The 56,067-nt window shown below is 67.1% G+C and carries 50 protein-coding genes, 2 tRNA genes and 1 pseudogene; 23 read left to right on the top strand and 30 right to left on the bottom strand.

Features of this window, described 5'->3' with window-relative positions:
- Window positions 1-625: 625 nt before the first annotated feature.
- Complete coding sequence (locus BMZ69_RS15250) at window positions 626-1,810, top strand: DNA sulfur modification protein DndB (RefSeq protein WP_092157991.1); 1,185 nt, start codon at window positions 626-628, stop codon at window positions 1,808-1,810.
- 164 nt (window positions 1,811-1,974) lie between these two features.
- On the opposite strand, the gene BMZ69_RS15245 is transcribed toward BMZ69_RS15250, so the two are convergent.
- Together BMZ69_RS15245 and BMZ69_RS15240 are read right to left on the bottom strand one after the other, a co-directional pair.
- Window positions 1,975-2,050 (bottom strand) — tRNA-Ala (locus BMZ69_RS15245).
- 189 nt (window positions 2,051-2,239) lie between these two features.
- Window positions 2,240-2,641, bottom strand: a complete 402-nt coding sequence (locus tag BMZ69_RS15240; RefSeq protein WP_092157989.1) for a TIGR02300 family protein — start codon at window positions 2,639-2,641, stop codon at window positions 2,240-2,242.
- 241 nt (window positions 2,642-2,882) lie between these two features.
- Here BMZ69_RS15240 and cmk point away from each other — a divergent pair, with 241 nt between their 5' ends.
- Together cmk and BMZ69_RS15230 are read left to right on the top strand one after the other, a co-directional pair.
- Window positions 2,883-3,509 (top strand): (d)CMP kinase, encoded by a 627-nt coding sequence (cmk, locus tag BMZ69_RS15235; protein WP_092158222.1) that lies wholly within the window; start codon window positions 2,883-2,885, stop codon window positions 3,507-3,509.
- Between the two features lie 182 nt (window positions 3,510-3,691).
- Window positions 3,692-4,507, top strand: coding sequence for a DUF1194 domain-containing protein (locus BMZ69_RS15230; RefSeq protein WP_092158220.1), 816 nt, complete (start codon window positions 3,692-3,694; stop codon window positions 4,505-4,507).
- 3 nt (window positions 4,508-4,510) lie between these two features.
- On the opposite strand, the gene BMZ69_RS15225 is transcribed toward BMZ69_RS15230, so the two are convergent.
- A complete protein-coding gene (locus tag BMZ69_RS15225; protein ID WP_092157987.1) occupies window positions 4,511-5,707 on the bottom strand; it encodes a multidrug effflux MFS transporter in 1,197 nt (398 codons plus the stop codon).
- 70 nt (window positions 5,708-5,777) lie between these two features.
- A complete protein-coding gene (locus BMZ69_RS15220; protein ID WP_092158218.1) occupies window positions 5,778-7,184 on the bottom strand; it encodes a sodium:proton antiporter in 1,407 nt (468 codons plus the stop codon).
- A gap of 185 nt (window positions 7,185-7,369) precedes the next feature.
- Here BMZ69_RS15220 and BMZ69_RS15215 point away from each other — a divergent pair, with 185 nt between their 5' ends.
- Complete coding sequence (locus BMZ69_RS15215) at window positions 7,370-8,158, top strand: class II glutamine amidotransferase (RefSeq protein WP_092157985.1); 789 nt, start codon at window positions 7,370-7,372, stop codon at window positions 8,156-8,158.
- A gap of 43 nt (window positions 8,159-8,201) precedes the next feature.
- Complete coding sequence (gene hrpB, locus BMZ69_RS15210) at window positions 8,202-10,712, top strand: ATP-dependent helicase HrpB (protein WP_092157983.1); 2,511 nt, start codon at window positions 8,202-8,204, stop codon at window positions 10,710-10,712.
- 4 nt (window positions 10,713-10,716) lie between these two features.
- On the opposite strand, the gene BMZ69_RS15205 is transcribed toward hrpB, so the two are convergent.
- Entirely contained in the window at window positions 10,717-12,870 is a 2,154-nt protein-coding gene (locus BMZ69_RS15205) for a transglycosylase domain-containing protein (RefSeq protein WP_092157981.1), read from the bottom strand.
- Window positions 12,871-13,182: 312 nt separating this feature from the next.
- Between BMZ69_RS15205 and BMZ69_RS15200 the strand changes: the two genes are divergently transcribed.
- The gene (locus tag BMZ69_RS15200) at window positions 13,183-13,578 is read left to right on the top strand and encodes a DoxX family protein (protein ID WP_092157979.1); all 396 of its coding nucleotides are present in this window, start codon (window positions 13,183-13,185) and stop codon (window positions 13,576-13,578) included.
- Between the two features lie 73 nt (window positions 13,579-13,651).
- Here the strand turns inward: BMZ69_RS15200 and trxA are convergent, their stop codons facing one another.
- From trxA to BMZ69_RS15175, 5 genes are all read right to left on the bottom strand, one after another.
- On the bottom strand, window positions 13,652-13,972 hold the full coding sequence (gene trxA / locus BMZ69_RS15195; RefSeq protein WP_091835207.1) for a thioredoxin: 321 nt from the start codon (window positions 13,970-13,972) through the stop codon (window positions 13,652-13,654).
- Between the two features lie 217 nt (window positions 13,973-14,189).
- A complete protein-coding gene (addA, locus tag BMZ69_RS15190) occupies window positions 14,190-17,669 on the bottom strand; it encodes a double-strand break repair helicase AddA (protein WP_092157977.1) in 3,480 nt (1,159 codons plus the stop codon).
- A 193-nt stretch (window positions 17,670-17,862) separates the two neighbouring features.
- Complete coding sequence (gene addB / locus BMZ69_RS15185; RefSeq protein ID WP_092157975.1) at window positions 17,863-20,967, bottom strand: double-strand break repair protein AddB; 3,105 nt, start codon at window positions 20,965-20,967, stop codon at window positions 17,863-17,865.
- A gap of 6 nt (window positions 20,968-20,973) precedes the next feature.
- Complete coding sequence (locus tag BMZ69_RS15180; protein WP_092157973.1) at window positions 20,974-21,708, bottom strand: nucleotidyltransferase family protein; 735 nt, start codon at window positions 21,706-21,708, stop codon at window positions 20,974-20,976.
- Between the two features lie 77 nt (window positions 21,709-21,785).
- Window positions 21,786-22,451: a nitroreductase family protein gene (locus BMZ69_RS15175; protein WP_092157971.1), complete on the bottom strand. Its 666-nt coding sequence runs from the start codon at window positions 22,449-22,451 to the stop codon at window positions 21,786-21,788.
- A gap of 81 nt (window positions 22,452-22,532) precedes the next feature.
- On the opposite strand from BMZ69_RS15175, the gene polA reads away from it, so the two are divergent.
- From polA to BMZ69_RS15155, 4 genes are all read left to right on the top strand, one after another.
- A complete protein-coding gene (gene polA / locus BMZ69_RS15170; protein ID WP_092158216.1) occupies window positions 22,533-25,562 on the top strand; it encodes a DNA polymerase I in 3,030 nt (1,009 codons plus the stop codon).
- 96 nt (window positions 25,563-25,658) lie between these two features.
- Entirely contained in the window at window positions 25,659-26,021 is a 363-nt protein-coding gene (locus BMZ69_RS15165; protein WP_092157969.1) for a DUF883 C-terminal domain-containing protein, read from the top strand.
- A 3-nt stretch (window positions 26,022-26,024) separates the two neighbouring features.
- Window positions 26,025-26,444, top strand: coding sequence for a hypothetical protein (locus tag BMZ69_RS15160; RefSeq protein WP_092157967.1), 420 nt, complete (start codon window positions 26,025-26,027; stop codon window positions 26,442-26,444).
- Between the two features lie 101 nt (window positions 26,445-26,545).
- Entirely contained in the window at window positions 26,546-27,934 is a 1,389-nt protein-coding gene (locus BMZ69_RS15155) for a sensor histidine kinase (protein ID WP_092157965.1), read from the top strand.
- Between the two features lie 8 nt (window positions 27,935-27,942).
- On the opposite strand, the gene BMZ69_RS15150 is transcribed toward BMZ69_RS15155, so the two are convergent.
- Window positions 27,943-28,302 (bottom strand): response regulator, encoded by a 360-nt coding sequence (locus BMZ69_RS15150; RefSeq protein ID WP_092157963.1) that lies wholly within the window; start codon window positions 28,300-28,302, stop codon window positions 27,943-27,945.
- 178 nt (window positions 28,303-28,480) lie between these two features.
- Window positions 28,481-28,942: a DUF992 domain-containing protein gene (locus tag BMZ69_RS15145; protein ID WP_092157961.1), complete on the bottom strand. Its 462-nt coding sequence runs from the start codon at window positions 28,940-28,942 to the stop codon at window positions 28,481-28,483.
- A 181-nt stretch (window positions 28,943-29,123) separates the two neighbouring features.
- Here BMZ69_RS15145 and BMZ69_RS15140 point away from each other — a divergent pair, with 181 nt between their 5' ends.
- Window positions 29,124-29,354, top strand: coding sequence for a hypothetical protein (locus tag BMZ69_RS15140; RefSeq protein ID WP_092157959.1), 231 nt, complete (start codon window positions 29,124-29,126; stop codon window positions 29,352-29,354).
- Window positions 29,355-29,367: 13 nt separating this feature from the next.
- Here BMZ69_RS15140 and BMZ69_RS15135 read toward each other — a convergent pair whose 3' ends face one another.
- Together BMZ69_RS15135 and BMZ69_RS15130 are read right to left on the bottom strand one after the other, a co-directional pair.
- Window positions 29,368-29,955 carry an extensin-like domain-containing protein gene (locus tag BMZ69_RS15135; RefSeq protein ID WP_175506818.1) on the bottom strand — a complete coding sequence of 196 codons (588 nt, stop codon included), beginning with the start codon at window positions 29,953-29,955 and terminating at the stop codon, window positions 29,368-29,370.
- 352 nt (window positions 29,956-30,307) lie between these two features.
- A complete protein-coding gene (locus BMZ69_RS15130; RefSeq protein ID WP_092157955.1) occupies window positions 30,308-31,102 on the bottom strand; it encodes a response regulator in 795 nt (264 codons plus the stop codon).
- Window positions 31,103-31,411: 309 nt separating this feature from the next.
- On the opposite strand from BMZ69_RS15130, the gene BMZ69_RS15125 reads away from it, so the two are divergent.
- From BMZ69_RS15125 to BMZ69_RS15115, 3 genes are read left to right on the top strand one after another with little or no spacing between them, the layout of a single operon-like run.
- Window positions 31,412-31,636, top strand: a complete 225-nt coding sequence (locus BMZ69_RS15125) for a NepR family anti-sigma factor (protein ID WP_092157953.1) — start codon at window positions 31,412-31,414, stop codon at window positions 31,634-31,636.
- Entirely contained in the window at window positions 31,617-32,183 is a 567-nt protein-coding gene (locus BMZ69_RS15120) for a sigma-70 family RNA polymerase sigma factor (RefSeq protein WP_175506816.1), read from the top strand. The genes BMZ69_RS15125 and BMZ69_RS15120 overlap by 20 nt, the downstream gene beginning before the upstream one ends.
- A 47-nt stretch (window positions 32,184-32,230) precedes the next feature.
- Window positions 32,231-33,913, top strand: a complete 1,683-nt coding sequence (locus tag BMZ69_RS15115; RefSeq protein ID WP_175506815.1) for a sensor histidine kinase — start codon at window positions 32,231-32,233, stop codon at window positions 33,911-33,913.
- On the opposite strand, the gene BMZ69_RS15110 is transcribed toward BMZ69_RS15115, so the two are convergent.
- The 3 genes from BMZ69_RS15110 to BMZ69_RS15100 form a co-directional block, all read right to left on the bottom strand.
- Entirely contained in the window at window positions 33,838-34,710 is an 873-nt protein-coding gene (locus BMZ69_RS15110) for a transglutaminase family protein (RefSeq protein WP_092157947.1), read from the bottom strand. The two genes, BMZ69_RS15115 and BMZ69_RS15110, sit on opposite strands and share 76 nt — an antisense overlap.
- A gap of 114 nt (window positions 34,711-34,824) precedes the next feature.
- Window positions 34,825-35,100, bottom strand: coding sequence for a hypothetical protein (locus BMZ69_RS15105; RefSeq protein WP_092157945.1), 276 nt, complete (start codon window positions 35,098-35,100; stop codon window positions 34,825-34,827).
- Window positions 35,101-35,212: 112 nt separating this feature from the next.
- Complete coding sequence (locus BMZ69_RS15100; RefSeq protein ID WP_092157943.1) at window positions 35,213-37,024, bottom strand: ABC transporter ATP-binding protein/permease; 1,812 nt, start codon at window positions 37,022-37,024, stop codon at window positions 35,213-35,215.
- Between the two features lie 122 nt (window positions 37,025-37,146).
- Here BMZ69_RS15100 and BMZ69_RS15095 point away from each other — a divergent pair, with 122 nt between their 5' ends.
- The 3 genes from BMZ69_RS15095 (at window position 37,147) to BMZ69_RS15085 (ending at window position 39,491) form a co-directional block, all read left to right on the top strand.
- Window positions 37,147-37,908, top strand: coding sequence for a Crp/Fnr family transcriptional regulator (locus BMZ69_RS15095; protein WP_244543382.1), 762 nt, complete (start codon window positions 37,147-37,149; stop codon window positions 37,906-37,908).
- A 135-nt stretch (window positions 37,909-38,043) separates the two neighbouring features.
- The gene (locus BMZ69_RS15090) at window positions 38,044-38,844 is read left to right on the top strand and encodes a class I SAM-dependent methyltransferase (protein ID WP_092157941.1); all 801 of its coding nucleotides are present in this window, start codon (window positions 38,044-38,046) and stop codon (window positions 38,842-38,844) included.
- Between the two features lie 86 nt (window positions 38,845-38,930).
- Complete coding sequence (locus BMZ69_RS15085) at window positions 38,931-39,491, top strand: NADPH-dependent FMN reductase (protein ID WP_139219058.1); 561 nt, start codon at window positions 38,931-38,933, stop codon at window positions 39,489-39,491.
- 3 nt (window positions 39,492-39,494) lie between these two features.
- Here BMZ69_RS15085 and BMZ69_RS15080 read toward each other — a convergent pair whose 3' ends face one another.
- On the bottom strand, window positions 39,495-40,010 hold the full coding sequence (locus tag BMZ69_RS15080) for a hypothetical protein (protein WP_139219057.1): 516 nt from the start codon (window positions 40,008-40,010) through the stop codon (window positions 39,495-39,497).
- A gap of 129 nt (window positions 40,011-40,139) precedes the next feature.
- Between BMZ69_RS15080 and recQ the strand changes: the two genes are divergently transcribed.
- Window positions 40,140-41,978: a DNA helicase RecQ gene (recQ, locus tag BMZ69_RS15075; protein WP_092157935.1), complete on the top strand. Its 1,839-nt coding sequence runs from the start codon at window positions 40,140-40,142 to the stop codon at window positions 41,976-41,978.
- Window positions 41,979-42,099: 121 nt separating this feature from the next.
- On the top strand, window positions 42,100-44,532 hold the full coding sequence (gene gyrB, locus BMZ69_RS15070) for a DNA topoisomerase (ATP-hydrolyzing) subunit B (RefSeq protein ID WP_092157933.1): 2,433 nt from the start codon (window positions 42,100-42,102) through the stop codon (window positions 44,530-44,532).
- 159 nt (window positions 44,533-44,691) lie between these two features.
- Here the strand turns inward: gyrB and BMZ69_RS15065 are convergent, their stop codons facing one another.
- The 5 genes from BMZ69_RS15065 to BMZ69_RS15045 form a co-directional block, all read right to left on the bottom strand.
- Window positions 44,692-44,961, bottom strand: coding sequence for a hypothetical protein (locus BMZ69_RS15065; protein ID WP_092157931.1), 270 nt, complete (start codon window positions 44,959-44,961; stop codon window positions 44,692-44,694).
- A gap of 95 nt (window positions 44,962-45,056) precedes the next feature.
- On the bottom strand, window positions 45,057-45,788 hold the full coding sequence (locus BMZ69_RS15060) for an ABC transporter permease (protein ID WP_092157929.1): 732 nt from the start codon (window positions 45,786-45,788) through the stop codon (window positions 45,057-45,059).
- A gap of 16 nt (window positions 45,789-45,804) precedes the next feature.
- Window positions 45,805-46,551: an ABC transporter permease gene (locus tag BMZ69_RS15055; RefSeq protein ID WP_092157927.1), complete on the bottom strand. Its 747-nt coding sequence runs from the start codon at window positions 46,549-46,551 to the stop codon at window positions 45,805-45,807.
- Between the two features lie 3 nt (window positions 46,552-46,554).
- On the bottom strand, window positions 46,555-47,397 hold the full coding sequence (locus BMZ69_RS15050) for an ABC transporter ATP-binding protein (protein WP_092157925.1): 843 nt from the start codon (window positions 47,395-47,397) through the stop codon (window positions 46,555-46,557).
- Complete coding sequence (locus BMZ69_RS15045) at window positions 47,394-48,383, bottom strand: ABC transporter substrate-binding protein (protein WP_092157923.1); 990 nt, start codon at window positions 48,381-48,383, stop codon at window positions 47,394-47,396. Before BMZ69_RS15045 ends, BMZ69_RS15050 begins: the two co-directional genes overlap by 4 nt.
- 204 nt (window positions 48,384-48,587) lie before the next feature.
- Between BMZ69_RS15045 and BMZ69_RS15040 the strand changes: the two genes are divergently transcribed.
- Window positions 48,588-50,189: a glycosyltransferase gene (locus tag BMZ69_RS15040; protein WP_175506814.1), complete on the top strand. Its 1,602-nt coding sequence runs from the start codon at window positions 48,588-48,590 to the stop codon at window positions 50,187-50,189.
- 55 nt (window positions 50,190-50,244) lie between these two features.
- Window positions 50,245-50,739, top strand: coding sequence for a hypothetical protein (locus BMZ69_RS15035; RefSeq protein WP_092157919.1), 495 nt, complete (start codon window positions 50,245-50,247; stop codon window positions 50,737-50,739).
- On the opposite strand, the gene BMZ69_RS15030 is transcribed toward BMZ69_RS15035, so the two are convergent.
- Window positions 50,718-51,740 (bottom strand): IS1595 family transposase, encoded by a 1,023-nt coding sequence (locus tag BMZ69_RS15030; RefSeq protein ID WP_092157917.1) that lies wholly within the window; start codon window positions 51,738-51,740, stop codon window positions 50,718-50,720. The two genes, BMZ69_RS15035 and BMZ69_RS15030, sit on opposite strands and share 22 nt — an antisense overlap.
- 92 nt (window positions 51,741-51,832) lie before the next feature.
- Between BMZ69_RS15030 and BMZ69_RS15025 the strand changes: the two genes are divergently transcribed.
- Window positions 51,833-52,078, top strand: a complete 246-nt coding sequence (locus BMZ69_RS15025; protein WP_348272473.1) for a helix-turn-helix domain-containing protein — start codon at window positions 51,833-51,835, stop codon at window positions 52,076-52,078.
- Window positions 52,079-52,127: 49 nt separating this feature from the next.
- Here the strand turns inward: BMZ69_RS15025 and BMZ69_RS15020 are convergent.
- Together BMZ69_RS15020 and BMZ69_RS15015 are read right to left on the bottom strand one after the other, a co-directional pair.
- Window positions 52,128-52,200: transfer RNA gene (locus BMZ69_RS15020), tRNA-OTHER, on the bottom strand.
- Window positions 52,201-52,242: 42 nt separating this feature from the next.
- Entirely contained in the window at window positions 52,243-52,725 is a 483-nt protein-coding gene (locus BMZ69_RS15015; protein ID WP_092157915.1) for a hypothetical protein, read from the bottom strand.
- A 149-nt stretch (window positions 52,726-52,874) separates the two neighbouring features.
- On the opposite strand from BMZ69_RS15015, the gene BMZ69_RS15010 reads away from it, so the two are divergent.
- Window positions 52,875-53,531 carry a glycosyltransferase family 2 protein gene (locus BMZ69_RS15010; protein WP_092157913.1) on the top strand — a complete coding sequence of 219 codons (657 nt, stop codon included), beginning with the start codon at window positions 52,875-52,877 and terminating at the stop codon, window positions 53,529-53,531.
- 13 nt (window positions 53,532-53,544) lie between these two features.
- Here the strand turns inward: BMZ69_RS15010 and BMZ69_RS15005 are convergent, their stop codons facing one another.
- From BMZ69_RS15005 to BMZ69_RS32120, 4 genes and pseudogenes are all read right to left on the bottom strand, one after another.
- Complete coding sequence (locus BMZ69_RS15005) at window positions 53,545-54,138, bottom strand: SCO family protein (protein ID WP_244543381.1); 594 nt, start codon at window positions 54,136-54,138, stop codon at window positions 53,545-53,547.
- A 32-nt stretch (window positions 54,139-54,170) separates the two neighbouring features.
- Window positions 54,171-54,350, bottom strand: coding sequence for a hypothetical protein (locus BMZ69_RS32125; RefSeq protein ID WP_244543380.1), 180 nt, complete (start codon window positions 54,348-54,350; stop codon window positions 54,171-54,173).
- A 193-nt stretch (window positions 54,351-54,543) separates the two neighbouring features.
- Window positions 54,544-55,455: a cell wall hydrolase gene (locus tag BMZ69_RS15000; protein ID WP_092157909.1), complete on the bottom strand. Its 912-nt coding sequence runs from the start codon at window positions 55,453-55,455 to the stop codon at window positions 54,544-54,546.
- A 268-nt stretch (window positions 55,456-55,723) separates the two neighbouring features.
- Window positions 55,724-55,869 (bottom strand): annotated as a pseudogene (locus BMZ69_RS32120) (IS5/IS1182 family transposase); the annotation flags it as partial.
- Window positions 55,870-56,067: the final 198 nt, after the last annotated feature.

The raw sequence follows: 56,067 nt of genomic DNA, 5'->3' as shown, positions 1-56,067 counted from the left end.
ACCGCCTCAGTGAAAGATGTTGCTGGCCGACTGGCAACGAAGCCCGGCGCGGAACAGCGCAAGACAAAACAGAAAACCGGCTTCAAGCAGAGCCGGCTCTGGTCGTCAGTGAATGTCTGGGAAAGGACGTTTGGTGGTTATGCAAGGCCCTTCTAATCGGGCCGGCGGCGGGCGTACGCCATGCTCCGTTACAGCATTGCTCGTAGGTCGGGGCACGGGGGGAAAAGTGCGCGTTCATGCTGCGTCGAGGCGCCACGAATTTTTTCGCGAAATCGCCGCGACCCCGCTTGCGCCTTCCTTCCTGCAACTCAGGTAAATCCTCGAGTTAGTCGAGTTACCACTCTAGACGATAAAGTGCCACTCGAGGGCTTGTACCCAGGTCGAGGGGTGCTACGAACGAAAACACCCGCCCTCGAGGTCGAGAGCGGGTGCGACGCAAGGACTAGCCTCACGAGTTCTGTGATCTGGGGATGGCAAGTGCGGGGCCAGGTTGTCCAGCCGACGCCCCGAGGGTGCAAGTCCCTCCATCTCCACCACCCTTCCCCAGCTCAGCAAAGCCGGGGTCGGTAGGTCTAAGCTAGTTCTTCCGGCGTCGCGGTTCAAGCCGTGCCAAAGGAGCACCCGTATGCAAGTCACTCTGCCTGACCCCCCTCTCCACGAGGGCTTCCCCATTTTCGGCAACGTCGTCAGCCCAACGGAATTTCAGGGCGTCCTTACCCACGGCCTCTTCAAGGCGCTGGTGCCTGATCCACGTCGGCTCGAAGGGCAACTCGCGAAGTACAATCCCGAGCTGGCAGGGACAGCCCACCTCCGCGCCCAGGTCCAGCGACTCGTCACAGGCGCGAAGCGGAAGAACGTCGAGCAGTACGCGCGCTACATGATCGAGATGGTCAAGACCCGCGAGGGGTTCACGCCCCAGATTGTCTTATACACCGCGAAGGAGCTGCGGGTCGAAGTCGATGCGAACAGCGGCTTCGCGTGGGCACTAGTGCCGCATGAACTCAAGTTCGTCGCTATCGATGGCGACACGCAGACAACCGCTCGCAACCTCGCGGATGGCTTGGAGCCGGGTCTCTTCGACAAGGAGAAGATCAAGGTGGTGATCAAGCATGCGACGCCGCTGGCCGCCGCAGAGCAGATTTTCGCCGACTGCAACCGCCTCGGTGTCAAGGTGACCACCAGCCTCGCCATCGGCATGGACAACCGCGATGACGCGACCCAACTGGCCAAGTATGTCGAACGTCAGGTGTCCCAGTTGACGGGCAAGGTGAACCGGCAGAAGCGGCAGCTCAGCGCCCATGATCAGGAGGTGGTGACCATCTCCGCGCTCCGCGCCAGCGTCGTGTGCTTCATGGAGGGGATCAACGGCATCCAGAACCAGACGAAGCCGGTCGCAATCGACGATGGTCTCGTTGAACCCATGCGGACCGCGTCGGTGATTTGGTTCAAGGCGGCGGTAGACGCTTTGAACGGAGCTATTCTGCCAGAGGAGCGGGCGCAGACCTTCGCCTCCTCCCCCTCGGTGTGGTGCGCTATCGGCGCGCTCGGTCACGACGCGTACACTGGCTTGGCAGGCGATAAGTTCGAGAACGACGTACAGCCCGCCGACCTCGAGACCGCGTTTGCGCGTGTTGCGGCGGCGAAGCTCGCAACTGTCGATTGGACGCGCGGCGAGCACTGGCTGACAGTGGGCGCCAAACGGAGCCAGTCCGGTACCATCACCCTGGGCGGTCCAAAAGAGACCGGCTCGCTGGTGTATCGAGCCCTACGGGAGGGCACCCTGAAGGCGAAAGCGGACATCTTCGCCTAGATCTTCTCGAGAGCCGACAAGGGGGGCGCTTCAGGCGCCCCTTTTTTGCAGTTGTTGAGGAGACGCCGCCGGGTACGCGAATGGGTTCGCAAGCGGGTACGCACTTCAGCGCCCACTCCGGCTACCCTATTCAGATTAATGAGGCTTCCCACTCGGGGAGGATTTGGTGGAGCCAGGCGGAATCGAACCGCCGACCTCTTGAATGCCATTCAAGCGCTCTCCCAACTGAGCTATGGCCCCACTTGACCGGCCTTCTTGGGGAAAGGCCGGGAAATCGTCGCTGACCGAAGGCTCTTTCGAGGCGGTCTGCGCTCGTCGCCGCAGCGACGAAGCGCTCTATAGGCAAGCTTGCGCCAAGACACAAGCACTGATGTCACGTTATCGTCGCGCTTTTTTCAGGAGCGCGATCCGACCCGACTTTGGCGCCGCTCAGACGTCCTCGTCGCCCTCGATGTCGCCATCGATCAGGTCGGAGACGTCGTCGTCGCCTTCCTCGTCCTCTTCCAGGAAGGTGTCGTCGTCATCGCCGGCGACGCCGTCATCCTCGATCTCGATGTCGTCGTCGCTGGTGACCACCGGCTCCTTCTCGGCAGCCTCGGCATCGGCGTCGTCGAGCGAGACGAGCTCGACCGCGCCGTCGGCGGCCTCAGTCTCGTCCTCGTCATCCGCCGGCTTCGGCGCCGGAGCGGCAGCCTTGGCCTGCGGCTCGAACAGCGAGCGCGGATAGGACTGACCGGTATAGGGCGAGACGATCGGATCCTTGTCGAGATCGTAGAATTTGCGGCCCGTGACCGGGCAAACGCGCTTGGTACCAAGTTCCGGTTTCGCCACGGCGTCGGACCTTCAAGTTCGGACAGAGTTCATAAAAAGCAGGGGCGTCCGTTAGTCGGGCAAAGCGTCCCTGTCAAATATTGATTTGGTCGCGGCGCGAGCCTGCGGCATCGGCTGTAAAACCGCTTCGCATCGGCGCACCCCGTGCTTTAGAACTCTGCCTTCTCGATAGCACTGAAGAAAGACGGGAATCGTGCCAGCAAGCCAGCCGACAGCCGCTCCGATCCAGCAGGCCGCCCGGCTGGTCATCGCCGTCGACGGGCCGGCCGCCTCCGGCAAGGGCACGCTGGCGCGCCGGCTCGCCGCGCATTACGGCCTGCCCTATCTCGACACCGGCCTGCTCTACCGCATGGTCGCCCGCACCATGCTCGATGCCGGCGAGCCGCTCGACGATGTCGGGGCCGCCGCCGCGAGCGCGGCCGGCTTCGACGATACGGCAATCGACGAATCGCGCTTGCGTGGCCGCGAGATCGGCGAGGCCGCCTCGGTGGTGGCGGCGATCCCCGCGGTCCGGCGCGCTTTGATCGATCGACAGCGCCGCTTTGCCGCGGCCGATGGCGGCGCCGTACTCGACGGGCGCGACATCGGCACGGTGATCTGCCCGGACGCGACCGTGAAGCTCTTCGTCACCGCGACGCCGGAAGTCCGCGCCGCGCGCCGGCACAAGGAGCTGGCGGGGCGGGGCGAGACCGCCACCTTCGACGGCATCCTGGCCGATATCCGCCGCCGCGACGCCAGGGATTCGGGCCGCGGCGACGCGCCGCTTAAGGCGGCGGAGGATGCGGTGCAGCTCGACACCTCAGCGCTCGGCGTCGAGGAAGCCTTCCAGGCCGCGCTCGCCATCGTCGAGGATCGCCGGCGCGACTAATCCCTGCGAGCTAACGGCTCGCGCAGACCGATGCCCATTTTTGCGACTGATACTCGCGTTTTCGTGCTTTGCGCGAATCGAAACCGGGCGCAGACTTCAATGACATTCGTTTGAAGCCTGCCTTCGCCCGAAACCCGTCTTCTTTCGGCGTCACGCTTCGACGACAGATGACGGAGGTTTCGATGCGGCGCTGGCTGTTCGGTCTCTTTTGTCTTGCTGCCGCTGGCGCTTGGCCCGCCTCGGCGCCCGATGCCCAGCAAGCGGCGACGCCACCCGAGGAGGTCGACGTCGCGCTCGTGCTGGCGGTCGATGTCTCCTATTCGATGGATCTCGACGAGCTCGCTCTGCAGCGCAACGGCTATATCGAGGCCTTCCGCTCGAAGCAGCTGCACGAAGCCATCGCAAAAGGCGCGATCGGCAAGATCGCCGTCACCTATTTCGAATGGGCGGGCGGCGACTTCCAGCACATCGTCCGCCCCTGGACGATCATCGAGACCCCGCAATCGGCGATCGCCTTCGCCGAGGAACTCGGCGAAGCGCCGACGCGACGGGGGCGGCGCACCTCGATCTCCGGCGCGATCGACCTCGCCGTCTCGCTGCTCGAAGCCAGCAATGTCACGCCGATGCGCCGCGTCATCGACATCTCCGGCGACGGCGCCAACAATGACGGGCGCCCGGTGACGGCCGCCCGCGACGCTGCCCGCGACAAAGGCATCGCCATCAACGGGCTGCCGGTGATGCTGAAGCAGGCGAGCTATTTCGACATCGACAATCTCGACGTCTACTACGAGGACTGCGTCGTGACCGGCGTCGGCGCCTTCGTCATTCCGATCCGCGAGCGCCATCAGTTCGTCGACGCGACCAGGACCAAGCTGGTGCGCGAGATCGCCGAGATGCCTGCGGGGCCTGAGACCCTGATCCAGAACGCGCAGGCCAAGGGACAGCGCGTCTCCTGCATGCAGGGCGAGCGGCAATGGCGCGACCGGATGGGAAACTGACGCTCAGACCTTGCCGGCGCGAATCGCTGCGCTGGCATGGAAGAGGATCAGCGTCGTTACGCCGATCAGCGACATCACGATCGGAAGCGGCAGCGCGCTGCCCTTGAGCAGATGGCCGACCAGCAGGCCGACGCAGGCCGCGAGCAGCATCTGGCACAGGCCGGTCAGGGACGAGGCCGCGCCGGCCCGGTCCGGGAAAGGCATCATCGCCGAGGCCTGCGCCTGCGGCATGGTCAGGCCGACGCCGCAGGCATAGAGCGCCATCGGCCCGACCACGCCGGCCGCTCCGCCAAAACCGGTGGCGATGCCGGCCAGCATGGCGAGGCCGCCAGCGGCAAGGCAGATCACGCCGAGCCCGATCACACCGTCGAGGCCGCGGCGACCGACAAGGCGCTGCGCGATGATCGTGCCGAGGATGAAGCCGAGCACGGCGCAGCCGAAGGACAGGCCATAGGCCGGCGCCGACAGGCCGTAGACCCCCATCAGCACATAGGACGAGCCGGAGATGAAGGCGAAGAGGCCGGCATAGGCCAGCGAGGTCAGGGCGACATAGACCCGATAGGCGCGGTTCCGAAGCAGCAACCGGTAGCCGCGCAGGATCGCGGGAAGCGACAGGCCGTCCGGCGAGCGCTGGCGCAGCGTCTCCGGCATGATCGTCACGATGATGGCGAGCATGGCGAGCGCGAAGACCAGCGACGCCAGGAAGGTCGAGCGCCAGCCGAAGGCATTTTGCAGCAGGCCGCCGAGCACCGGCGCGATCGCCGGCACCAGCCCCATGATCATGCCCATGCGGGCGAGCTCGCGGCCGGCGCGCGGCCCCTCATAGAGATCGCGCACCATGGCGCGGCCGAGCACGATCGGCCCGGAGGCGCCGAGCGCCTGGGCGAAACGGGCACCGATCAGCGCCTCGATCGAGGGCGCGAAGGCGCAGGCGAGCGTCGTCAGAATGAACAGGCCGAGCCCGATCATCAGCACCGGCTTGCGGCCGAGCCGGTCCGAGAGCGGGCCCCAGATGATCTGGCCGGCGGCATAGCCGAACAGGAAGGCCGAGAGCGTCGCCTGCGCGCCGGCGAAGTCGGTGCCCATCACCCGTGCGATCTCGGGCAGCGAGGGCAGATAGAAATCGGTAGACAGCGGGCCGAGCGCCGTCAGCATGGCGAGGACGGCGGTCATCGCCAGCGTATCGGGGCGCAGGGGCATCGGGGCTTCCTTCGGACGCCGCCCGTTTAGGCGCGCATCCGACCAGTGTCCATGCCGTTGGCCGCGCGCCTCAGCGAAAGAAGATCAGCGTTTGCAGCAGGAAGAGCGGGACCAGGATCGCACCCGACCAGAGCATGTAGCCGAAAAAGCTCGGCATCGCGACCTTCCGGTCCTTGGCGATGGCGTAGACCATGAAGTTCGGCGCGTTGCCGATATAGGTGTTGGCGCCCATGAACACGGCGCCGGCCGAGATCGCGGTCAGCGTCAGGGCACCGGTCGTCATCAAAGCCTGCGCATTGCCACCGGCGAGCTCGAAGAAGACCAGATAGGTCGGCGCATTGTCGAGGAAGGACGACAGGCCGCCGGTCAGCCAGAAATAGGCGACGTTGTTGGCACTGCCGTCAGGATTGCTGACGAGGGCGACCAGCGGCGCGAAGGCGCCGTTCCGGCCGGCCTGCAGCATCGCCAGCACCGGAATGATGCAGGCGAAGATGCCGGCGAAGAGCTTGGCGACCTCCTTGATCGGCCCCCAGCTGAACTCGTTGCCGGCGCGCACCGGCTTCGGCGTCAGCACGAGCGACAGTCCTGCCAGCCCAAGCAGCACAAGGTCGCGCACGACGTTCTGCAGTTCGACATGGACGCCATGGATGTCGAAGACGACGCCCGGCTTCCAGTTCGCCGACATCAGGATGGCGAGGATGACGCCGCCGAGCAGCAGGATGTTGACCTTGCCGAACAGCTTGATCGCCCGGTCCGGCGTCGGGTCGCGCAGCGGCGGGAAATTCTCCTCCTTGCGGAAGAACCAGCTGTCGAGCGCGTAGAACAGAGCGAGCAGGACGGCGACCGCGAACAGCGTCTCCGGCAGCAGATGCGTCGTGGTCCAGAAGAAGGAGACGCCGCGCAGGAAACCGAGGAAGAGCGGCGGGTCGCCGAGCGGCGTCAGCGATCCGCCGATGTTCGAGACCAGGAAAATGAAGAAGACGACGACATGGACGTTGAAGCGCCGGTCGTCATTCGCCCGCAGGACCGGGCGGATCATGATGATCGAGGCGCCGGTGGTGCCGACGAAGCTCGCCATCAGCGTCCCGATCGCAAGGAGCACGGTGTTCGTCAGCGGCGTGCCATGCAGATTGCCGGTGATCAGAATGCCGCCGGCAATGGTGAACAGCGCGAAGAGCAGGATGATGAAAGGGACGTATTCGAGCAGCCCGGTGTGGAGCAAGGCGCCGAGTGCCGGATCGAAGCCACGGAACAGGACGAGCGGGACCACCACCAGCACGGCCCAGAACGCCGCGAACTTGCCGTAGTTCAGCTCCCAGAAATGCGGGAATAGGATCGGCCCGAGCGCGATCGAGAGCAGCATTCCGGCGAAGGGCAGGGCCCAGGCGACGCCCATGGTCGCGCCGCCGATATCGCCGGCGGCGAAGGCGGCCTGGGGCACAAGAGCGAACAGGACCGCCACGCCGGCAAGCTTCATCAGCATCAAATCAGCCCCTTTGCCTGCCCGCTTGCCGCGGGACGTCGTCCTAACCCCATTCCAGCGACGGTTATAGCAAGGCCATGGGAGCGACAACCGGGCTATCGCCACCATTATGCCGGCATTCATTCTCATGGAATAATCTTCTCCTGCGGCATCTCGCCCGCGGCTGATTCGGGACCACCATGTGCCGTTTCCTCGCCTATGCCGGCGCTCCGGTCTTCCTCGAGGACTTCATCGCCTCGCCCTGCCATTCGCTGATCCACCAGTCGCTGCACGCTGAGGAGGCCAAGACCGGCACCAATGGCGACGGCTTCGGCGTCGGCTGGTATGGCGAGCGGGCCGAGCCCGGCCAGTACCGCGAGATCAGGCCGGCCTGGTCGGACGAGAACCTGCTCTCGATCGCCCGCCTTGTGCGCTCGCATCTGTTCTTCGCGCATGTGCGCGCCGCCACCGGCACGGCCTCGACGCGGGCGAACTGCCACCCCTTCGTCCATGGCCGGCATCTCTTCATGCATAACGGCCAGATCGGCGGCTATGCCGTGATCAAGCGTAGGCTCGAAAGCCTGATCCCCGATGCGCTCTATGACGCCCGCGTCGGCACCACCGATTCCGAAGCCCTGTTCCTGCTGGCGCTGGCGCGCATCGCCGAGGGCGCCGCGCCGGGCGACGCGTTGGCGGGTGCGCTCGGCGACGCGCTCGCGCTGATGCAGGAGACCGGCGTCAGGGAACCCCTGCGCTGCGCCGCCGCCCTCGCCGATGGCGAGACGATCCATGCTGTGCGCTGGTCATCCGATCCGAAGCCGCCGACGCTCTATGTCTGCGATCGCGGCGATGCGGTGGTGATCGCCTCCGAGCCGGTCGACGCCGCCCGTGACTGCTGGCAGGCCCTGCCCTGCAACACGCTGGTTTCGGTCAAGGCCGGCGCGGTCAGCATGACGCCGTTCGAGGTCGGATTGCGGCAGGCGGCCTGAGCCGACTTGCACCGCGCCGCCGCCTGCGCCACATCGCAGGCGCATGCGCGCCTTCGACACAGCCCTCCCGATCGACGCGGTTCTCGACGCTCTCGCCGCTTCCCTGCGCGAGAAGCCGAACGCCGTGCTGGTCGCCCCGCCCGGCGCCGGCAAGACGACGCGCGTGCCGCTCGCGCTGCTCGACGAGCCCTGGGCGCAAAATGGTGGCAAGGGCGGCAAGCTGATCGTGCTGGAGCCGCGGCGGCTGGCGGCGCGCGGCGCGGCCAATCGCATGGCGCAGACGCTAGGCGAGCGCGTCGGCGAGACGGTCGGCCTGCGCGTCCGGCTCGGCTCGAAGATCGGGCCGAAGACGCGAATCGAGGTCGTCACCGAAGGCGTCTTCGCAAGGATGATCCTCGACGATCCTGCGCTCGACGGCATCGCCGCCGTGCTGTTCGACGAGTTCCACGAGCGCTCGCTCGATGCCGATCTCGGGCTGGCGCTGGCGCTCGACGCACAGGCCGGCCTGCGCGAGGACCTGCGCATCCTGGTGATGTCGGCGACGCTCGACGGCGCGCGCGTCGCCAGGCTCCTCGGCGATGCCGAGGTGATCGAGAGCGAGGGCCGCGCTTATCCCGTGGAGACGCGCTATCTCGGCCGCGACCCGCTGAAGCGGATCGAGGACCAGATCAGCGAGGCCGTGCTGCAGGCGCTGAACGAGCAGGCCGGTTCCCTGCTGGTCTTCCTGCCCGGCCAGGGTGAGATCCGGCGCGTCGAGGAGCGGCTGCGTGAGAAAATCCGCGATCCCGCCATCGAGATCGCGCCGCTCTATGGCGCGCTCGACCAGGCCGAGCAGGACCGCGCCGTGCTGCCGGCGCCGAAGGGCAGGCGCAAGGTCGTGCTGGCGACCTCGATCGCCGAGACCTCGCTGACGATCGAGGGCGTGCGGGTCGTGATCGATTCCGGGCTTGCCCGCGTGCCGCTCTACGAGCCCGATATCGGCGTCACCCGCCTCGTCACCCAGCGCGCCAGCCGGGCGGCCTGCGACCAACGCCGCGGCCGCGCGGGGCGTACCGAGCCCGGCATCTGCTACCGGCTCTGGGAGGAAGCGGCGAACGGCGCGCTCGACGCCTTCGCCCGGCCCGAAATCCTCTCGGCCGACCTTGCTCCGCTCCTGCTCGACTGCGCTGCCTGGGGCGTCTCCGATCCGACCACGCTCGCCTTCCTCGATCCGCCGCCGGCACCGGCGCTGAAGGAGGCGCGGGCGCTGCTGGGCGACCTCGATGCGCTGGGTCCGGACGGGCGGATCACCGAAGACGGCAAGGCGCTGCAGGGCCTGCCGCTGCCGCCGCGGCTGGCGCATATGGTCGTCGGCGCAGCGCATCACCGCCAGGCCGAGCCGGCGGCCTTGCTGGCGGCATTGCTCGTCGAGCGCGGGCTTGGCGGCGATGCGATCGATCTTTCCGAGCGGCTGGAGCGCTTCGGGCGCGAGCGCGGCGGCCGCGCCGGCGACATGCGCCGCCTCGCCGAAGGCTGGGCGAGGCAAGCGGCGAGCAAGGTGAAGGCTGGCGCGGAGCAGCTGCTCTCGCTCGGCTTCCTGCTCGGTCTCGCCTTCCCCGACCGCGTCGCCAAGGCACGCCAGCCCGGCTCCGGGCAGTATCTGCTCGCCAATGGCCGTGGCGCGGCACTCGAACCCGGCCAGAGGCTGGGGCGCGAGCCCTATCTCGTCATCGGCGAGATGACCGGAAGCGCCCAGCAGGCCCGCATCCTCAGCGCCGTCGCAATCAGCGAGGCCGAAATCGCGGCGCTCGCCGCTTCCGGGCTGATCCGGATCGGCCTGTCCGAGCGCAACGAGACCGTGTTCGACCGGCAGGCAAGGGCATTGCGGGCTCGCGCCGCCCGGAAATACGGCTCGCTGGTGCTGGCCGAGCGGCCTTTGCCGGTCGGGTCGTCCCAGGAGAATGCGGAGGTTCTGGCGAGGGGCATTGCCACCATCGGCATCGAGACGCTGCCCTGGAGCAAAGCACAGGCGCAATTGCGCGAGCGCGTCGCTTTTCTGCGTGCGGCGGAGGGTGCGGATGCCGGCTGGCCCGATCTCTCCGATACCGGCCTCACCGAGACGGCCGCGGACTGGCTCGCGCCGCATATTGTCGGGCGCAGTTCGATCGCGGCAATCACGCCGGGCGATCTCGACGCGGCGCTGTCGACCCTGCTGCCCTGGGAGCTGAAGCGGCGGCTCGACGTGGAGGCACCGACGCATTTTACGGCGCCGACCGGCTCGCAACTCGCCGTCGACTATGGCGCCGAGGCGGGACCGACGATCTCGGTCCGCGTGCAGGAGCTCTACGGGCTGGCGCAACACCCTTCGCTCGCCGGCGGGCGGGTGCCGCTGGTGCTGGAGTTGCTCTCGCCGGCGCAGCGGCCGATCCAGGTGACCCGCGATCTGCCCGGCTTCTGGCAGGGCTCCTGGGCTGCGGTGAAAAGCGAGATGAAAGGGCGCTATCCGCGCCATCCCTGGCCCGACGATCCCGCCGCGGCGGCGCCGACGACCCGCGCCAAGCCGCGCGGGACGTAAGGCGTCAGCCGCCGAACAAGCGCTCGAAGAAGTTCTTCTCCTGCGGCGCCGGGGGCGTCCAGGCGCGGTCGCCCGAGGCGGCCTGCTGGTTGCGCGGCGAGGGCGCGACGCCCGCGACCGGCTCGCCGCCATCGAAGATCGACTTCGGCGCCGATTGCCAGAGCCCGCCCGGCAATTGCACCGGCTGCTGGCCCGCATGGGCCGCCTTCATGTATTTGCCCCAGATCTCGGCCGGCAGGCCGGCGCCGGTGACGCGCTTCATCGTCGAATTGTCGTCATTGCCGACCCAGACCGCCGTGACGAGGCGCCCGGTGAAGCCGACGAACCAGGCGTCACGGTAGTCCTGCGTCGTGCCCGACTTGCCGCCGACCTCCCAGCCGGGAATGTTGACCTTGCTGCCGGTGCCGCCGGTCATCACCGCGTGGAACATGGAATTCATCATCGAGAGCGTCTGCGGCTGGATCACCGGGCCGAAATTGTTGGCCTTGCGGGCGTAGACGAGCTTGCCGTTGGTCGATTTGACCTCGCGGATGACATAGGGGAGCACCGACTGGCCGCCATTGGCGAAGGTCGCATAGGCGGCGGTCATTTCCAGCGGCGTCACCTCGGATGTGCCGAGCGACAGCGACGGATTAGCCTGCAGCGACGAGTTGATGCCGAGGCGCTGGGCCGTGCGCACGACCTCGCGCGGCGTCACCTCCTGGATCAGGCGCGCCACGACCGTGTTGAGCGAATGGGCGAAGGCGGTCTGCAGCGTGACCGGGCCGCGGAAGGTCCGCGAATAGTTCTCCGGCTCCCAGCCCTTGATCGAGACCGGCGAATCGTCGCGGATCGTATCCGGCGTCAGGCCCTTCTCGAGCGCGGTGAGATAGACGAAAGGCTTGAAGGACGAGCCCGGCTGGCGATGCGCGGCCGTGGCGCGGTTGAACTGGCTCTTGGTGTAGTCGCGCCCGCCGATCAAAGCGCGGATCGCCCCGTCCGGCGCCAGCGAGACCACCGCACCCTGCGAGGCGTTGAGCTTGGCGCCCTGCGCCGCGAGCCCCTCGACCAGGATCGTCTCGGCCGAGCTCTGCAGCCTGGTGTCGATCGTGGTCAGCACGGTGACGTCGCCCTCGATCGCGCCGATGAAGTCGTCGAGCACGTCCATGACATAGTCGGCGGCGTAGTTGACCGAGCCGGCCCCGACGCGCTCCGGCACCTCGGCCGGCGCGCCGAGCGCGGTCTTGGCCGCCGATTGCGAGATCAGCCCCTGCTCGGCCATCGCCGAGATCACCAGCTGGGCGCGCTTCTCGGCCGCCTCGGGATTGCGATTGGGCGCAAGGCGCGAGGGCGCCTGGACGAGGCCGGCCAGCATCGCCGCCTCGGCGATCGTGACCGAACGCGCCGACTTGTTGAAATAGCGCTGCGCCGCCGCCTCGACGCCATAAGCGCCCGAGCCGAAATAGACGCGGTTGAGATAGAGCTCGAGGATCTGGTCCTTGCTGTAGGTCCGCTCCAGCCAGAGCGAGAGGATCGCCTCCTGGATCTTGCGCGCGGCCGTGCGCTCCTGGGTCAGGAACAGGTTCTTGGCGAGCTGCTGGGTCAGGGTCGAGCCGCCCTGCACGCCGCCGCGCTTGGTCACATTGTTGACGACGGCGCGGGTCAGGCCGATCGGATCGATGCCGAAATGGTCGTAGAAGCGCCGGTCCTCGATCGCGACGAAGGCCTTCGGCAGATAGGGCGGCACCTCGCCGATCGTGATGGTGCGCCCGCCGGTCTCGCCGCGATTGGCGAGCAGCGAGCCGTCGGCCGCGAGGATCGCGATGTTCGGCGGCCGCTTCGGCACGGTGAGCTGGTCGATCGGCGGCAATTGCGCGGCGTGATAGGCGACGACGCCGCCGACGGCGAGCACCGCCCACAGCCCCATGACGACGCCCCAGTAGAAGATGCGGCCGAGGAAGGAGCCGCGCTTGCGGCGCGGCTTGCGGCCACCCTTGTTGCTGCGCTCGTTCTGCTGGCGGCGCGGTTGCTGGCGCGGTGCCACCCGGTTTGCTCCTCCGCGATAGGGGCGGTCCTCGGCCGACAGGCGCAGATCGCCGTCGTCGCGCTCGTAATCGTCGCGCGCACGCTCGAAGGACGGCTCGCGCCGCTCACCGCCTCGTTTCGACCGGTCGTTCATCCCGCCCCGTTCAGGCCCCGCCGCCGCCCTGCGATCCGCAGCCCGGCGATTTCCCAGACAGGATTCAAACATGGCGCTTTTAAGGGGTGGTTAAGCCCGATTCCGGCGAATTGTCCGCGATGGTGAACGAAGCCCGTCGCTGTTGCGGATTTGCCGCGCGGCGGTTTTGCTGCACTGCAAACGAAAACGTGACTTGATCGAGCTTCCTTGCACAGGGACAAGCGCGGAGTGATGAAGCAGACTTCTTCGCCAGCAAAGCCAATCACTTAGCAAATTTTTCCAATTCGAAACCGGACGGAAGGCAACCCGCCCATGCAGGCTCTCAACTCCCTGAATCGCTATGCGCCGCAGGCGCTCGCGCTGCTGCGCGTCGTCACCGCGCTGACGTTCCTGACGCACGGCACCCAGAAGCTGTTCGGCTTTCCGCAGCCTCCGTCCTGGGGCATGCCGGCCGCCTTTGCTCTCACCTGGTACGCCGCTGTCCTCGAAGTCGTCGGTGGCGCGCTGATCGCCATCGGCTTCCTCACCCGGCCTGTCGCCTTCATCCTCTCGGGCTTGATGGCGTTCGCCTACTGGATCGCCCACGGCCCGAAGAGCTTCTATCCGCTCCTGAACGGCGGCGAGCCTGCGCTGCTGTTCTGCTTCGTCTTCTTCTACCTGGTCTTCGCCGGCCCCGGCGCCTGGGCGCTCGACAACCGCTCGAAGTGACCCGCGCATAGTCTGAAACGAAGAAGGCCCGCCCTCGACGAGGGCGGGCCTTCTTGATTCTGCGACCGTCGGATCAGACCGCGGCCGAAATCCAGCGCGACAGGTCGCTCTTGGGGGCGGCGCCGACCTTCTGCGACGCCAGCTTGCCGTCCTTGAACAGCATCAGCGTCGGGATCGAGCGGATGCCGAACTGAGCCGGGATCTGCTGGTTCTCGTCGACGTTCATCTTGACGATCTTGACCTTGCCGTCGAGCTCGCCGGCGATCTCCTCGAGGGCCGGGCCGATCATCCGGCAGGGGCCGCACCACTCGGCCCAGAAGTCCACCACCACCGGCTCAGCGGACTTCAGCACGTCGGCTTCGAAGCTCGCATCGGTCACTTTGGTCGTCGCCATGGCTTTTTCGCCTTTCGATTCTCAGTGCGGCAACAACGCCGCCATTCGTCGCTGAAGCTATGAACGGGCAGCCGCAGGGTCAAGGCTGGCTCACCCTCCGGTGAAGCGGGGCAGCCGTGCTTCCACTGATGATAGGTCGCGGCCCTTGTCGTCATTGCGAGGAGCGTCGCGACGACGCAATCCAGCGGACGTGGCGCAAACCTCCTGGATTGCTTCGCTACGCTCGCAATGACGGAGTGGCCATTTTCGCCAGAGCTGCGTCGAGCAGTTCCGGCGACGGCTCGAGCGGCTTCAGGCTCGCCGTGTAGATCGCGACCGCGCGGACGCGCCGGCCGGGATAGATCTCGCCGATCAGCCGGCGATAGACCGCGAGCTGCGCCAAGGTCGAAGTCGGCAATGCAGCGGCGTCCTGTGGCGGGCGGGCTGCCGTCTTGAAATCGGCGATCAGCACTTCGCGATCGCCGACGGCGAGCCGGTCGATCCGGCCCTGCACCGGGCGCCGGCCGCCATCCGCCAACGTGATCTCGCCGGCCAGCGGCACCTCGGCCAGGCTGCCCGGGCCGAACAACCCGCCGAACTCCGGCGCTGCGATCAGCGCGAGCGCGTCGTCGACGATCCTGGTGCGACGCTCCTCCGGCAGCGAGCCGCCACGCGCCTCCGCCAGCGCCCGCGCAGTACTGGCGCGTCGTTCCGGCGGCACCTCGGGAAGGACCTGCAGCAACAGATGCGCAAGCCGGCCGGCCGCGGCGGCATTGGCGAGGAATGGCCCGTCATGCGGACGCTCCTGCGCATCGGCAGCCGACAACGCGCTCGACGGGCGCAAGGGCGGCGCCGGCTCGGACTCCTCCGGTGCGGGGCGGGCAAGCCAGTCCGGCAGCACCGCCGCAGCCCGTATTGCGATGGTTTCCTCGGCGGCCGCCTCTCCTGGCTGCGAGACCATGAAGCGGCGGACCTCGCCGTCGCCATCCGGCGCCGGAACATCGCGCAGCCAGGGCTCGGAACCGGCGAGGCCGAGCTCTGCCATGGCGTACCAGGAGCCCTCCGGCGCCTCGCCCTTGGCCTGCACGCCGCAGAGGATCAGGCGCTCCTCGGCGCGGGTCAGCGCGACATAGAGCAGGCGGTGATGCTCCTCGACCATCTGCGCGACGATAGCGTCCTTGGCGCGCCGCATCGCCGCGGGGTCGTCGGCCCGCTTGCTCGGCCAGACCGGCACCTGCGCGCCGCGCGGCGGCGCGACCGCCATCAGCTTCGGCAAACGCCGCTCGCCAGGGGCGAGGCCGAGATCGGCGAGGATGACGACCGGCGCCTCCAGCCCCTTCGAGCCGTGCACCGTCATCACCCGGACCTCGCCGGCGCTGGCCGAGAGATCGCGCTTAACCTGCGTCGCGACCGCGCCGATATGGTGCAGGAAACCGGCGAGCGAGGGGCCATAGCGCCGCTCATGGTCGAGCGCGGCGCTCAGGAAGGCATCGAGCGCATCGCCCGCTTCCGGGCCGAGCCGGGCGAGAGCGAGATTGCGGCCGCCACTGGGGCCTAGCAAGTTTGCGAAGAAGCGGAACGGGCCGCAGCGGCCGGCCTCCTCGGCGAGTTCGGTCAGGCGCGCCTCGATCGCGGCATAGCGCGGCTCGGTCTGGGCGGCCTGCCGGAACGCCTCGCGCAGCGAGCCCTTCCGCTCCGGCGCGAGCCGCATCAGGTCTTCGTCGTCGAGGCCGAAGAGCGGCGTCTTCAGCGTGATCGCCAGCGAGAGATCGTTCTGCGGCAGCAGGATGGCGCGCCCGAGCGCGACGAGGTCCTCGACCGCCGGATGGTCGGCGAGCGTCAGGCGGTCGCGGCCGGCAACCGGCACTTCGCGATCCTTCAGCGCCTTGACGATCGCCTCGAACAGCGCGCCGCGCTGGCGCAGCAGGATCATCACGTCGCCCGGCTTGAAAGGGCGGCCGATATCGTCGCGGCCAGCCTCGCTCCAGCGCTTCAGCACATCGGCGATGCGGGCGGCGAGCTTGACCAGGCCGGAGCGCCGCTCGGGCGCATCGACCGGCGCGGTCCAGGCATCGGGCTTGTCGCCGGCATCGTCGGCCGAGACCGGCCAGAGATCGACCGCGCCGATCGAGGCGCGCCTGACCGTGTCGTGGCGCTCGGGCCCGGCGCCGCCGTCGAAGACGAGGCCGCGCCAGTGCTCCTGCGGCGCGAACACCGCATCGACGGCACGCATGATGTCGGGCGCCGAGCGGAAGGAGGTCGTGAGGCTGATCGGCTCGAAGCGCTGCCCGGCGTCCTGGAGGCGCCGACCGAGCAACCGTCTTTCCTCGCTGAAATGGGCGGGAGCCGCGCCCTGGAAGCCGTAGATCGACTGCTTCTCGTCGCCAACGACGAAGACGGTGCGCGGCCGCACCTGCTCGCGCGCGCCCTCTCCGGCCGAGAACTCCTCGGAAAGGCGACGCAGGATCGCCCATTGCGCCTCGCTGGTGTCCTGGGCTTCGTCGAGCAGGATGTGGTCGATGCCGGCATCGAGCTTGTAGAGCGCCCAGGCCGGATCGACCCGGTCGAGCAAGGAGCGGGTCTTCGCGATCAGGTCGTCATAATCGAGCAGCGAGCGCTGCGCCTTCAGGCGGCGATAGGCGGAAAGGATATGCGTGACCAGCACGGCCAGCGCCGCGCTGCGCTCGCGCACGGTGATGGCGTTGAGCTGGTCGATGGCGGCGGTCAGACAGGCGGCGAGCGCATCGAGCGCCGCGTCGAGATCGGCCGGCAGGGCGCTGTTGCCCTTGCCGCGGACATGCTGGGCGACGTTGCCTTCGGCCGTGAGCAGGCCGGCGCGGCAGGCGGCGACGGGATCGATGCCGGGGGCGTCCGAGAGCGCGAGCCGGATCGCGGCGGCTGCCTTGACGCGCGTCGCGCTGCCGGCCTCGAAGGCGGCGATGAGCCGATCGAGGTCGGGGACAACAGTCAGGTCGCGCTGGAAGTGCTCGCGCACCGTTTCCGCCGTCAGTTCCGCTGCGATGCCGAGGAAGGCGCTGAGCCCGGCGACGATCTCTTCCGGCCGCCGCGCTCGGCCTTCGGCATCGCTGAACACGGCGCGCTGGTGCAGCGCCTCGCGCATGATCTGGTCAAAAGTGTCCTGCGCGGCATGCTCGGCCATGAAACGCAGCGCCCGCGCCTGCGGCCCTTCCGGATAAGCCACGGCGGCAGCGAGCAGATCGCGCCTGGCATCGCGCATCAGCTCGTCCTGGGCGAGGTCGTCGGCAACCTCGAAGCGCGGCGGGACATTGGCCTCGAAGGGCGCGCTCTGCAGCACGCGGGTGCAGAAGGCGTGGATCGTCTCGATCTTGAGGCCGCCCGGTGTCTCCAGCGCCTGCGCGAACAGGCGCCGCGCCCTGCTGATGTCGCTCGCCGCCGGCAATTGGCCGGTCAGCGCCGACAAAGCCGCCCAGAGCACCGAGTCGGAGGCCACCGCCCAGACCGAGAGCGCCCGGAAGACCCGGTTCGACATGTTGGCGGCGGCGGCCTTGGTATAGGTGATGCAGAGCATCCGGCCGGGCGCGACGCCGTCGAGCAGCAGGCGCAGCACGCGATTGACCAGCACATGGGTCTTGCCCGAGCCGGCATTGGCCGAGACCCAGGCGCTGAGCTCAGGCTCGGCCGCCAGCGCCTGGTTGCGCCGCGTCTGCTCGGGAATGGTCCAGCCGGCCGGGGTCATGGCTTGCCTCGACGCAGCTCCGGAACCGCAACAGGCCCTCTCTCCCGGAACGGGGGAGAGATGGAGAGGGGGCCGGCGCCATGATCAATCAGCGTCGGCTCTGCCCCCTCCCAACCCTCCCCCGTTCCGGGAGAGGGCTCCCGAGCCCTTTCGGCAAGGTCGAGATATTGAGATCGGTTCACGCCCCTCGCCCTCATGCCTCGTCTCCGGCATCGCCGCCAAGATCGGGCGCGGCCGACCATTCCTTGACCCGGGCGAGCTGGTCATAGGGGCTGGCGTATTTGATGTAGGCCGGCGCCCGGCGCGAGAGCCAGGGCTCGCGGCCGGCGCGCAGCACCGAAAGATGGTCGAGCAACTGGACGAGATGGCGGGCGGTGACGTCGGCCTGCGCCTCGTCCTTGAACGACAGCTTCTTGTCCTTCTCCCAGCTCTTCTGATCATGGTTGAGCCGCAGATACATCAGCGCCTCGACCGGGCCGGGCAGGATGTCCGGCGAAAAACCGTGGCGCAAAGCGAGCTCGGCCTCCAGCGTCAATTGCGGGGCGAAACCGAGGCGGACCTGCTCGTCGCTCGGCGGCGCGCCGGTCTTGAAATCGATGATGCGCAGCGTGCCATCGCGCGTAATCTCGACGCGATCGGCCCGGCCGGTCAGCAGGATCGAGGAGCCATCGATCAGCGGAAATTCGCCTTGCGTATCGCGCTCGACCGCGACGCGGGCGAGCCCCGGCCGGCGCCTCTCCTCCCAGCCGAGGAAGTTCTGTGCGATCAGCAGGAAGCGCGGCCACCAGAAGGCGCGCACCTCCGGCGTCTCCTCATAGGCGCGGAAGAAGCGCTCGCCGATCTCGATCAGGCTGCCGAGGGCGCCGGCCGGCACCTGCTCGGGATAGGTCTCGGCAAAGCTGCCGACGATGTCGTGCAGCAGCGAGCCGCGATCGGTCGCGCCGGGATCCTCGACCAGCTCCGGCAGGGCGTCGAGCCTAAGGATCTTGCGGGCATAGACCGCATAGGGATCGCGATAGAGCGTCTCGACCTCGGTGACGCTGAGCCGTTTCGGCTGGAGATGCGCCGCCGGATAAGGCTTTGGCCGCGGAACCGGCAGGAGATTGGCCGGTTTGCCGAGCAGCCCGGCCCAGGCGGTGAGCTCGCGCCCGCGCGCCTCGGCCGCGTGCCAGGCTTCGGGCGGCGCCACCGCCTTGAGCCGCTGCCAGAAGCGCGAGGGGATCGTCTCGGCCTCGCCGGCCTTGCGGGCGCGGGTCAGCGTCACCTTGCCGGCGAGCGCCGCCGCGACGAAGTCATGCGCCGTCTGGCCGATGCGCCGTTCCGGCGGCGAGAGGCCGAGCTCGGCCCGCATCGGCCGGTTGATGAAGGAATCGGTCTCGGTGGCCGGCGGCCAGACGCTCTCGATCAGCCCGCCGAGCACGACATGCTCGGCTTCGAGCAGGCGGGCTTCGAGCAGGCCCCAGATCTTGACCCGTGGATGGCCGGGATCGCGGCGCTGCACGACCCGCTCGCCGATCAAGCCTTCGAGAATGGCAATCCAGTCGCGGGCGCGACCCTCGCCGGGTGCCTCCGGCAGGGCGGCATCGAGATCGTCGAAGAGCTTGGCAAGCGCCTCGCCATCCGGCCCGCGCCAGGCGAGGATCGCACCGGCCTCGTCGCCGCTCAGCGTCTCGACCGCGCGACGGGCCTGCGCCGCGATCTCGCGCAGTTCCGGTGCTGGGCCGGCCAAGGCCGCGACGAGCGGCGCGAGCGCATCTTCCAGCGCCGCCAGCACCTCTTCGGCCGCGCCGACATCCTCGTCCGTGAGCTTGCGGCGCGGGCGCGGCGCATAGGTCGCCTTGCGCAGCTCCGGCAGCGCCTCGAAGGCGCGGCGCAGGCCGGGGAAACCGGGGCTGACCGGCTCGCCGCGCCAGCAGCCGATCTCCAGCGTCGCCGCGCCTTGCCGCAGGCGGGGCTCGGCCAGGCCCAGGCGGCAGAGCGGATGCGCCAGCAGTGCGACGAGGCTCGCCGGCGAGAGGTCGCCCTCGACCGCATTGAGCGCCAGCCGCAGCAGGGCGCCGGCCGGCCAGCGGCCGAGCGGCATGCCGGCGGAATCATCGGCCTGGATGCCCCAGCGCCGGAGCTCGACAGCGACGCGCTCGGCAAGGCCGCGATCGGGGGTAATCAGGGCGGCACGGGCATTTGGCTCTTCCAGTGCCTCACGCAGGGCGAGCGCCGCGACCAGCGCCTCCTCGCGTTCATCTGCCGCCTCGACGATACGCAGCCCGTCGAGCGCCCCGGCAGCTAGGGGCGCAGCGCCGGCCCAGTCATCCGTGATCGAGGCCGGCAGCAGGGCACGGCGCAGCAGGTCGCGGCGTGTTTCCAGCCCGGGTGAGGGCTCGGCAAGGGTGATGACCTCGTCCCGGTTCGCACCGATCTCGTCGAGCAGTCGATGCAGCGCCGCCTGCGGGTGGGACGGCGCCGGTTCCTGGACGATGGCGCGCCAGCCCTGCTCCGAGAGCGCCTCGTCGAGATCGGGCAGCACGACGGCGCCGTTCGGGGCGCGGGCGAGCGCGGCGAGCAGGCGCGCCGTCGCCGGCACCGTGCCGGTCGATCCGGCCGCGATCACCGGCCCGTGGAAATCGCCGGCGAGCAGGCGCTCGCGCTCGGCCGCGAGCATGCGGTTGCGGAACTCGGCCGGATCGCATTCGGCCCGCTGTTCGAGAATCGCAGGCCAGGCTTGCGCGATGATGTCGAGGAAACGCGCGTTGAACTGCCAGATCTCGTCGAAGCGGGCGGCATCCAACCCCTTCAATCGTGCCGGCGAGATGCCTTCGGTCTGCAGCTGGTCGAGCAGATGAGCGAGGTCGCCGGCAAGCCCCCAGGCCTCGGCCAAGGTCGCCGGCATCAGCGAGGGCTCGGCCGGATCGAGCTTCAGATGTTGCCGGTTGGCGGTGCGGCCCCAGGCCGAGATCAGCGTCGTCAGGATGAAGCGACGGCGTAAGGGGTCGATCGGCGCGAGGCGCTGCAGCGCCAGCGCATCGCCGGCGCCGGCGATCAGCGCGGTCTCGGCCTCGTCGACATCGCCGAGCGGGACGATGCGCGGCAGGAGCAGCGGCCGCCCGCCGAGCTTTTCCGACATGATGGTGCCGAAGGCCCGCGCTGCGCGCTGCGTCGGCAGATAGAGCGTGGTGCGCGAGAGCGCGGCGGGATCGCCTGGATCATAGGCCCGGCCGAAGCGGCCGGCGATAAGCGCCTGCGCCAGCACCGAAAGGAAGGGCGCGCCGGCCGGGATGCTGAACAGGTTGAGCCCGGCCATCGCCGCTCACCCGCCCTGATGGGCGGCGTAGGCCTGCTCCGCCAGCGGGATCGCCTCGGGCGTGCCGACATGCAGCCAGCGCCCATCGAGCAGATGGCCGAACAGGGTTCCGCTGGCGATGCAGCGGTCGAACAGCAGGTTCAGCGAGAACGGTCCCTCCGGCGTGTCGGCGAAGAGCTCCGGCTTGATGATGGCGACGCCGGCATAGACGTAAGGCGCGCTCGCAGCCTGCCCACGCCGCGCAAGCCGGCCGGCCTCGTCGCGGAAGAAATCGCCGGCGCCGTCGAAGCCGACGCTGCTCTCTCGCTCGGCGAGCAGGAGCAGCATGTCCATGCGCGCGGCATCCCAGGCCGCGGCCATGGCGGAAAGGTTCGACGCTCCGCGCTCGCTCCAGAGCGAATCCGAGTTGATATGGAAGAAGGGCTCGGCGCCGAGCAGCGGCAGCGCCTTCTTCACGCCGCCGCCGGTTTCGAGCAGGACGTCGCGCTCATCCGAGACGGTGATGCGCGGGCTGGTGCGGCCGGCGACACGCGCCTCGATCTGCTCGGCGAGGTAGTGGACATTGACCACGGCGTCCGCAACGCCAGCTCCGGCCAGCCGGTCGAGTGCATGGTCGAGCATGGTCTTGCCGGCGATCGCAACCAGCGGCTTCGGCATGGTGTCGGTGATCGGGCGCATGCGCTTGCCGAGCCCGGCGGCGAGCACCATGGCCCGGCGGATCGGCGGCGAACTGGTCTGCATGACGTGAACGAATCTCCCGCCGGCCAAGACTGCTACATCAGCCATGGCCGGCGCGATTGCTCAAGTGCGGCAACAGCTCAGAGGAAGCTGGCGATCTCGTCCAGCGGCTTCTTGCCGATCGCCGGGACGACGCAGCCCTCGGCGGGATAGCCGACGACGAGCAGGATCAGCGCCTTTTCATTGTCGGGTCGGCCGCAAAGCTCGTTGAGGAAGTTCATCGGCGCCGGCGTATGCGTCAGCGTGGCGAGGCCCGCCTGATGCAGCGAGGCGATCAGGAAGCCGGCGGCGATGCCGACCGACTCCGGCACGTAATAGTGCTTCACCTTGCGGCCATCCGCGTCATAGCCCCAGCGCTGGGCGAAGATCGCGATCAGCCAGGGCGCGGTGTCGAGGAAGGGCTTGTGCTCGTCGGTGCCGAGATGGGCGAGTGCACCGAGCCATTCCTCGCCGGCGCGGCCTGCATAGAAGGCGCGCTCTTCTTCCTCGGCGCCTTCGCGAATCTTCTTCTTGAGCTCGGGATCGGAGATGCAGACGAAGGTCCAGGGCTGCTGGTTGGCGCCGGACGGCGCCGTGCCGGCCGTCGCGACCGCCGCCTCGACCACCTCGCGCGGCACCGGCCTGTCGGAATAATCGCGCACCGTGCGGCGCTTGCGCATCGTCTCCAAAAATTTGAGCGCCTGCGCCTTCATCTCCTCCTCGGGCAGGCCCTGGAAGGCGAGCGGCATGGTGACATAGGCGTTCATCGATTTCCTCCTGACAGCTTCTTGCGGGCACTGCTGCTTGCACAATAGACCATCCCGGTCCTCCGCCCTATGGTCCCGCCCATGACGAACCCGGCCTCACAGCTCAAGCCCGGCGACCACCTCTTCCTGGTCGATGGCTCGAACTTCATCTTCCGCGCCTATTTCCAGTCGATCAACCAGGACCGGAAATACAATGCCCGCTCGGACGGGCTGCCCTCCGGCGCGGTCCGATTGTTCGCGACGAAGCTGTTCCAGTTCGTGCGCGAGGGCGTGCTCGGGGTGAAGCCGACCCATCTCGCCATCGTCTTCGACAAGAGCGAGAACTCGTTCCGCAAGGAAATCTACCCGGCCTATAAGGGCAACCGCTCAGACCCGCCGCCGGACCTGATCCCGCAATTCCCGCTGATGCGCGACGCGGTGCGCGCCTTCGGGCTGATCCCGGTCGAGCAGGACATCTACGAGGCCGACGACCTGATCGCGACCTATGCCAGGCAGGCACGCGAGGCCGGCGCCGACGTGCTGATCGTCTCGGCCGACAAGGACCTGATGCAGCTGGTGCGGCCGGGCGTCGCCATGTACGACCCGGCCTCCGGCGACGCCAAGAAGGGCGCGGGCTTCCGGCCGGAGCGCCGCATCGGCGAGCCCGAAGTGGTCGAGTATTTCGGCGTCACGCCCGACAAGGTCACCGACGTCCAGGCGCTCGCCGGCGACGCGACCGACAATGTTCCGGGCGCGCCCGGCATCGGCATCAAGACGGCGGCGCAGCTGATCGGCGAATACGGCGACCTCGACACGCTGCTGAAGCGCGCCGGCGAGATCAAGCAGCCCAAGCGCCGGGAGACGCTGACCAATCCCGAAGTGGTCGAGAAGGTCCGCATCTCGCACAAGCTGGTCACGCTGGTCGAGGATGTCCCCGTCGAGACGCCCGTCGGCGAACTGACGCTGAACCAGCCCGATCCGGCCAAACTCATCGCCTTCCTCAAGGCGATGGAGTTCACCACCATCACCAAGCGCGCGGCCGAGGCCTATGAGGCCGATGTCGGCGCGATCGATGCCGATCCCGATCTCGCCCCGGGCGGCGCCCGGGCCGCCGAGCTCAAGGCGCTCTATGCCGAGACCGATGCTCCGGTTGCCGGTGCCAGCGAGACCGCCACGGCTGCCCCCGCCGCGAACGGCGCCGCGCCGGCGACATCTCCTGCCGCCGATGGCTGGCTTCGGCCGGCCGATCTCGCTGCCTCCCGCAAGGACGCAGCGCTCGCGGTCAAGATCGATCATGCGGCTTACGAATGCGTCCGCACTGTCGCCGACCTCTCACGCTGGATCGGCTGGGCTTATGAGGCCGGCCAGGTCGCGCTCGACACCGAGACCAATTCGCTCGACGTGATGCAGGCCGACCTGATCGGCATCTCGCTCGCGGTCGCGCCGGGCAAGGCCTGCTATATCCCGCTGCAGCACCGGGCCGGCGACGGGCTGTTCGATTCCGGCCTGCTCGAAGGCCAGATCCCGCTCGACCAGGCGCTGGCCGAGCTGAAGCCGCTGCTCGCCGACCCCGGCGTGCTCAAGATCGGGCAGAACCTCAAATACGACATCGCCGTGTTCAACCGGCACGGCGTCGAAGTCGGCCCGATCGACGACACCATGCTGATCTCCTATGCCCTCGACGCCGGCAATGGCGGACAGGGCATGGACCGGCTCTCGGAACTTCATCTCGGCCACAAGCCGATCGCCTATTCGGAGGTCGCCGGCACCGGCAAGAGCCAGGTCACCTTCGACAAGGTGCCGCTCGACAAGGCGACCGCCTATGCCGCCGAGGATGCCGACGTCACACTCAGGCTCTGGCTGGCCCTAAAGCCGCGGCTGGTGCCGGAGCGCAAGACCACGGTCTACGAGACGTTGGAGCGCCCGCTCGTGCCGGTGCTGGTCAGGATGGAGCGCAGGGGCATCTCAATCGACCGGCAGATCCTGTCGCGACTGTCAGGCGAATTCGCCCAGTCGCTGGCGCGGCTCGAGGACGAGATCCACACGCTCGCCGGCGAGAAGTTCACCATCGGCAGCCCCAAGCAGCTCGGCGACATCCTGTTCGGCAAGATGGGCCTGCCCGGCGCCAAGAAGACCGCGACCGGGCAATGGGCGACCGGCGCCGGCGTGCTCGAAGACCTCGCCGAGCAGGGCAATGAGCTGCCCGCCCGCATCCTCGACTGGCGCCAGCTCGCCAAGCTGAAATCGACCTATACCGACTCGCTGCCTACTTACGTGAATCCGCAGACGCACCGGGTCCACACCTCCTACGCCCTGGCTGCGACCACCACCGGCCGGCTCTCCTCCTCCGAACCGAATCTGCAGAACATCCCGATCCGCACCGAGGCCGGCCGCAAGATCAGGACCGCCTTCGTCGCCGAGAAGGGCAACAAGCTGGTCTCGGCCGACTACAGCCAGATCGAGTTGCGCATTCTCGCGCACATGGCCGACATCCCGCAGCTCCGGCAGGCCTTCGCCGACGGCGTCGACATCCATGCGATGACGGCGTCCGAGATGTTCGGCGTGCCGGTCGCGGGCATGCCGAGCGAGGTGCGCCGGCGCGCCAAGGCGATCAATTTCGGCATCATCTACGGCATCTCGGCCTTCGGCCTCGCCAACCAGCTCGGCATCTCGCGCGAGGAGGCCAGCGCCTATATCCGAAAGTATTTCGAGCGCTTCCCCGGCATCCGCGACTATATGGACCAGGCCCGCACCACGGTGCGTGCCAAGGGCGCGGTCGAGACGATCTTCGGCCGCGTCTGCCATTTCCCGGCGGTCGCCTCGAAGAACCCATCGGAGCGGGCCTTCGTCGAGCGCCAGGCGATCAACGCGCCGATCCAGGGCTCGGCCTCCGACATTATCCGCCGCGCCATGATCCGGATGGAGGATGCGCTCGCCGCCGCGAAGCTCGACGCGCGCATGCTGCTGCAGGTGCATGACGAGCTGGTCTTCGAGGTGCCGGAGGCGCAGGTCGAGGCGGCATTGCCGGTGATCCGCAAGGTCATGGTCGAGGCGCCGCAGCCGGCGGTGCAGCTCAAGGTGCCGCTGGTGGTCGACGCGCGCGCCGCCGACAACTGGGACGAGGCACACTAACCTTACGGCCGGGAACCGTCCGATTGCTGAGGCGTTGAGCTTTGCGCCATGCGCTCCGCATGGCATCGTTCATTGCCGGCACCAAGGAGGCGTTTTATGGCCGCAACCAGTTCCACCGCAAAGCGACAGGCCGCGGCCTCGGTCAAACGCGCCAAGGACGAAGTCGCCGATGCCGCCTCCGACACCGCAGAGCGCGCCCGCCGCGCCGGCCGCCGCGTCAAGGACGAGGCCGACGAGATCGAGGCCAGCCTCACCCGCGGCGCCGAGGACCTCGCCGCGACCGTCAGCGAAAAGCTCAGATCGGTCGGCGTCGACACCGACCGTATGGCCGCGATCGCGCGCGAGCAGGCGAGCGACCTCGAAGAGCTGATTATCCGCGAAATCCGCGAGCGGCCCCTGCGGGCGCTCGGCCTGGCAGCCGCGGTCGGGCTGTTCGTCGGCTTCCTGTCGGCGCGCTGAACCATGCTCGGGGGGCTGACCGGTCTGGTCACGCGCGAGGTCGGCGGCGTCGTGCGCCGCAACCTCACGGTCGTCGTGCTCTATCTGCTGGCGGGCGTGCTGGCGGCCGGCGCCGTCGGCTACGGGCTCGACGCGCTGCATACGCTGCTGACGCTGCATTACGGAGCGATCGCCGCCAGCCTGTCGATCGCCGGCGGGCTGCTCGCCGCCGCGCTACTCATGCTCGGCATCGCGCTCTATGTGAAGAGCCGGCCGCGGCCGGACCGGCGCCTGGCCGCCGCGGTCGCCGCCGCGCCGATCGCGGCCACGCTGGTCGGCAATCGCAAATTCGGCTGGCGCACCGGGCTGGTCGGCGGCGTCGTGCTGCTTGGGCTCATTCTGGGACGACAATTCTCGCAAGGCGACGACGACGCTGAAACATAAGTCCAATATCGCCTAATCCGGCTTCATTTTCCGGGGCCGGTTCGCGCCGATGTGTCTTTTTACCTTGGGCGATCGGTTTTCACCGTCTATTCAAGGCGGCGATGAATGCCCAGCTGAAGCTCCGTCCACGCTGGCTGTTGCCGGGACTGCCCTTGCTCGGGACGCGCCTTTACACCGCCTCCTCGGCGGCGATCGCGATCGCCGTGGTGATGGTCGCGGTGCTGATCGCCACCTGGATCAACATGCAGGCCGACGAAGCCTCGCGGCTGGTCTCGCGCTCGATCGACATCCGCGAACGCAGCGAACGCTTTCTCGGCAATCTCCTCGACGCGGAAACCGGGCAGCGCGGCTTCCTCCTGACCGGCGACGAGCACTATCTCGAACCTTACAACGAACGGCGCACTGAACTCGTGCCGAGCCTCGATCTGATCGAACGTCTCGTCGCAGCCAGCCCGACGCAAGCCGAGCGCGTGCAGCGCGCCCGTGCCATTACGGTGCGCAAGCTCGGCGAAATGGCCGAGACCATTGCGCTGATGCGCGCCGGCCAGCGCAACGAAGCGATCAAGCTCGTGGCGCAGGGGCCTGGCAACCGCCTCACCCAAGAACTGCGCGATGTCGTCGGCGCGATCCAGCTGGAGGAGAATCATCGCGTCACCACCAGCAGCCGCCGGGAAGCGCGCCGCCGCATCTTCGCCAGCATCGGTATCCTGATCGCGCTCGCCGGCCTGTGCTTCGTGGCCTGGCTGCAATTGCGGGTCCGCTATCGGCGCGCGATCTCGCTGTCGAGCTCCAATGCCGAGCTGGAACGGAAGGTCGCCGAGCGCACGCTCCAGCTCGAAAACGAGCGTTTGCGCATCGAGGCGCTGCTCCGCGACGTCAACCACCGCGTCGGCAACAATCTGGCGATGGTCTCGGCCCTGCTCAACGTCCAGAGCCGGCAGACGCGCGAGCCGGCGGTCAAGCAGGCGCTGGCCCAGGCGCAGTCGCGCATCCAGGCGATCGCCGCGGGGCAGCGCCGCCTGCGGCTCGATATCGAGGCCGACGAGATCGAGGCCCGGCCCTATCTGGAGGATCTGCTGGCCGAGATTTGCAAGGCGGCGGAAGGCCGGCCGATCGAGATCGCGCTGGCGATGGACGCGATCCGCCTGCCTGGGCGTGACGCGGTCTCCTTCGTCGTGGTGATCAACGAGCTGGTGACCAATGCCATCAAGCACGCCTTTCCCGATGGCGCCGCCGGCAAGATCACCATCCGTCTGGCGCGCACGCCCGACGAGAATCTCGTCCTGTCCATCGAGGATGACGGCATCGGCATGCCGGAAGACCAGCAGACGGCGGGGCTGGGCAAGTCCGTGATCAACGCCCTGCTGCGCAGCATGCGGGCAACGATGGAGGTTACGCCGCTGTCGCCCGATTCGGTGCGGCCTGGCACCCGCGTCGCCGTCACCTTCCCGAAACGGGAACAGCCCCCGGAAGAGGACGCAGCGGAATAGCCCGCGCGTCAGTCCTTGTTGACGACCTTGGAGACGAAGCGGCCGAGCTCGTCGGCCGAGAACGGCTTGCGCACGAAGCGCACGTCGCGCAATTCGGGGGGTACCTCGCTCGGCGCGGATCCTGAGACGAACACCAGCGGCGTGCCTTTGGCACGCAGGCTTGCGGCGACGCCGAAAGTCTTGCCGCCGACGACATCGATATCGAGCAAGGCGCAGTCGAGCGGCTGATCGGCGGCGCGACGCGCCTGCGACACCGATTCGACCACGATCAACTCAGCATCGTCGCCGAGCTCCTCGCTCACGGCGCTCTCGATATCCATCGCAATGAAGGGGTCGTCCTCGACGATGAGGATCCGAATACCGGACATGAGCCCCAGATCACCTTCCAACTTCACGACACGCCCCAAGTCAGTTACCTGCTCGTGAGCCTGTTCAACGCCCGCTTGGTCGGCCTTGTTCCGTTCTGAGCCGGATTGTCCGCCTCAAACCTTTCGAATTCAATTCAAATTGGCTGGATATGGTTAGGAAAGCGTAAGCTAGCGCCGATCAACGCCGGCGTGGGGAGCGAATAAGGCTTAACTCGAAAGCGGTGACGCCGAGCGCGACATTGGCGCCGCGCTGCAAGGGCAGGGCCCGGGGCGCCAGCCGGACATCGCCATCATGGCTGCCGGTCAATGCGACCTCGCCCTGCTTGCGGGCATAAGCCCCGGCGAGCACCCCGAGCGGAGCACGCGCATAGGGGCCGTAGACGCGCCAGGCGAGCAGGCTGCGGCCGACCGTCTTGGCGTCGAGGGCAAAGCCGCGAATCACGCCGGAATAGGTCTGCAGCGGCCCGCGCCGCGGCCGGAAGCGGCATTCGAGCGGCTTCTGGGTCGCGACGGCCTGGGCGAGGCCGGCGCCGATCGTGCAGGTCAGGCGTCCGGCCGGCGCGCCGCTCTGCGCCAGGACGGGCGCAGCGTGGAGGCTGGGTCCAGCCGCCAGGACGATCATTGCGATCAAACGTCTCATCACCTTCTCCTGCCCCTGTTTCGACCGCCCGCCCGCCGAAGGCTCGGTACCGCTTCCGCGGAACAGCCCTCGCCCCGCCTCGAAACCGCACCAAAGCGCCGCAATCGCTCCATAGTTCCCAAATAATCCGGAACCTCAATCCGGTGCTTGCGTTGACGGGAACGGAACAGTGGACGCGCAAATGCCTAAGCAAGGACGGACCGACCCGGTGCGCATCTTCCCAACCCCTACGCTGGCGCGCGATCTTCCGCCATTCTGGGAGCTCGAACAACTTCTGCGCGAGGGTTTCGACCACGATTCGGCATTGGCCGAGCTTGCCCGCCGGCGCGAGAGCTGGTCGAGCGGGAGGCGTCCGCCTCCGGTCGTGGCGCAGTCGGATTCGCCGGACAGCGCCTTCACGATCGCGTCATAGGGCACCGCCGGCGTCATTGACAGAAGCGGCTCGATGCCGCGCGGCGCTGCTGGATATCGACATGGAGATGATTGGCGTGGGCCGCGTCCGAGCCGGGACCGAGCACCGTCATGAACGCGCCGCAGGCTGATTGGCGCACCGCCTCCAGAAACCGCGTATGCTCCAGGCCATTGGGCCGCTCCACGGACACCTCCAACCCACCCTGTTTTTCCTCGCCGAGCTGGAAGGCGAAGATATCGAGAGCTTGCCCCGTCGCGTGCTCGCTCATCGACCCTTGCGTCTGACGATTGCGCCGGCGGCACTCGTGCCCGCCTCCGACGCGCAGCGCCGTCAGCTCGCGCTCGAACACGCCGCGCGCCAGGGGTTGCAGGCTCGTGTCCAGCCAGAGCGAGACCGCGCGCGCCATTTCGCAGCTCACCGTTGGTGGCGGGAGCAACCTGACCTGCCCCGGACCTGCAGGGGTGCGGACCGCCAACGCCGCGACGACCACAGGATCGACCACCTGGCAGCCTTCCGGCTCCGGCTTCGCCAAAGGCGCGACCGGGCGAATCTCGTTCCCGGCCACAGCCGCCAGACGCCGGAGGCAGGCGCTGCCTTCCATCACGGGCGCAGGCCTGTCCGCGGCCGACGGAGCCGCCGGCGGCAGAGTGGGAGCCTGCAAGGAGGCCGGCCGGGGCGGGGGCAAGGGCGTCACCACCGACCCTGAGTCACGGCCCCAGGCTTCGCCGGCGCCGGCAAGCCCGATGGCAGCGATGACCGCTGCCCAGCAGCCTCGCCGAAGAGACTGGCATTGCCGCATGCCGTCAGCCGACAGCCGTGAACAGGACCGTCAGCGAGGCCGCGACGATCAGCGCCGCCAGCAGAGCCATGGACATGACCGATCTCCTTCGCATCGCCCGGGCCGGGGCAACGCGAGGGATGGCCGATTTGTTCCCGGTCACCGCGACGCGGCGTCAGGCGGCCTTGCGCCCGGCGCGCCGGTCGAAGAACAGCGCCTGGCTGATCGCCGCCTTCACCGCTTCCGGCTGGAACGGCTTGGTGATCAGGAAGGCCGGCTCCGGCCGATCGCCGGTGAGCAGGCGCTCGGGGTAGGCGGTGATGAAGATCACCGGGACCTCGATCGCCTCGAGGATCTCGTTGACCGCCTCGAGGCCGGAGCTGCCGTCGGCCAGCTGGATGTCGGCGAGGACCAGTCCGGGGCGCTTCTTGGCGACCAGCGCGATCGCCTCGCGATGCGTCCTGGCGACACCAGTGACCTTGTGGCCGAGCTCCTCGACCATGGTCTCGATGTCGAGGGCGATGATCGGCTCGTCCTCGATGATCAGCACGTCGGTGGCGACCTGCTCGGCGATCTCCTGGCCGGCGGTCTGCACGAGGGCGGCTGCATCGCTGCTGGAGATGTTCATGATCTGCGCGACCTCCTCGATGGAGAAACCTTCGACCGTCCGCAGCAGGAAGGCCTGGCGCGAGCGCGGCGTCAGCGCATCGAGATTGCGCTCGGCGGCGGAGCGTTCGGCCTCCGGCGCCGAGGCCTGGGTGTTGAGCCCGACGGACGACCACATCTGCAGGAACAGGCGGTAGAGGCCGACCCGCGGGCCGAGCTCACGCGGGAAGGTGCCGGGATCGGCGATCAGCGCCTCCAGCGTCGCGACGACATAGGCGTCGCCGCCAGCCTGGGTGCCACTCAATGCTCGGGCGAAACGGCGCAGATACGGCAAATGCGGCGCGATTTCGGTGGCGATCGACATGGTGCTATCCCCCACGAGTCAGGCCCGATCGGCTTTCGGTGTAAGCTGATCGGGTCGGGCCCTATCCAGAATTGAGAGGCGGATCGACAGGATCCGACTCTGACCAAAGTTGTCGGAGAAAAGCACTCAAGTCCCTGTTATGACAAGAAAATTATTTTTTATCCCCGACGGAACCTTTTGCCTTCGGTCTCGTTATTGGGCCGAATGAAGGTGCGTTTCGGGCAGTCGCGCGTGAGCGTCTCGAGGAGCGTGCGACATGTGGTTTGGCGTGACCGGCAAAATGGCGGCGCGCCGATGGAGCGAGGGATCATGAATCTGATGAATGCCGATCCGCCCGAAGCGGCACGAGCCGAACCGGACGACGAGATGGTGCTCGACCCGCGCGTGCAGGAGTCGATCGGCAGGTCCCTAAAGGCGCATTACGACGACCTCGTCAACGCGCCGGTCCCCGATCGCTTCCTGGTGCTGCTGGCCCAGCTCGAAGATACCGAACGGCGGCTGAAGGCCGAGGGCGGTGCCGATGAGCGCGGTTGACTTCAAGGACGGGCTCATCGCCGAGATCCCGAACCTGCGCGCTTTCGCGGCGTCGCTGTCGGGCTCGATGCAGCTCGCCGACGATCTGGTCCAGGACACGCTGCTCAAGGCCTGGGGCAATGCCGACAAGTTCCAGCCCGGCACCAGCCTGCGGGCCTGGCTCTTCACCATCCTGCGCAACACCTATTACTCGCTCTACCGCAAGCGCGGGCGCGAGGTGCAGGACAGCGAAGGCACCTATGCCGACCGGCTCGCCACCCATGGCAACCAGGAGAGCCATCTCGACCTCGCCGATTTCCGCAAGGCCCTGGCGAAACTCCCGGAGGAGCAGCGCGAGGTGCTGATCATGGTCGGCGCCACCGGGCTCTCCTATGAGGAGACGGCCGAAATCTGCGGCGTCGCGATCGGCACGATCAAGAGCCGCGTCAACCGGGCGCGTTCAAAACTGGCGGAGCTTCTGTCCATTGGCGGCGTCGACGATCTCGGCCCCGATCGCCGGATCACCGCGGCCGTGCAGCGCGCCGGACCCGAAACCGTCGGCAGCTGATGGCTCTCTCGCTGTTCAGGACGGTCCGCGGACGCCTCCTGGCATTGATGATCGCGATCGTCCTGCCGATCGCCTGCCTCACGGCGGCGGCGGCGGTCGCGACCTATCGCACCGTCTTCGAGGCGATCGAGACCGCGCAGATGCGCGCGGCCGACGACTTCGCCGTGCGCACCCGCGTCTGGTATCGCGGCGCGTTGCGCTCGCTGGTCGTCGGCGCCGCGACCATACGGGCGGTGTCCCCGTCGCCCGATGCCTGCGGCCGGATCGCCGAGAAGGCGCTCGCTGCAGTCTCGAGCTATGAGGCGTTTCAGCTGCGGGTTTCCGGGCGGCCAGACTGTATCGGCGGCATCGACGCCAGCATTCCGCCCGGCGAACTCGCCGCGGTGGCTAGCCGGCTCGCGGGGCGCGCTCCGATCAAGCTCTGGGTCGGTACGGAATTCACCAACGCCCGCTACGATCAGGTGACGATCGCCCGCCGCTCTTATCTTGCCATCTACAGCGAGTTCGACGAGGGCGACGCGCTTCTGCTCACCAAGCCGGACCCGCTCGACGATACCTTCGATCTCGGCAGCAGCGACAAGGGCATGATGGCGGCGCTGCTCCGAAGGGGCGGCGATGTGGTCGTTGCGCGCGGCGGCGCGCAGTCAGACCAGTCTTGGCTCCCGAAGGCCGAGATCGTGCCCGAGCAGACGGCGCACTGGAGTGCCCAGAGCCGCGCCGGGCCGAGCCGGACCTATGCCGCCCGCATGGTGGCGGAACCCGATCTCTATGTCGTGGTCAGCTTCGACGGAACCGCGGAACAGGCCGCAAAGACCCAGTTCTATGCGCTCTTGCTCGCACCGCTGCTGACACTGACCCTGCTCGGTCTCGTCTATATGAAGGCGATCGATCAGCACTGCGTGCGTTGGCTGCGCAGCATCGAGAAAACCGCGCGGGCACGGTCGAGCTCGGCCAGCGCTCATGTCCCCCTCACCGAGGAGATGCCACGCGACATCCGCAGCGTCGCCGAAGCCTTCAACGCGATGGTCGACGAGCAGGAGGTGCGCCAGAGCAAGCTCAGGCACGCGCTCGACGACAACCGTTTCCTGGTCCGCGAGCTGCACCACAGGGTCAAGAACAGCCTGCAGGTCGTGCAGAGCTATATCGGCCTCGCCAAGCGCGACCGCCAGGGCGAGGCGCGTATGGCGCTGTCCGACGCCGAATGCCGCGTGCACGTCCTCTCCGCCGCCTATCGCTTCACCCTCGCCGACGGCGAAATGCAGCCAGTGCGGATCGACCTGTTCCTCGACGATGTCGTGGCGATGGTCTCGAGCCTGATCCTGGCCCGGACGCAGCGCCTGGAGAGCCGCATCGAGACACAAGCCGCCCTGCCGATCGACCGGATCATCCCGCTCGGCTTCCTGATCGTCGACGTCGTCAGCCGGGCGTTGCGCGCAGCTCCTGGCATCGGCCTCGAGCTCGCGGTCACGAATGCCGGCGAGGGCATCATCGACGTCGCGATCACGGCGGATCGCGCCACCACCCAGCTCGCACCGCCGCGACTGTTCGCAGGATTGCTGATGCAGATCGAAGCGGTCGAAGTCAGCTCCCCGCAGGGCCACAGCCTCGGCGTCTGGCGCCTCAGCCATGGCGTTCCGCGCAAGGGGGCCGAGGCTCAGCCCAGTCCTTCGGCCGGCGTGATCTCGACGCCGACACCGAGCCCGACGAAAGCGCCGGCGGGGCCGATGTAAGAGCCCGAGACCGGCGAGGCGTCCTCCGGCACCCGCGCGACCGCGACGCGCAGCAATTGCCGGTCGGCGACGAGATTGTTGGTCGGATCGAACTCGACCCAACCGTCATTGGGAATGAAGACCTCAGCCCAGGCATGGGTCAGTCCAACGACGGATGTGATGCCCCCGGCCTCCAGGGAGCGGTCGTGGATGTAGCCGGTGACGAAACGCGCAGCGAAGCCGAGCCGGCGCGCCAGCTCGATGAACAGCCAGGCATAGTCGCGGCAGGAGCCCGTCCCCATCTGCAAGGTGTCGAGCGGGTGCTGGGTGCCCTCATCATAGCGGACGGCATAGGTCAGGCCGGTGCTGATCTCGCGTGCCAGAGCCCGCAGGAGATGGCCGCCGTTCAGCCGCGCCCTGAACTCCTGCAGCCAGGCGTCGAGGGCCCCGCCGTTATCGGCCGCGGCGAGATCGAGATAGGGCTGCAGCACGGCGCGCTCCGCCGGCGTGTAGCTGATCTCGAAACTCTCGATGTCGGGCTCGACCCTCGTGCGCGGCAGTGCCGAGCCGAAGCGCTGGACAGTGAGCTCGCTGACGATGTCGAGCGTGTCCGACGTGCCGGCGAAGGTCGCCATGGCGACCGGATTGCCATAGGCATCGTGCATCCAGCGCAGATTGGCCTGCGGTGAGATCGTGATCGCCGTGTCGATCACGCGCAGATCGAAGGAATCGCGCGGGCGCAGCATCAGCCGGTGCGGACCGAACTGCACCGGCAGGGCGTAGCGATAGGTCGTCGCGTGTCGGATGCGCAAATACATCGTCGTCCCCAGCCTCGTCAGGTCGTCACGGCAAAAAGCCGCCTCGCGGCGGCCTTGCTGATCGGACAGATCTAATACGCGCGAAAGACGGTCGGGTTCCGGCCGTTGCCCGGCTCAGCGCAGGACCGTGTTGCCCCTCAGGCTGGCCTCGCGCTGTGAGGTCGGCACCACGCGGTGAGCAAGGTCGCGGCGCATCTCGGCCGGGTTGACCGCCGCGAACTGGACATCGACCGGCGCGCCGCGCTGGAGCTTGGCCTGCGCGACGGCTTCCGAGCTCTCGCCGACGCCGTTCTGGAAGGAAGCGCCCATGGTCAGCGCGGTCACGACCAGCGCCATGCCGCCGAAGAAGGTGGCAGCGCGCTTGAAGGGGGCAAGGCTGGCGGTCGTCATCTTCGCTCTCCCGGTTCGTGTGATCGCTCTTGAAAGGCGGAACGGCTTCTCAACCCGTCTGGCCAGGGATTGTTCCGGTTTGCGCGGAAATCGCTGCGATCCCGATTCTTTTTCAGGCGGCCGAGCGATCATTGGCGGCCTCCCGGCGGCGGAACAGTCGCCAGAGCGACCGCGTCAGGCGCTTTGAGGTCAGATGCGCGCCGGCCTCGCGCTTCTCGAAGGTGATCTTGCGCTCGTGGAAATCCTCGAGGCCCGGTCGATGACCGACACTGATGATCGTCGCATAGGAGAGCTCGCTCTCGATCAGCCCGAGCAGAGAGTCCTGGCTGGCCTCGTCGAGCGCCGAGGTCGCCTCGTCCATGATGATGATGTCCGGCTTCTGGATCAGCAGCCGCGCAAAGGCGACGCGCTGACGCTCGCCGCCGGAGAGGGTCTGGTCCCACCGCTCCTCCTCGTCGAGCCGTTGGCCGAGCGAAGCGAGGCCGCAGCGCTTCAGCGCGTCCCTGACGGCCTCGTCGTCGACGCGGCTCTCGGCTTCCGGGTAGAGCAGCACGTCGCGCAGCGTGCCGATCGGCAGATAGGGCTTCTGCGGCACGAAGGCGATGCGCTTGCCCGGCGGCAGCTTGATCGAGCCCGCGCCCCAGGGCCAGAGGCCTGCGATGGCCCGGATCAGGGTGCTCTTGCCCGAACCGCTCTCGCCGGCGATCAGCACCTTTTCGCCGGCCGAGATCACGATCGACGCGTCGGCGATGACGATTCGCCCATTGAGGTGGGCGATCGAGAGATCGGCGATATGGATGCTGTCGTCCTCGCTCTCCCCCAGCTCGATCCGCGTCTCTCCTTCCATGATGGTACCGACATCGAGCGCCTCCAGCGCTTCCGCCAGCTCGTCGACGCGCCGCACCGAGGCGAACCACTCGGCCAACCGGACGAAGTTGTCGACGAACCAGATCAGCGCCGCCTGCACCGCGCTGAAGGCCGCGACGACCTGCATCACCGCGCCCAAGGTGATCTCGCCGGAGAGATATTTGGGCGCGATCAGCAGCAGCGGCACAATCGGGAACAGCGCGCCATTGGTGTTGAGGACGATGGCAATGACGCCCTGCTGCCGGATCACCTTCAGCCAGGCGCCGACGACGCGGCCATAATTCTCGCCGACCGAATCGCGCTCGTCGGCATCGCCCTTGATCAGGGCAATGCTCTCGGCATTCTCCCGCAACCGCGTCATCTCGGCGCGGAACTGCGCCTCGGCCTCGTTCTTGGCGGCGATGCGCGGCACCAGCGGCCGGCCGGCGAAATAGGCTGCGAGCGAGGCGACGACCGCATAGACGATCGCGGCGAGCGCCATGTAGCTGGGGATCACGATCTCGGTCCCGCCGAGGGTGAAACGCGCCGCCCCTGCGACCTGCCAGAGGATCGCGGCGAAGGTCACCGCCGTGACGAAGGCGCTGAGCAGCCCGATCGCGAACTCGACCAATGGCTCGATCGCGAGGCGCACATCCTCGGCGATGCGGTACTCGGGCGCGCTCTGCTCGCGCGCGACGAACTGCATCCGGTAATAGCGCTGGTCGGCGATCCACCAGCCGGCGAGACGATGCGTCAGCCATTCCCGCCAGCGCATCTGCAGCAGCATCCGGCTGATCACCAGGCAGGACAACGACGCCGCCGATGCCGCGACGATCAGCGGCAGCCAGCCGACCACCGCCCAGATCTTGTCGAGATCGCGCTTCTCCAGCGCGTCAAAGAAGAGGCGGTTCCAGCTATTGACACCGACGGCGGCGCCAAGCTGAGCCGCGACGAAGAGCAGGACCGCGACAGTAAGCCCCCAGGCGCGCAGCCGGCTCTCGCCCCGCCAGAAACGCAGGGCCACGCGAAAGAACTGGCGCAGGCGCGAACGCCGCAACCCGGAGGCGTGTGATTTCATGCGGCGGCCTCCAAAGCCGATCTGCTATGCCGGGGCGAAGCGCGATTGCTAAGCGGCAGATTTCGCGCCACACACAAAACGCAAGCATTCGCCGCGAGTTCCGGCGGGTGAAGGAGCCATGCGTGATCGTTTCATCGAGCAATCATCGCAACCACCGCAGCCCGTCCTGCCTTGCCTGCCCCTTGCGCCTGATGCCGGCGTTCAAGGACAAATCCGACGAGGAGATCCGCTTCATCCAGGCGATGAAACTCGATCACCGGCAGCTGCCGGCGGGCAGCGACATCATCCATCCCGGCCAGGAGGATGCCGAGCTCTACACGCTCTTCTCGGGCTGGGCCTTCCGCTACAAATCGCTGCCGGACGGGCGACGCCAAATCCTCAACTTCCTGCTGCCGGGCGATCTCGTCGGCCTGCAGGCCTCGCTGCTCAGCGCATCGCAGCACGGCATCGAGGCGTTGACCGAGGTCGAGCTCTGCGTCTTCCCGCGTCGGCGCACCTATGAACTCTTCGGGCGAATGCCGGCGCTCGCCTATGAGCTCGCCTGGCTCGGCTCGCGCGAGGAATGCCTAATCGACGAGAATCTGACCTCAGTCGGCCAGCGCAATGCGCAGGAGCGGATCGCGGCGCTGGTGATCTCGCTCTATCGAAGGGCCGAGGCGCTCGGCCTCGTCGCCGAGAACAGCTTCGCCTTTCCGTTGACGCAACAGCAGCTCGCCGACGCGCTCGGCCTGTCGCTGGTCCACACCAGCAAGACCTGGGCTCGCCTGCGAAAAGCCGGGATGTTCTCGCTGACGCGCGGCCGGCTGACCATCCATAACCCGCGCCTGACCGAACGCATGGCCCTGCTCTTCGACAGCGAATTGCATCCGCGCCCGCTGATCTGAACGACAACGCAGCCGCGCTCGCAAGAAATTGCTGGATTCGGCCCGCTCTTGACCCCATATGACAGCGGCGTAACGTCACAGCATTGTCATGTCGCTCCGGTGCGGGCTTTTCGCCTGGCCGCTTCGAGGTTCTGGATGGCCCATTCCGCTTCCGGTCAGCGCTTGCGCACCACTCGCTTCGGGCGCTCCTCCGTCGCGGCGCGGCTGGAGCATGAGGTGCGCCTGACGGCTGCGGACTTCGCCGACAGCGTGGCGGAAGCGCGGCTTCGCGTCGCGGCGGCGCGCTACAAGGTCGAGGACGAGGTCCGCAACACTGCCGGCAAGCTGAAATCGCATGTGCGCAAGGCGGCCGACGAAGCCAAGGCCCGCTTCGGCGACGACGCCCGCTTCCTCAAGTCCTGGATCGATTCGCCCGGGCGCACCGGTGCGGTCGCGCCGTCGAGCCCGTTCCTGGCGAAGCGCATGGCATCCTATGTCGACCCGCAGGCCGAAGGGCCGGTGGTCGAGATCGGCCCCGGCACCGGGCCGGTCACCGAGGCGCTGATCGAGCGCGGCATCGACGAAGGCCGCCTCATCCTGGTCGAATACAGCCCGGAATTCTGCGAGCTGCTGCGCCGCCGCTTTCCGCGCGCGACGGTCATCGAGGGCGATGCCTATGCGCTCTCGACCACGCTCTCCGGGCACCTCACCGAGAAGGCGAGCGCGGTCGTATCCTCGCTGCCGCTGTTCAACAAGCCTCCGGCCGAGCGGACCGAACTGGTGCAGGACGCCTTCGCCAAGGTGCTCAAGCCCGGCGCGCCCTTCATCCAGTTCACCTATGCGGTGATCTCGCCGGTGCCACGCAAGGGCTCCGGCCTCAAGGCGCAGGTCTCCGACTGGGTGCTGCGCAACATCCCGCCGGCGCGCGTCTGGGTCTATCGCCGCGCCAAGCCGTGACGCAGGCTTGACGGCAAGCCTGCATCTCTCCGACATCGCGCTATGAGAAGGCCGGGCTGCTCGCCGGCCGCGCTGTCGGAGTGACCATGCCAAAAATCCTCGTCTTCGCCGGCTCCTGGCGCCCGGGCTCGATGAACACAAGGCTCGCGACCCTGATCGCCGGGAATCTCCAGGCGGCGGGGGCCGAGGTGACGCAGATATCGCTCGGCGACTACCCGCTGCCGCTGATCGACGCGCGTGCCTATGACAACGAGCCCCCCGCCGAGGCCAAGGCGCTGGCGGCGCTGGTCGACGCGCATGACGGGCTGTTCATCGCCAGTCCCGAATACAATTCCGGCTATCCGCCCGCACTGAAGAACGCGCTCGACTGGATCAGCATCGTCCGCTCCGGCGGCCCCGGCCTGCGCGAGAAGACCGTCGCCATCGGCGGCGCCTCGGCCGGCAATCTCGGCACCTATCGCTGCCTGACCCAATTGCGGAGCGTGCTCGAGCTCGGCTTCGGCGCGCTGCTGGTGCCGGAGATGCTGGCCGTTTCCGGCGCCGACAAGGCCTATGGCGAAGATGGCGACTTCACCGACAAGCGCCTCAAGGGCCTGCGCGACAAGATGGTGGCGCGGCTGGTGAAGGTCGCGGCGCTCCATCCCTAGCGGCTATTCCATTCCGCACGGGCCGCTCGCCGGAGACAGGCGCCAGAGCCCGTCATCCGGCTTCGCCGGAATGCGAACGGCACCGTCCGCGATCTCCTCGGCATCGTAAGGGTTGGGATTGGCGATGATGCCGCCATTGCGGATGTCGAGCGCCCCGTTCGGGCCGCGCTCGATCCGCCAGCTGCCGGCCTCCCATTCCGGCACGCAGCGCAAGCCCTGCCCGGCCGCCTTGCAGATACCGCCGAGCTGATAGTCGAAGCTCTGACCGGCCTTCACCCGCTGGCGCAGGTTGAGATAGAGCGCGACATAGAAACCGCCCTGGCCGGTTTCGGACCAGTTCTGCGGCAGATGCACCAGCCGGATCCGTGCGACCTTCTGTCGGGGATGGCTGGCGAGGTGTTCGGCGTCATAGGTCCGCTCCCAGCAGGCGGCCCGCGCCGGCGGCAATTCGCGCTCGAGCGGCCGGGCTTGCGCAAGGGCGGCAAGGCAGCAGATGGCGGCAGTCAGGGGCAGGCGCATCATGGCTCTCCTTGCCGGGCCGTCGCAGCGTGGGGCACGGCCCGCGGCCGATCAAGCCGGCTTGCGCGAACCGGGGATGGAATCGCGCGATGGCTGGCCATCGCTTGCCGAATCCGGCACATCCGCCTGATGTCGTCGCCCCGTGAATCAGAAGCCCGCGCGATCCTGAAGTCGGTCTTCGGCTATGACGATTTCCGCCCCGGGCAATGGGAGGTGATCGAGGCCGCTCTGGCCGGCCGCGACGTCTTCGCGGTGATGCCGACCGGCTCGGGCAAGTCGATGTGCTACCAGCTGCCGGCGCTGGTCGCGGGCGGGCTGACGCTGGTGGTTTCGCCCTTGATCGCGCTGATGCGCGACCAGGTCGGGCAATTGGTGCGGGCCGGCGTCTCCGCCGCCTCGCTCAACTCGATGAACAGCGAGGCCGAGGCGGCGCAGGCCTGGGACAAGCTCAATTCCGGGGAGCTGCGCCTGCTCTTCGTCTCGCCCGAGCGGCTGGCGGGCGAAGGACTGGTCGCCCGTCTGCGCCGGCTCGGCGTCACCCGGCTCGCCATCGACGAAGCGCATTGCGTCTCGCAATGGGGTCATGACTTCCGGCCGGAGTACCGGTTGCTCTCGAAGGTGCGCGAGGCGCTCGGCGACGTGCCGGTGACGGCGCTGACCGCGACCGCCGACCGCCAAACCCAGGCCGACATCGCCCAGCAGCTTTTCCCGCAGCCGCCGAAGCTGGTGATCCATTCCTTCGACCGGCCGAACCTGAAGCTTTCCTTCGCGCCGAAGGAGCAGCCGCGCCGGCAGATCGACGACTTCCTGAAGGTCCATCGCGGCGGCTCGGGGATCGTCTACTGCTCCTCGCGCGGTCGCACCGAGCGGCTGGCGCAGGGCCTGAGCGAGAAGGGCTGGAAGGCCTATCCCTACCATGCCGGGCTGGAGCAGGCCGAGCGCAACCGCAACCAGGATATCTTCCTGCAGGAGGACGGCGTCGTCGTCTGCGCCACCATCGCCTTCGGCATGGGCATCAACAAGCCGGATGTCCGCTTCGTCGTCCATGCCGACATGCCCGGCTCGATCGAGGCCTACTACCAGGAGATCGGCCGTGCCGGGCGCGACGGGCTGCCGGCGGACACGCTGACGCTCTACGGCGTCGACGACATGGCGTTGCGCCGGCGCCAGATTGACGAGAAACAGATCGACGACGAGCGCCGCAGGATCGAGCACACGCGCCTCAATGCGATGATCGATCTCTGCGAATCGGCTTTGTGCCGGCGTTCGGCGCTGCTGTCCTATTTCGGCGAGCAGGTGCCACCCTGCCGGCATGGAGAGGCGCAGTTCCGCTGCGATCTCTGCGGCCCCGCCGCACCCGAGCTCTCGGACGCCACCCTCGATGCGCGCAAACTGCTCTCGGCGGTGATCCGCTCCGGCCAGCGCTACGGCGCCGGCCATCTCGCGGATATCCTCACCGGCACGGCGACCGAGGCGATCCGGCGCCAGAACCATGATGGGCTGAAGACCTTCGGCGTCGGCGTCGACAAGCCGAAAGGCGCCTGGATGGCGCTGACCCGCAAGCTCTTCGCCGCCGGTGCGCTGGCCGAGGCCAGCGTCGAGCATGGCGGCTTCCGCCTGACGGAGAAGGGCGAGGACATCCTGTTCGGCCGCGAGCCGATCGCCTTGCGGGTCGATCCGCTCGCCGAGCGGCGCTCGCGCCGTGGTCAGCGGGATGCGGCGCGCGCCGACGGGCTCGACGGCGACACAGCGGCACTGTTCGAACATCTGCGCCAGCTGCGCCTGACCATCGCTCGCGAGGAAGGCGTCGCGGCCTATATCATCTTCACCGACCGGACGCTGATCGCCATGGCGCGCGAGCGCCCGCTCGGCCTCGATCAGATGCGCGCGATCGAAGGCGTCGGCGAGCGCAAGCTCGCCCAGTACGGCGAGATTTTCCTCGATGCGATCGCGACATTCCCTGGCTAAATCCGCCGCTCTCGCGTACGCGTGCGTGCGCACGTGAAAAAGCCATCCTCAGCGCTTATATTCGTAAGCCGAATCAAGTTGATCAGCGGGCCTCCCGCTCGCCCGCCGAAGGACCATCTTCATGACAGACGTCACCAACGGCGCCGAAGACTACGGCGCCGACTCGATCAAGGTGCTCAAGGGCCTCGACGCGGTCCGCAAGCGCCCTGGCATGTATATCGGCGATACCGATGACGGCTCGGGCCTGCACCACATGGTCTACGAGGTGGTCGACAACGCCATCGACGAGGCGCTCGCCGGCCATGCCGACCTCGTCACGGTGACGCTCAACGCCGATGGCTCGGTGACGGTCTCGGACAATGGCCGCGGCATCCCGACCGACATCCATAGCGAGGAAGGCATCTCGGCTGCCGAGGTCATCATGACCCAGCTCCATGCCGGCGGTAAGTTCGACCAGAACTCCTACAAGGTCTCGGGCGGCCTGCACGGCGTCGGCGTCTCCGTCGTCAACGCGCTCTCGGTCTCGCTGAAGCTGCGGATCTGGCGCGGTGGCAACGAGCATTTCATGGAGTTCCGCCATGGCGACGCGGTCGCCCCGCTCGCCGTGGTCGGCCCGGCCGGCGACAAGCGCGGCACCGAGGTGACCTTCCTGCCCTCGCAGGAAACCTTCACCATGGTCGAGTTCGACTACAAGACGCTGGAACATCGCCTGCGCGAGCTCGCCTTCCTGAACTCGGGCGTGCGCATCGTGCTGACCGATGCGCGCCATGCCGAGATCGTGCGCGAGGAACTGATGTACGAGGGCGGCGTCGAGGCCTTCGTGCGCTATCTCGACCGCGCCAAGACGCCGATCATCTCCCAGCCGGTGATGCTCTCGAGCGAGAAGGACGGCATCACCGTCGACGTCGCCTTGTGGTGGAACGACAGCTACCACGAGAACGTGCTCTGCTTCACCAACAACATCCCGCAGCGCGACGGCGGCACCCATCTCGCCGGCTTCCGCGCCGCGCTGACGCGGCAGGTCACCGGCTATGCCGAAACCTCCGGAATCTCGAAGAAGGAGAAAGTCTCGCTCACCGGCGACGATTGCCGCGAGGGCCTGACTGCGATCGTCTCGGTCAAGGTGCCCGATCCGAAATTCTCCTCGCAGACCAAGGACAAGCTGGTCTCCTCGGAGGTCCGCCCGGTCGTCGAGAACGTCGTCAACCAGGCGCTCTCGACCTGGCTCGAGGAACATCCGAACGAGGCCAAGACCATCGTCGGCAAGGTGGCGGAAGCCGCCGCTGCCCGTGAGGCGGCGCGCAAGGCGCGTGACCTCACCCGGCGCAAGGGCGCGCTCGATATCGCATCTCTTCCAGGCAAATTGGCTGACTGCCAAGAGAGGGACCCGGCCAAATCCGAGCTCTTCATCGTCGAGGGTGACTCGGCCGGCGGCTCAGCCAAGCAGGGCCGCGCCCGCGAATACCAGGCCGTGCTGCCGCTGCGCGGCAAGATCCTCAATGTCGAGCGGGCGCGCTTCGACAAGATGCTGTCCTCCGACCAGGTCGGCACGCTGATCACCGCGCTCGGCACCGGCATCGGCCGCGACGAGAAGGATTCCGGCGCCTTCAACGTCGAGAAGCTGCGCTATCACAAGATCATCATCATGACCGACGCGGATGTCGACGGCGCCCATATCCGCACCCTGCTCTTGACCTTCTTCTACCGGCAGATGCCGGAGCTAATCGACCGCGGCCATCTCTTCATCGCCCAGCCGCCGCTCTACAAGGCGGCGCGCGGCAAGTCGCAGACCTATCTCAAGGACGAGCGGGCGCTGGAGGACTATCTGGTCGACTCCGCCCTCGACGGCGCGGTCTTCCGCACCGGCGACGGAGTCGAGCGCGGCGGCACCGATCTGCGCGCCCTGATCGAGGAAGCCCGCAGCATCCGCCATACGCTGTCTCAGCTGCATTCGCGCTATGACCGGCGGGTGGTCGAGCAGACCGCGATCGCCGGTGCGCTACGCCCGCAGGGCGATCGCAGCGAGGCCGAGCTCGCTGAAGCGGCAGCCTATGTCGCGCGCCGGCTCGACGCGATCTCCGACGAGATCGAGCGCGGCTGGGAAGGCAAGGCCGCCGATGGCGGCTTCACCTTCTCGCGGCTGGTGCGTGGCGTGAAGCAGGTGGTGGCGCTGGATGCCGGCCTGCTCGCCAGCGCCGAGGCCCGCAAACTCGATGCCGCCGCCTCGTCGTTGCAGGAGGCCTATGCCAAGCCGGGCGTGCTCAGCCGCAAGGGCGACGACCACATCGTCAACGGCCCGAGCGACCTGTTCGACGCGGTCAACACCATCGGCAAGAAAGGCGTCTCGCTGCAGCGCTATAAGGGCCTTGGCGAGATGAATCCGGACCAGCTCTGGGAGACCACGCTCGACCGCGACGTGCGCTCGCTGCTGCGCGTCAAGAACGACCAGAACGACGAGGCCGACGACCTTTTCGTCAAGCTGATGGGCGACGTGGTCGAGCCACGCCGCGAATTCATCCAGAGCAACGCGCTGAACGCGAACGTCGATACCTGAGCGGATCGGAGAGCGTATTACTCCCGCTCCGTCATGCTCGTCCTCGTGGCGAGCATCCACGGCTTGAACACCGCATTCGATCGACGGCGTGACGACGCGAATGGTCGGCCAAGCCCGACCATGACGAGGAGAATGCTGGTGATCCGCTGGCGCGAGGCTTCAGAAGCCCTGCGGCAGCGTGCCGCCGCCATAAAGCTCGCCTTGCCGAGGCGCGCTGCTGACGCCGGAGCGGACATAGGCCGGCCCGCCCTCGCGCGCCGGCGGCAGCCCGAGGTCGAGATCGCCGCGATCCGGCGGCGGCGCATTCCGCACCACACGGGTCCGCATCACCGGAGCAGGCTCGGAGGTCACGATCGGCTCCTCCCGCGAGACGCAGCCGCCCAGCAGGGCGACGAAGACGGCGGCGACGCCGAAACGGTAGAGGTTCATGGTTTTTCCAATGCAGGGCGCAACCCGCGGCGAGCGGAGCAAGTCGGCTGCAACCTGCATGAGCGGCGCAGTCCGCGCAAGCACTCGAACGAGCTTCAGCGGTGCGTCAGGCGCCGGTCAAAGCGCATCATCAATGCGTTGCAGGTGACGGCGAAGACGGTGAGCAGCAAGGCGATCGCCATGATCGTGTCGATCTGGCCGAGATTGATCGCGCTGGTCAGCAGAAAGCCGAGACCGCGCTGCGAGGCGAACATCTCGCCGATCAACACGCCGAGCAGCGTCAGCGAGAAACCGAGCCGAACGCCGGAGATGATTTCGGGCAGGATCGCCGGCATGATCACGGTGAAGGCGTTCTGCGCGGGCGAGAGCCGCATCACCTGCGAGATGCGGCGATAGACCGGCTTCATCTGGCGGATCGCGTTCATCGAGAACAGCGTGATCGGGATCAGCCCATGCATCACGCCGAAGGCGATCTTGGCGGAGATGCCGAGGCCGAAGCAGAGCAGCACCAAGGGATAGAGCACGACTTTGGGGATCGAATAGAGCGTCGTCAGGATCGGCTCGGCGACGTTGCCGGCGAGCTTGCGCACGCCGAGCACGATGCCGAGCGCGATACCGCCGCAAAGCGAGATCGCGAAGGCCGCGACGAAGGCCCGCATCGTCTCGGAGATGTTGAGCCAGAACTCGCCGGTGGCGAGCAGCGAGGCGAGCTTGCCGACCGTCTGCACGGGCGAAGCCAGCGAGGAGGCGCCGACCAGCAGATGCAAGCCCTGCCAGAGCACGAGCAAAGCGAGGAGGACGAGGAGCGTGCCGGCGGAGCGTGGCATGAGAGCTGTCATGGCCTCACCGCTGCCGGCGCGCCTGGAGGCGCCGGTCGATCATGTTGAGGAAGGTGTTGACGACGGTGACGACGATCAGGACGAGCAGCATCAGCGCGTACATGTGCCCGTTCTCGAACAGGTTGTAGGCATAGGCGATGGCATAGCCGATGCCGGCACCCGACAGGATGAACTCAGAGGCGATCACGCCGATGAAGGAATAGGCGACCGAGAGCTTCACACCGGTGAAGAGATAGGGCGTCGCCGCCGGCAATTCGATCAGGAGCGCGGTCCTGGCCCGGGACATTCGGTAGATCTGGCCGGTCTTGCGCAGCACGCGGGGGATGCGGTCGAGCCCGTTCAGCGTCGCGGTGACCATCGAGACGATGGCGAGCAGCACGGCGATGGCGATGATCGAGGCCGAGCCGACTCCGAACAGGGTGATGAAGATCGGATAGAAGACGAAGGTCGGGACGGCGTAATAGCTCGCCAGCAGCGGCTCGATCGCGTCGCGCAGGCTCGGCAGCGAGTAGATGACCACGCCGGCGGCGAAGCCGAGCAGCACCGAGAGCACCGTCGAGATCGCGATATTGGTGAAGGTGATCCGGATGTCGGCCGAGAACTGGCCGGAGGCGAGGATCTTGCCGAGCTCGACAACCATGTCGGACGGGGCGATCATCACCACCCGCGGGATGACGCCGATGCGGCAGAGCAGTTCCACCAGCAGGATCATCGCGACGACGACGATGACCCGCAGCAGCTTCTCGGACATGGCTCAGCCCTTCCCGGCCGACATGATCTTCAGCGCCTCGATCCGGAGTTTTTCCCAGAGACGAGCGGTGATGTCGCCGAAATGCGGGGTCGAGACGACGCGGCTGTCGCGATCCTTCTCCCAGCCGGTCTCGACGAAATCGATGAAGGTGCCGGGCCTGGTCGACATCACGCCGACCCGGTCCGAGAGCATGGCGGCCTCATCCAGGGCGTGGGTGATCAGCAGGATCGTCGCCGAGGTCTCGCGCCAGAGCCGCAGCAATTCGTCGCCCATCAGCAGGCGCGTCTGCTGGTCGAGCGCGCCGAAGGGCTCGTCGAGCAGGATCAGGCGCGGCTGCATCACCAGAGTGCGGGCGATGCAGACGCGCTGGCGCATGCCGCCGGAGAGCTGGGCCGGATAGGACGCCGCAAAGTCTTTCAGCCCCATGAAGCCGACGGCGTAGTCGACGCGGCGGTTGATCTCGGCCGGGTCGACTCCGGCGCGGCGCAGGCCGAAGGCGACATTGTCGCGGACATTGAGCCAGGGGAAGGAGGCGTCCTCCTGGAAGACGACGCCGACGCCATCAGGCACGCCCTGGATCGGCTTGCCCTCGAACTCGGCCGTGCCGGATTGCGGGGCGCTGAGGCCGGCGAGAATGTCGAGCAGGGTCGACTTGCCGCAGCCGGACGGGCCGACCACCGAGAAGAACTCGCCCTTCGCCAGATCGAGATCGACCGGGCCGAGCGCATGCAGGGTCGATTTCGGCAGCTCGAAGACCCGGGTGACGCCGCGCAGCCTGGCATGGGCCGGGGCCATTGCGGACTGGGGCGCGAGCGGCACGACCTTGGCCCCCGACGCCGCGCTCATTGCTTCGCCTGGAGGTCGGCGGGCAGATAGGTCTTGTCGAGCACGGTCGACCAGTCGACATCGGCCTTGATCTCGCCGATCAGCTTGAGGCCCTCGACCATGCGGTTGAGCTCGGCGACGTTGAACTCGCCCTCGCTCCACATCTTCGGCGGGATCATGTTGTCGACCGCTTCCTTGGCGATCGGCGCGTCGAGCTTGTAGAGCTTCTCGATGATCTTGGCCGTCTCGGCCGGATCCTTGTAGATCGCCTGCACGCCGGCACGGCGGCCGGCGATGATCGCCTTGAGCTTCTCCGGGTTCTCCTGCGCGAACTTGCGCGTGGTGATGCCGACCGAGGTCGTCATCGGCTTCAGGATGTCGCCGGCCTTGTAGAGCGTGCGGTACTTGTCCTTGCGGATGATCGAGAGCGGCTCGATCAGCACCGAGCCGACGACGGCGTTCTGCTCGAGCATGGTCAGCGCCGGGACATAGCCGCCGGCCGCGACGCGCTGGACCTTGCCTTGGTCGACGCCCTTCTCGCGCAGCACCATCAGCAGCAGCATCTCGGAGACCGATTTCGGCGAGGTGATCGCCACCTTCTTGCCGGCGAGGTCCTCGACGCTCTTCACATCGGAGTTCGGCATCACGACCATCGAGGCTTCGGCGACGCTGCGCGTGCCGGTGTTGACGATGATCAGGTCGAGGCCCTGCGCCTTGGCTGCGAGCGCGGCCGAGACCGCGACCTCGCCATAGGGCGTCGTGCTGGCGAGGATGTTGCGCACCGTGGTGCCGCCGCCGCCCGAGCCGATGATACCGGTGATGTCGATGCCGGCCTGCTTGAACAGGCCCTTCTCCATCGCCACGGCGTAAGGCGCGCCATACATGCTGGCGCCCCATTGCGTGACGGAGATCTCCTCGGCGCGTGCCGGCGCCTGCACGGTGAGGACGGCCGCAGCGGCGAGGGCCGCGAGACGGTTGAACGAAGTCAGGCCAAGCCAAGCGGTCATGTCACTCTCCCAATGTGCCACGCCGCCGATCTTTATCGTTGCAGCAGGCCAGACGTTCGCGTTCAAATTTCATTTGTATGCAAACAACGATCTCAACGGATTTCAAGCTTGTCAAGCGATTTGAGATCGACGCGCTGCAAGCTGCGGACCGCAGCAGGGAAGCGAGACTATCGCGCCGGAACCCGTTCGCAACCGCGAAATGAAATGGCACTCGGACTCTGCCGCTCCACGCAGATTCGTCGGGAAATGAAGGATTTGGATAGACCACAGGTTCTATCGCCGCTTGGCATCGAGCACGGGCCAGGCCGCTCCGGACTCGCGATATCGTCGGCAGTTCGAGCACTGCTGTGGGAAACGGCAGGTTCGCCTCATTTGTATGCAAATGATCTGGAGTGGCTATTTCGCCCCTCCCCGAAGCTGACGGCGCCGCCTTGTCGAAGCGACAATACGCCGATCTCTCTTGCACGACTCGACTCTGACGTGCCGTTAAGCAACCATAAGTTGCTGCCGGCTGCGGGAGCGCTCAGCTGCGACCCCTGGGGGATGGGGATGGAAGCCTTAGCTTGGCCGCGCGCCGACGCCACCGCGGTGCGCATGCTCGGCCTGCCCGCCGAGATCGCCTTCCTCGCCGATCATGGTGTGCCGCCCGCAGAATTGCGGGAGGCCGCCCGGCTCGCTGAGCGGATCAGCGTGTCGCCGAGCCGTCAGGTCATCGCCTCCGGCCTTGTCACTGAAGAGCAATTCTACCGGGCGCTGGCTGCCGAGCTCGACCTGCGCTTCCAGCCGCGCGCGCCATCGTTGCAGCCGGGCGGCGACATCGCGGCGATCCTGCGGGAGGGCGTGGCCGCCACGCATATGCGGCCCGGAAATCCTCTACGCTTCGCCGTGGCTCCGCCGCCCGGATCCGCATTGCGACGTTTTCTGGCGGCGAAGCCTTTTGGCCGAAGCGATATCGTCATGCTGACGCCTTCGGCGCTGGCAACCGAGCTGCGACGCAGCAATGCAGCCGTGCTGGCTCACAGAGCGGCTTGGACCGACGAGGCAGGACTGCGGCGGTTCAGCGCTCGAACCGGAAGCAACTGGCTGCAGAAATGCCTCGCCGGCCTGCTGGTCGGGGTGCTGTCCTGGTTCGGCACGTTGTCGCCGCTCGCGACCTTGACCGCCCTTGGCCTCGCGCTCGGTCCCCTATTCTTCGGCGTCGTGATCCTGCGCTTCGCGGCTCTGGCCGAGAAGCCAGTGGCCGACTTGTGGCAAGACCACCGCTGGCAGATCGATGACAGTCGCCTGCCGGTCTATACCGTCGCCGTGCCGATCTTCGGGGAGGAAGCAGTCCTCGACCAGCTGATCAAGGCGCTCGCGGCGCTCGACTATCCCGCCGCCAAGCTCGACATCCGCATCCTCGTCGAAGAGATCGACTGGAACCTGCGGCGCACCCTTGCTGCCCGCACACTTCCGCCCTTCATGAATGTCGTGATCGTGCCGCGCGGCGCCCCGCAGACCAAGCCGCGCGCGCTCAACGTCGCGCTGGCCGAAGCGCGCGGCGAGCTGTTCACCATCTTCGACGCCGAGGATGTTCCCGATCCGCGCCAGCTACGCCTGGCGGCGGCGCGCTTCCTGCGCTCGGACGCCGAGCTCGTCTGCCTGCAGGCGCATCTCGTCATCGACAACCCCGGCGATAGCTGGATCAGCGGCTGCTTCGCCCTGGAATATGCCGGGCTGTTCGACGTGCTTAATCCCGGTCTGCTGGCCTGCGGCCTGCCGATCATGCTCGGCGGCACCTCCAACCATTTCCGCGGCATTAGGTAGCAAAGACATGTGATGGTCCATTTATCGTCCTGATAGCCTGGGCCATACTTCCGTGATGAGCGAAGAGACGGGAAAGCCCTACGACCACACGATTTCCGGATTGATCCGGAAGCGTGCCGACATGTTCCATGAAGCCGAGCGCATCCGTGACCGTCTGGCAGAGATCAAAAATGATCTCCTAGCCCTGGATCGGACACTGTGTGTTCTAGGACATAAGGGCGACCTGGACGCGGCCATGCCACGTCAAAAGAGGGAAGTGATCTTCGGGCAGGGGGAGCTCGCGAGAAGCCTAATCCGGGAGCTGAGAGATGCCGATGGACCAATGACCTCACGCGAGTTGGCTCAGGCCATCATCGCGCTGCGCGGAGATGACGTCCGTGACCGGCGGATGATCTCCGAGATTACCAGACGGGTATCGAAGGCTCTTCGAGTGCATCGCGATGCAGGTCGCGTGCGCTCCTCGGTCGACAAATTCGGAAATCTCGCCTGGTCACGGCGGACGGGTAGATCCGATGCCGCGGAGCCGGATCAGAACGGCGTCGCCGACTGACGTGCTCCAGGGCCGTTCTGCCAATATCCCTTCCACCGAGGCGAGGGAGGATGCGTCAAGGCAGCCAAGCCGATCAAGAGGAACTGCGTCGCGGCATCGATCCTTCGCGCGTCCTCGCGCCATGCCATCTCGTTCGCGTAATCCGCGAGGTAAGGTCCGGCGATGTGGTGATGCATACCGATCTCAGCGCGGCGCAACCGCGAGAAGAACGACTCGGCGCCGTTCGTGCAGGCTTCTCCGTCCGAGTACGCTGTCGTGTGATCGATCCGCAGAACATCTAGGCCTGCATAGTAGAGAGGATCCCAGGACCGAGCCTCGTCCGCATGGACCACGCTGCCAGGTCGGATGCGATCGGCCAGGATCGGCACGGACTCAGCTTCATGCTTGACCACGAACGGGAGCGTTCGGCCGCCCCGCTCGCGCATGATGACGACCACGCGCCGCTTGCCGTTCTGGTTCTTGGCGAGGCGTCGGTCCTTCCGGTTCTCGGCCCAATTCGTGGGCTTGATGTAACCGCCGAAATAGGCGCCGTCGACTTCGACCACGCCGCTAGCGGTTCTGGTAGTCGTCTCGTAGCCCAACGCTTCGCGCAGCTTATGGGCCAAGACGAAGGCCGTCTTATATTGGACGTTGAGGTCCCGAGATAGGTGAAGGGCCGAGTGACCCTTCACGCTGTTCGTGAAGATCGCGATCGCCATAAGCAGGTCGCGTACGGCCATCTTGCGTGAATGGAAGATCGTGCCCGATGTGACACTGAACTGCTTGTCGCAAGCCTTGCAAGTGAAGATCCTGCGGCTTTCGTGCCGATAGATGGCCAAGCAACCGCAGTGCGGGCAAACCGGCTCGCCTTCGGTGTCGCACCAGCGGATGCCGCAGAATAGAGCATAAGCGTCATCGTCGTCTAAACGAGCGATCTGGGCGAGCGATAACCGACGTGCGGCAGCCGAGAGCAGGAAATGCTGCCCCTTAGGTTCACTACTTTCGCTTCCCCTCGATCCCATTTGACCAACGCCCATCGTTGGCCTTAGCTATGAGTGTTGGCATTCGAATCGTCAACGATAGGCGTTGACGTTGGTTAAGGAAGTTGTCCTCAGTGGCCATAGTGATCATATCTCCGGAACAGTGCCGAGCTGCGAGGGCCTGGCTCGACTGGAAGCAAGAAGACCTCGCAACCGCAGCAGGCGTATCGTTGTCCACGGTGCGGGATTTCGAAAAACAACGGCGTAGTCCGATAGCCAACAATGCACGTGCGCTCGCTTCGGCCTTGGAAAATGCCGGTCTTCGGCTGATTTTCGCCTCGAACGGCTCTCCCAAGGGTATCGAGCGGACCGACTCTTGACAGGCATCGGAGGCTGTGAATCTATGCGATCAAGGGATCGAGGATTGGGAGCGGACGACGGGACTCGAACCCGCACTGGGTAGTTGGGAATCTACTTGCTCTAAACCTTAAGCTACGTCCGCATGAAGAACGGCGTCGATCCCAATCGGCGCCGTTCTTTCTTTTCAGGGCTCTGATCGCGTCCCTGAAACCTTCGATTGCCCCTCGGGGGTCAATGTCCAGATCCTCTTCTCATTGATGATCCAGCCGTTCTTCTTCTGAACGACCTTGGCCTTCTCGGCAGCGAATTTCGACCACCCCTCGGCCATTACTGCCTTATCGAGGGCGTTGGATGAAAGCGGACCCTGCTTCGCCAACTCCTCCAAGATGGTCTCGCCAGCGGTTCGCCGGGGGGAAGGCGCGGCGCCCAGGGAAGCATCGGCCTCGATGGTCTTGGGCCGTTCGACCGGGCTTGATCCTCCAGCCGCGGCGATCAGGTGCGCGAGCTTGACGCGCAAACCAGTCTTCTCATCATCGCTATCCCGCATGGCCTGAACGATCGCGGTCGTGGCGTCGTCCTGAATTTTCCTGACACGCGTCTGGATAGCCTGGTCGATGGCTTCCAGGCGGCGCTGCACGTCCGCGATCTCGTCCGTCAGGTAGCTCATCACTTTCCTCCGAATTTCGGAGATAGCGCGATCCAATTCGGATGTACAGGAAAATTTTGGACGAAATCTGGAGATGGAGCAAGCCGTCAAGGTCGCGTCCTATTTCGTGATTGGAGCGCTTTTTTACGCCTTCATGTTTTTGCTACCTAATGCCGCATTTCCGCACGGATGCGCTGCGGCGCGTCGGAGGCTGGGATCCATGGAACGTCACGGAGGATGCGGATATCGGCTTCCGCCTCATCCGCGCCGGCGGGTACATGGCCGATCTACCCAGCCACACGCTGGAAGAGGCGCCGCCCGATCTGCGGGCATGGCTGAAACAGCGCAGGCGCTGGTTGAAGGGCTACCTGCAAACGCTGATCAGCCATATGCAGCGCCCGGACCGGCTGGCTCGCGAAGCCGGGCTCGCGGCGACCCTGGCGTTCCTGGTTCTGACGCTGGGCTCTCTGTTGGGGACGCTGCTCTTGCCGCTCCTTGTCGTTACGACAGGGGCAGCAATGTTCGCAGGCTCGCTGTTGTCGCCCACCACGCCATGGGAAACCTGCTTCTCGGCGATATCGCTCGGCCTCGCCGGCTGCGGCCTTCTGACAATGTTCCTGCTCCCGGCGCTCGGTGCCTCGCGACGCCGCGCGCCGGACCTGCGACGCCGGCTGTGGCTGCTCCCGCTCTACTATCTCGCCACCTCGCTCGCCGGATGGCTGGCGCTCTACGACTATCTCGACAACCGCTTCGGCTGGCACAAGACGGCGCACGGGCTGGCGCGCTCCTCCCGCTATCGCGATCTTGCACCAAGAGCCGCCGAGTAGCCGGGCATGACGCTCACAGATGCCGCAGCCACTCCTGCGCCGCTTCCGCCGGCGGGCGCTCGATGTTGAAGGCGCCGACGAAGCCGCCGTTCTTGTCCATCAGATAGACCAGGGCGGTGTGATCCATGGTGTAGTCGCCATCCTTGAGCGGCACCTTGCGGGCATAGGCGCGGTAGGCCTTGACCGCGGCGTCGATCGCGGCGCGATCGCCGGTCAGCCCGACGATGCGCGGATCGAAGGAGCCGAGATAGCTCTTCATCGTCTCGGCGGTGTCGCGCTCCGGGTCGACCGTGACGAACAGCGCCTTGAGCTTGTCGCCCTTGGCACCGGCAGCGCGCAGCACCTCCGAGATCTCGAACAGCTTGGTCGGGCAGATGTCCGGACAATGGGTGAAGCCGAAGAAGACCAGGAACGGCGCGCCGCGCAGATCCTTGTCGGTCAAGGTCTTGCCTTCGGCTGTCGTGAGTGCGAACGGACCGCCGACGCTGGAAGCGAGGCTCTGCCCGCCCGAGCGCGAGGCCGGCGCGAAGGTGAGGAAGGCGGCGGCGGCGAGCGCAACGGCGCCGAGCAGGAAGACGGCAAGAGGCAGGAGCAGGCGGCGGTTCACGGAAAAATCCTCGATCGCGGACGACACACCGCTCAGAAACAGGCGAGGAGCGCAGCGATCAGCCCGTCGGCGAACAGCCGGTCCCCCTCGCGCCACCAGAGCAGCAGGCCGGCGAGAAGCAGCAAGCCGAAGCCGCCAGCGAGCAGCCAGACACCGAGACGGGACGGCTGGGCCGCTACATCCTGCGTGTCGATCTGCGAGGGTGCGCTCATGGAGCCAATCTAGCGCCGCGCGCCACTGGCTGGAAGCGGCGTTCATGCCGCAGGGCCCCGCGAAAGAAGCCGGGCGCCTGGAACGAGGTCATTTCGGATGACGGCGTCGCGCGTCGCCATCCCTGCCGCGCGAGCAGCTTAGCCCCCACCGCGCGGGCGATGCATCAGCGGCGCGCCCGTAATTTCGGGCGGTTCAGTCGAGCGGTATGCTGCCGCGGAGACCGCGGGCAGGGGGCATAAGCGCAGCGAGACGAGCATCGTTCTTCGGCGGCGCGACGAAGGTCTTCGCGAGCTTCTTGGGCATGTCGAGGTCGAAGGGACGGCTGGGCGGCAGCGTCACCTTGCCGATGAGATGCGTGGCCGGGCCGGCGGGCGTGGCAGCAGCGGGCGTCTCCGGCGCGAAAGCCAGCGGCGCGTTGGCGAAGGAGGTCGATCCGGTGGAGGCGGAGCTGGCCAGCGGAGCCGGCGTGGAGACCGCGGCGAGCTGATAGCTCGGCTCCTCGATGCGGCGGCGCTCGGGGCGCTCGCCCTTGACATAGAACGCGTTGCCCCCGGCCACCGTCACATAATGCATGTTGGCATAGGAGAAGCGCAGGCCGGCCATGTGAAAATGCTTGGCGTTGCCGACTGCCTCGTTGCGCCGGCCGGCGAGGATCGCTTCGGCGGCGGCCTCGGCCTTCGGCAGGTCACGCGCCACCATCTGGCGGGTCAGCACGCCAGGAGCGAACTGGCGCGGCGCGCCGACGACGCCGCAGATCGTCTCGGGATAGCGCGGGGCCCCGACCCGGTTCATCACGACCGTGCCGACACCGAGCAATCCCTGCTCGCTCGACCGGTTCGATTCGAAATACATCGCGCGGACGAGGCATTCCTTTTCGCGCGGGTCAGCCTTGGCCAGTTCGATGGCGCGCTTGCGAATCTCGTGGGTCTGCTTCGTCGTTGTCGCGGGACCGGCAGTCGTCGTCGAAGCGGTCTGGACCGGAGCCGTGCTGCACGCGGCCAGCGCCGGCGCGGCCAGGCAGATCAGAAGCGGGATCGCCTTGCGGCCGTGGCGGCTCCTATCGAGAGAACGAACGGCATCGGCAGCGATCACGGCCCGCTTCATGCGGCGACCTCCTGATTACGGGATGTCGGTTGCCGCGGGCGGCAGCCATCGTCTCCGGCAAGGAACCCTGAACCTCTTACCAGAAAGTTAATTTCAGAAGGAAGAGGCAAAGCAATGCGACGGGCCGGCCACCCGAGCAGAGCGACTGCCGGTCGAAACCGAGAGCGAGTGGGAGCCGCAGGATGCAGAATCGATCACAAATGATCGCCGGCCTCGGAGGCGACCCCGCAACGGGACAGGATCTAGGGAGCGGAATTCGCTTAGCGGGCTAGGTGGTGGACTCATCAGCGCGCATCGAGACTCGGCTGATTCGAGGGCGACGACTATGAGGAGATTCCTTGCGAGCTTGTCGTGGTGAGTTGCGATGCTTCGGAAGTGTTGGAGCTTGCAGAAGAAGCGCTCAACGAGATTACGTGGCGATAGAAGTTTGAATCGATTGAACTGAACCGCCCCGGCTTCGCCGGAAGCCGTTTCGTTTGGCCTGCTGCCGGTTCTGTGGACGCTCAGTTAAGCTAATTGGACTGCCCCCGGTCCGTTAGACATCGCCGACCTATCCTTTGAGCATAGGAGGTTGGTCATGAGTTCGCAGAGATTTGCACCGGAATTCAAGGA

The sequence above is a fragment of the Allobosea sp. CRIB-10 genome (assembly GCF_900112185.1).
Taxonomy (GTDB): Bacteria; Pseudomonadota; Alphaproteobacteria; order Rhizobiales; family Beijerinckiaceae; genus Allobosea.
Note: the sequence above shows the minus strand (reverse complement) of the source record. Positions and strands in the feature narration are given on the sequence as shown.

Bases quoted from the DNA above. Each gene is read 5' to 3' on its own strand.
- BMZ69_RS15250 (WP_092157991.1), top strand. From the start codon at position 626: ATGCAAGTCACTCTGCCTGACCCCCCTCTCCACGAGGGCTTCCCCATT.
- BMZ69_RS15230 (WP_092158220.1), top strand. From the start codon at position 3,692: ATGCGGCGCTGGCTGTTCGGTCTCTTTTGTCTTGCTGCCGCTGGCGCT.
- BMZ69_RS15225 (WP_092157987.1), bottom strand. From the start codon at position 5,707: ATGCCCCTGCGCCCCGATACGCTGGCGATGACCGCCGTCCTCGCCATG.
- BMZ69_RS15220 (WP_092158218.1), bottom strand. From the start codon at position 7,184: ATGAAGCTTGCCGGCGTGGCGGTCCTGTTCGCTCTTGTGCCCCAGGCC.
- BMZ69_RS15215 (WP_092157985.1), top strand. From the start codon at position 7,370: ATGTGCCGTTTCCTCGCCTATGCCGGCGCTCCGGTCTTCCTCGAGGAC.
- hrpB (WP_092157983.1), top strand. From the start codon at position 8,202: ATGCGCGCCTTCGACACAGCCCTCCCGATCGACGCGGTTCTCGACGCT.
- BMZ69_RS15205 (WP_092157981.1), bottom strand. From the start codon at position 12,870: ATGAACGACCGGTCGAAACGAGGCGGTGAGCGGCGCGAGCCGTCCTTC.
- BMZ69_RS15200 (WP_092157979.1), top strand. From the start codon at position 13,183: ATGCAGGCTCTCAACTCCCTGAATCGCTATGCGCCGCAGGCGCTCGCG.
- trxA (WP_091835207.1), bottom strand. From the start codon at position 13,972: ATGGCGACGACCAAAGTGACCGATGCGAGCTTCGAAGCCGACGTGCTG.
- addA (WP_092157977.1), bottom strand. From the start codon at position 17,669: ATGACCCCGGCCGGCTGGACCATTCCCGAGCAGACGCGGCGCAACCAG.
- addB (WP_092157975.1), bottom strand. From the start codon at position 20,967: ATGGCCGGGCTCAACCTGTTCAGCATCCCGGCCGGCGCGCCCTTCCTT.
- BMZ69_RS15180 (WP_092157973.1), bottom strand. From the start codon at position 21,708: ATGCAGACCAGTTCGCCGCCGATCCGCCGGGCCATGGTGCTCGCCGCC.
- BMZ69_RS15175 (WP_092157971.1), bottom strand. From the start codon at position 22,451: ATGAACGCCTATGTCACCATGCCGCTCGCCTTCCAGGGCCTGCCCGAG.
- polA (WP_092158216.1), top strand. From the start codon at position 22,533: ATGACGAACCCGGCCTCACAGCTCAAGCCCGGCGACCACCTCTTCCTG.
- BMZ69_RS15165 (WP_092157969.1), top strand. From the start codon at position 25,659: ATGGCCGCAACCAGTTCCACCGCAAAGCGACAGGCCGCGGCCTCGGTC.
- BMZ69_RS15160 (WP_092157967.1), top strand. From the start codon at position 26,025: ATGCTCGGGGGGCTGACCGGTCTGGTCACGCGCGAGGTCGGCGGCGTC.
- BMZ69_RS15155 (WP_092157965.1), top strand. From the start codon at position 26,546: ATGAATGCCCAGCTGAAGCTCCGTCCACGCTGGCTGTTGCCGGGACTG.
- BMZ69_RS15150 (WP_092157963.1), bottom strand. From the start codon at position 28,302: ATGTCCGGTATTCGGATCCTCATCGTCGAGGACGACCCCTTCATTGCG.
- BMZ69_RS15145 (WP_092157961.1), bottom strand. From the start codon at position 28,942: ATGAGACGTTTGATCGCAATGATCGTCCTGGCGGCTGGACCCAGCCTC.
- BMZ69_RS15140 (WP_092157959.1), top strand. From the start codon at position 29,124: ATGCCTAAGCAAGGACGGACCGACCCGGTGCGCATCTTCCCAACCCCT.
- BMZ69_RS15135 (WP_175506818.1), bottom strand. From the start codon at position 29,955: ATGGAAGGCAGCGCCTGCCTCCGGCGTCTGGCGGCTGTGGCCGGGAAC.
- BMZ69_RS15130 (WP_092157955.1), bottom strand. From the start codon at position 31,102: ATGTCGATCGCCACCGAAATCGCGCCGCATTTGCCGTATCTGCGCCGT.
- BMZ69_RS15125 (WP_092157953.1), top strand. From the start codon at position 31,412: ATGAATCTGATGAATGCCGATCCGCCCGAAGCGGCACGAGCCGAACCG.
- BMZ69_RS15115 (WP_175506815.1), top strand. From the start codon at position 32,231: ATGATCGCGATCGTCCTGCCGATCGCCTGCCTCACGGCGGCGGCGGCG.
- BMZ69_RS15110 (WP_092157947.1), bottom strand. From the start codon at position 34,710: ATGTATTTGCGCATCCGACACGCGACGACCTATCGCTACGCCCTGCCG.
- BMZ69_RS15105 (WP_092157945.1), bottom strand. From the start codon at position 35,100: ATGACGACCGCCAGCCTTGCCCCCTTCAAGCGCGCTGCCACCTTCTTC.
- BMZ69_RS15100 (WP_092157943.1), bottom strand. From the start codon at position 37,024: ATGAAATCACACGCCTCCGGGTTGCGGCGTTCGCGCCTGCGCCAGTTC.
- BMZ69_RS15090 (WP_092157941.1), top strand. From the start codon at position 38,044: ATGGCCCATTCCGCTTCCGGTCAGCGCTTGCGCACCACTCGCTTCGGG.
- BMZ69_RS15085 (WP_139219058.1), top strand. From the start codon at position 38,931: ATGCCAAAAATCCTCGTCTTCGCCGGCTCCTGGCGCCCGGGCTCGATG.
- BMZ69_RS15080 (WP_139219057.1), bottom strand. From the start codon at position 40,010: ATGCGCCTGCCCCTGACTGCCGCCATCTGCTGCCTTGCCGCCCTTGCG.
- recQ (WP_092157935.1), top strand. From the start codon at position 40,140: ATGTCGTCGCCCCGTGAATCAGAAGCCCGCGCGATCCTGAAGTCGGTC.
- gyrB (WP_092157933.1), top strand. From the start codon at position 42,100: ATGACAGACGTCACCAACGGCGCCGAAGACTACGGCGCCGACTCGATC.
- BMZ69_RS15065 (WP_092157931.1), bottom strand. From the start codon at position 44,961: ATGAACCTCTACCGTTTCGGCGTCGCCGCCGTCTTCGTCGCCCTGCTG.
- BMZ69_RS15060 (WP_092157929.1), bottom strand. From the start codon at position 45,788: ATGCCACGCTCCGCCGGCACGCTCCTCGTCCTCCTCGCTTTGCTCGTG.
- BMZ69_RS15055 (WP_092157927.1), bottom strand. From the start codon at position 46,551: ATGTCCGAGAAGCTGCTGCGGGTCATCGTCGTCGTCGCGATGATCCTG.
- BMZ69_RS15050 (WP_092157925.1), bottom strand. From the start codon at position 47,397: ATGAGCGCGGCGTCGGGGGCCAAGGTCGTGCCGCTCGCGCCCCAGTCC.
- BMZ69_RS15045 (WP_092157923.1), bottom strand. From the start codon at position 48,383: ATGACCGCTTGGCTTGGCCTGACTTCGTTCAACCGTCTCGCGGCCCTC.
- BMZ69_RS15040 (WP_175506814.1), top strand. From the start codon at position 48,588: ATGGCACTCGGACTCTGCCGCTCCACGCAGATTCGTCGGGAAATGAAG.
- BMZ69_RS15035 (WP_092157919.1), top strand. From the start codon at position 50,245: ATGAGCGAAGAGACGGGAAAGCCCTACGACCACACGATTTCCGGATTG.
- BMZ69_RS15030 (WP_092157917.1), bottom strand. From the start codon at position 51,740: ATGGGATCGAGGGGAAGCGAAAGTAGTGAACCTAAGGGGCAGCATTTC.
- BMZ69_RS15015 (WP_092157915.1), bottom strand. From the start codon at position 52,725: ATGAGCTACCTGACGGACGAGATCGCGGACGTGCAGCGCCGCCTGGAA.
- BMZ69_RS15010 (WP_092157913.1), top strand. From the start codon at position 52,875: ATGCCGCATTTCCGCACGGATGCGCTGCGGCGCGTCGGAGGCTGGGAT.
- BMZ69_RS32125 (WP_244543380.1), bottom strand. From the start codon at position 54,350: ATGAGCGCACCCTCGCAGATCGACACGCAGGATGTAGCGGCCCAGCCG.
- BMZ69_RS15000 (WP_092157909.1), bottom strand. From the start codon at position 55,455: ATGAAGCGGGCCGTGATCGCTGCCGATGCCGTTCGTTCTCTCGATAGG.